At 33.2% G+C, this 57,671-nt stretch carries 51 protein-coding genes and 2 tRNA genes (2 of these 53 cut by a window edge); 24 read left to right on the top strand and 29 right to left on the bottom strand.

Going from position 1 to position 57,671, the window contains the following annotated elements; translation table 11 throughout:
- The 8 genes from NTX22_03985 to NTX22_03950 all read right to left on the bottom strand — a co-directional run.
- On the bottom strand, positions 1–322 hold the start of the coding sequence (locus NTX22_03985; protein MCX6149667.1) for a T9SS type A sorting domain-containing protein. It extends 1,664 nt beyond the left edge of the window; only the first 322 of its 1,986 coding nucleotides appear in the window; its start codon is at positions 320–322; its stop codon lies off the left edge, out of view.
- A 176-nt stretch (positions 323–498) separates the two neighbouring features.
- Positions 499–1,752: a T9SS type A sorting domain-containing protein gene (locus tag NTX22_03980; protein MCX6149666.1), complete on the bottom strand. Its 1,254-nt coding sequence runs from the start codon at positions 1,750–1,752 to the stop codon at positions 499–501.
- Positions 1,753–2,067: 315 nt separating this feature from the next.
- Positions 2,068–3,321, bottom strand: a complete 1,254-nt coding sequence (icd, locus tag NTX22_03975) for an isocitrate dehydrogenase (NADP(+)) (GenBank protein MCX6149665.1) — start codon at positions 3,319–3,321, stop codon at positions 2,068–2,070.
- A gap of 19 nt (positions 3,322–3,340) precedes the next feature.
- The gene (locus tag NTX22_03970; protein MCX6149664.1) at positions 3,341–4,300 is read right to left on the bottom strand and encodes a lysylphosphatidylglycerol synthase transmembrane domain-containing protein; all 960 of its coding nucleotides are present in this window, start codon (positions 4,298–4,300) and stop codon (positions 3,341–3,343) included.
- The gene (locus NTX22_03965) at positions 4,301–4,879 is read right to left on the bottom strand and encodes a Maf family protein (GenBank protein ID MCX6149663.1); all 579 of its coding nucleotides are present in this window, start codon (positions 4,877–4,879) and stop codon (positions 4,301–4,303) included.
- Entirely contained in the window at positions 4,872–6,191 is a 1,320-nt protein-coding gene (locus tag NTX22_03960; GenBank protein ID MCX6149662.1) for a SpoIID/LytB domain-containing protein, read from the bottom strand. Before NTX22_03960 ends, NTX22_03965 begins: the two co-directional genes overlap by 8 nt.
- A complete protein-coding gene (locus NTX22_03955) occupies positions 6,188–6,520 on the bottom strand; it encodes a hypothetical protein (protein MCX6149661.1) in 333 nt (110 codons plus the stop codon). Before NTX22_03955 ends, NTX22_03960 begins: the two co-directional genes overlap by 4 nt.
- A gap of 168 nt (positions 6,521–6,688) precedes the next feature.
- Positions 6,689–7,084, bottom strand: coding sequence for a hypothetical protein (locus NTX22_03950; protein MCX6149660.1), 396 nt, complete (start codon positions 7,082–7,084; stop codon positions 6,689–6,691).
- Between the two features lie 19 nt (positions 7,085–7,103).
- On the opposite strand from NTX22_03950, the gene NTX22_03945 reads away from it, so the two are divergent.
- The 3 genes from NTX22_03945 (at position 7,104) to NTX22_03935 (ending at position 10,180) form a co-directional block, all read left to right on the top strand.
- Positions 7,104–7,724, top strand: a complete 621-nt coding sequence (locus tag NTX22_03945; protein MCX6149659.1) for a hypothetical protein — start codon at positions 7,104–7,106, stop codon at positions 7,722–7,724.
- A 374-nt stretch (positions 7,725–8,098) separates the two neighbouring features.
- The gene (locus NTX22_03940) at positions 8,099–8,668 is read left to right on the top strand and encodes a sigma-70 family RNA polymerase sigma factor (protein ID MCX6149658.1); all 570 of its coding nucleotides are present in this window, start codon (positions 8,099–8,101) and stop codon (positions 8,666–8,668) included.
- 30 nt (positions 8,669–8,698) lie between these two features.
- On the top strand, positions 8,699–10,180 hold the full coding sequence (locus NTX22_03935) for a B12-binding domain-containing radical SAM protein (protein ID MCX6149657.1): 1,482 nt from the start codon (positions 8,699–8,701) through the stop codon (positions 10,178–10,180).
- Positions 10,181–10,575: 395 nt separating this feature from the next.
- Here NTX22_03935 and NTX22_03930 read toward each other — a convergent pair.
- Both NTX22_03930 and NTX22_03925 read right to left on the bottom strand, forming a co-directional pair.
- Positions 10,576–10,648: transfer RNA gene (locus NTX22_03930), tRNA-Ala, on the bottom strand.
- Between the two features lie 94 nt (positions 10,649–10,742).
- Positions 10,743–11,585 (bottom strand): TonB family protein, encoded by an 843-nt coding sequence (locus NTX22_03925; GenBank protein ID MCX6149656.1) that lies wholly within the window; start codon positions 11,583–11,585, stop codon positions 10,743–10,745.
- A 434-nt stretch (positions 11,586–12,019) separates the two neighbouring features.
- Here NTX22_03925 and NTX22_03920 point away from each other — a divergent pair, with 434 nt between their 5' ends.
- From NTX22_03920 to NTX22_03895, 6 genes are all read left to right on the top strand, one after another.
- Positions 12,020–13,375 (top strand): multiheme c-type cytochrome, encoded by a 1,356-nt coding sequence (locus tag NTX22_03920; protein ID MCX6149655.1) that lies wholly within the window; start codon positions 12,020–12,022, stop codon positions 13,373–13,375.
- Positions 13,376–13,386: 11 nt separating this feature from the next.
- Positions 13,387–14,553, top strand: a complete 1,167-nt coding sequence (locus NTX22_03915) for a hypothetical protein (protein ID MCX6149654.1) — start codon at positions 13,387–13,389, stop codon at positions 14,551–14,553.
- Between the two features lie 154 nt (positions 14,554–14,707).
- Positions 14,708–16,198 carry a HAMP domain-containing sensor histidine kinase gene (locus tag NTX22_03910; GenBank protein ID MCX6149653.1) on the top strand — a complete coding sequence of 497 codons (1,491 nt, stop codon included), beginning with the start codon at positions 14,708–14,710 and terminating at the stop codon, positions 16,196–16,198.
- A 245-nt stretch (positions 16,199–16,443) separates the two neighbouring features.
- Positions 16,444–17,817 carry an efflux RND transporter periplasmic adaptor subunit gene (locus NTX22_03905; GenBank protein ID MCX6149652.1) on the top strand — a complete coding sequence of 458 codons (1,374 nt, stop codon included), beginning with the start codon at positions 16,444–16,446 and terminating at the stop codon, positions 17,815–17,817.
- 1 nt (position 17,818) lies between these two features.
- The gene (locus NTX22_03900; GenBank protein ID MCX6149651.1) at positions 17,819–19,114 is read left to right on the top strand and encodes an ABC transporter permease; all 1,296 of its coding nucleotides are present in this window, start codon (positions 17,819–17,821) and stop codon (positions 19,112–19,114) included.
- 52 nt (positions 19,115–19,166) lie between these two features.
- Entirely contained in the window at positions 19,167–20,606 is a 1,440-nt protein-coding gene (locus NTX22_03895) for a TolC family protein (GenBank protein MCX6149650.1), read from the top strand.
- A 198-nt stretch (positions 20,607–20,804) separates the two neighbouring features.
- On the opposite strand, the gene NTX22_03890 is transcribed toward NTX22_03895, so the two are convergent.
- The 9 genes from NTX22_03890 to NTX22_03850 all read right to left on the bottom strand — a co-directional run bounded on the left by NTX22_03890 (position 20,805) and on the right by NTX22_03850 (position 32,272).
- On the bottom strand, positions 20,805–21,533 hold the full coding sequence (locus NTX22_03890; GenBank protein MCX6149649.1) for an SIMPL domain-containing protein: 729 nt from the start codon (positions 21,531–21,533) through the stop codon (positions 20,805–20,807).
- Between the two features lie 15 nt (positions 21,534–21,548).
- The gene (locus NTX22_03885; GenBank protein ID MCX6149648.1) at positions 21,549–22,838 is read right to left on the bottom strand and encodes a dihydroorotase; all 1,290 of its coding nucleotides are present in this window, start codon (positions 22,836–22,838) and stop codon (positions 21,549–21,551) included.
- A 59-nt stretch (positions 22,839–22,897) separates the two neighbouring features.
- Positions 22,898–23,818: an aspartate carbamoyltransferase catalytic subunit gene (locus NTX22_03880; protein MCX6149647.1), complete on the bottom strand. Its 921-nt coding sequence runs from the start codon at positions 23,816–23,818 to the stop codon at positions 22,898–22,900.
- Positions 23,819–24,018: 200 nt separating this feature from the next.
- Complete coding sequence (pyrR, locus tag NTX22_03875) at positions 24,019–24,576, bottom strand: bifunctional pyr operon transcriptional regulator/uracil phosphoribosyltransferase PyrR (protein MCX6149646.1); 558 nt, start codon at positions 24,574–24,576, stop codon at positions 24,019–24,021.
- Between the two features lie 166 nt (positions 24,577–24,742).
- Complete coding sequence (locus NTX22_03870) at positions 24,743–26,029, bottom strand: hypothetical protein (protein MCX6149645.1); 1,287 nt, start codon at positions 26,027–26,029, stop codon at positions 24,743–24,745.
- A 53-nt stretch (positions 26,030–26,082) separates the two neighbouring features.
- Entirely contained in the window at positions 26,083–28,074 is a 1,992-nt protein-coding gene (locus NTX22_03865) for an OmpA family protein (protein MCX6149644.1), read from the bottom strand.
- Positions 28,075–28,088: 14 nt separating this feature from the next.
- Positions 28,089–29,345 carry a choice-of-anchor H family protein gene (locus NTX22_03860; GenBank protein ID MCX6149643.1) on the bottom strand — a complete coding sequence of 419 codons (1,257 nt, stop codon included), beginning with the start codon at positions 29,343–29,345 and terminating at the stop codon, positions 28,089–28,091.
- A 110-nt stretch (positions 29,346–29,455) separates the two neighbouring features.
- Positions 29,456–31,153 (bottom strand): hypothetical protein, encoded by a 1,698-nt coding sequence (locus NTX22_03855; GenBank protein ID MCX6149642.1) that lies wholly within the window; start codon positions 31,151–31,153, stop codon positions 29,456–29,458.
- Between the two features lie 21 nt (positions 31,154–31,174).
- Positions 31,175–32,272 (bottom strand): hypothetical protein, encoded by a 1,098-nt coding sequence (locus NTX22_03850; protein MCX6149641.1) that lies wholly within the window; start codon positions 32,270–32,272, stop codon positions 31,175–31,177.
- A gap of 296 nt (positions 32,273–32,568) precedes the next feature.
- Here NTX22_03850 and NTX22_03845 point away from each other — a divergent pair.
- The 3 genes from NTX22_03845 to NTX22_03835 all read left to right on the top strand — a co-directional run bounded on the left by NTX22_03845 (position 32,569) and on the right by NTX22_03835 (position 33,568).
- Positions 32,569–32,643, top strand: a tRNA-Pro gene (locus NTX22_03845).
- A 2-nt stretch (positions 32,644–32,645) separates the two neighbouring features.
- Positions 32,646–32,894, top strand: coding sequence for a GIY-YIG nuclease family protein (locus NTX22_03840; protein MCX6149640.1), 249 nt, complete (start codon positions 32,646–32,648; stop codon positions 32,892–32,894).
- Between the two features lie 179 nt (positions 32,895–33,073).
- Complete coding sequence (locus NTX22_03835) at positions 33,074–33,568, top strand: YajQ family cyclic di-GMP-binding protein (GenBank protein ID MCX6149639.1); 495 nt, start codon at positions 33,074–33,076, stop codon at positions 33,566–33,568.
- 64 nt (positions 33,569–33,632) lie between these two features.
- Here the strand turns inward: NTX22_03835 and NTX22_03830 are convergent, their stop codons facing one another.
- From NTX22_03830 to NTX22_03805, 6 genes are all read right to left on the bottom strand, one after another.
- Positions 33,633–35,324, bottom strand: coding sequence for a hypothetical protein (locus NTX22_03830; protein MCX6149638.1), 1,692 nt, complete (start codon positions 35,322–35,324; stop codon positions 33,633–33,635).
- Positions 35,325–35,626: 302 nt separating this feature from the next.
- Positions 35,627–35,938: a nucleotidyltransferase domain-containing protein gene (locus tag NTX22_03825; GenBank protein MCX6149637.1), complete on the bottom strand. Its 312-nt coding sequence runs from the start codon at positions 35,936–35,938 to the stop codon at positions 35,627–35,629.
- Entirely contained in the window at positions 35,917–36,306 is a 390-nt protein-coding gene (locus NTX22_03820; protein ID MCX6149636.1) for a HEPN domain-containing protein, read from the bottom strand. Before NTX22_03820 ends, NTX22_03825 begins: the two co-directional genes overlap by 22 nt.
- A gap of 62 nt (positions 36,307–36,368) precedes the next feature.
- The gene (locus NTX22_03815) at positions 36,369–37,802 is read right to left on the bottom strand and encodes a transglutaminase domain-containing protein (protein ID MCX6149635.1); all 1,434 of its coding nucleotides are present in this window, start codon (positions 37,800–37,802) and stop codon (positions 36,369–36,371) included.
- Positions 37,803–37,816: 14 nt separating this feature from the next.
- A complete protein-coding gene (locus NTX22_03810; GenBank protein MCX6149634.1) occupies positions 37,817–38,323 on the bottom strand; it encodes an HAD hydrolase family protein in 507 nt (168 codons plus the stop codon).
- A gap of 240 nt (positions 38,324–38,563) precedes the next feature.
- The gene (locus NTX22_03805; GenBank protein MCX6149633.1) at positions 38,564–41,725 is read right to left on the bottom strand and encodes a carboxypeptidase regulatory-like domain-containing protein; all 3,162 of its coding nucleotides are present in this window, start codon (positions 41,723–41,725) and stop codon (positions 38,564–38,566) included.
- Between the two features lie 281 nt (positions 41,726–42,006).
- Here NTX22_03805 and NTX22_03800 point away from each other — a divergent pair, with 281 nt between their 5' ends.
- From NTX22_03800 to NTX22_03790, 3 genes are all read left to right on the top strand, one after another.
- Positions 42,007–43,242 carry an ectonucleotide pyrophosphatase/phosphodiesterase gene (locus NTX22_03800; GenBank protein MCX6149632.1) on the top strand — a complete coding sequence of 412 codons (1,236 nt, stop codon included), beginning with the start codon at positions 42,007–42,009 and terminating at the stop codon, positions 43,240–43,242.
- Between the two features lie 378 nt (positions 43,243–43,620).
- The gene (locus tag NTX22_03795; GenBank protein MCX6149631.1) at positions 43,621–44,907 is read left to right on the top strand and encodes a pitrilysin family protein; all 1,287 of its coding nucleotides are present in this window, start codon (positions 43,621–43,623) and stop codon (positions 44,905–44,907) included.
- Entirely contained in the window at positions 44,908–46,314 is a 1,407-nt protein-coding gene (locus NTX22_03790; GenBank protein MCX6149630.1) for a pitrilysin family protein, read from the top strand. It begins immediately after the preceding gene.
- Between the two features lie 162 nt (positions 46,315–46,476).
- On the opposite strand, the gene NTX22_03785 is transcribed toward NTX22_03790, so the two are convergent.
- On the bottom strand, positions 46,477–48,063 hold the full coding sequence (locus NTX22_03785; protein ID MCX6149629.1) for a DASS family sodium-coupled anion symporter: 1,587 nt from the start codon (positions 48,061–48,063) through the stop codon (positions 46,477–46,479).
- A 396-nt stretch (positions 48,064–48,459) separates the two neighbouring features.
- Between NTX22_03785 and NTX22_03780 the strand changes: the two genes are divergently transcribed.
- The 4 genes from NTX22_03780 to NTX22_03765 all read left to right on the top strand — a co-directional run bounded on the left by NTX22_03780 (position 48,460) and on the right by NTX22_03765 (position 52,357).
- Positions 48,460–49,338, top strand: a complete 879-nt coding sequence (locus NTX22_03780; GenBank protein MCX6149628.1) for a sulfide/dihydroorotate dehydrogenase-like FAD/NAD-binding protein — start codon at positions 48,460–48,462, stop codon at positions 49,336–49,338.
- A gap of 53 nt (positions 49,339–49,391) precedes the next feature.
- Positions 49,392–50,816 (top strand): NADPH-dependent glutamate synthase, encoded by a 1,425-nt coding sequence (gene gltA, locus NTX22_03775; protein MCX6149627.1) that lies wholly within the window; start codon positions 49,392–49,394, stop codon positions 50,814–50,816.
- Positions 50,817–51,034: 218 nt separating this feature from the next.
- Complete coding sequence (locus NTX22_03770; protein MCX6149626.1) at positions 51,035–51,481, top strand: YhcH/YjgK/YiaL family protein; 447 nt, start codon at positions 51,035–51,037, stop codon at positions 51,479–51,481.
- 195 nt (positions 51,482–51,676) lie between these two features.
- Complete coding sequence (locus tag NTX22_03765) at positions 51,677–52,357, top strand: SGNH/GDSL hydrolase family protein (protein ID MCX6149625.1); 681 nt, start codon at positions 51,677–51,679, stop codon at positions 52,355–52,357.
- Positions 52,358–52,509: 152 nt separating this feature from the next.
- On the opposite strand, the gene NTX22_03760 is transcribed toward NTX22_03765, so the two are convergent.
- A complete protein-coding gene (locus NTX22_03760) occupies positions 52,510–52,773 on the bottom strand; it encodes a helix-turn-helix domain-containing protein (GenBank protein ID MCX6149624.1) in 264 nt (87 codons plus the stop codon).
- Entirely contained in the window at positions 52,761–53,498 is a 738-nt protein-coding gene (locus tag NTX22_03755; protein ID MCX6149623.1) for a DJ-1/PfpI family protein, read from the bottom strand. Before NTX22_03755 ends, NTX22_03760 begins: the two co-directional genes overlap by 13 nt.
- Before the next feature lie 244 nt (positions 53,499–53,742).
- Here NTX22_03755 and NTX22_03750 point away from each other — a divergent pair, with 244 nt between their 5' ends.
- From NTX22_03750 to NTX22_03730, 5 genes are all read left to right on the top strand, one after another.
- Positions 53,743–54,174, top strand: a complete 432-nt coding sequence (locus tag NTX22_03750; GenBank protein ID MCX6149622.1) for an SRPBCC domain-containing protein — start codon at positions 53,743–53,745, stop codon at positions 54,172–54,174.
- Between the two features lie 86 nt (positions 54,175–54,260).
- Positions 54,261–54,815 (top strand): dihydrofolate reductase family protein, encoded by a 555-nt coding sequence (locus tag NTX22_03745; protein MCX6149621.1) that lies wholly within the window; start codon positions 54,261–54,263, stop codon positions 54,813–54,815.
- Positions 54,816–54,856: 41 nt separating this feature from the next.
- Positions 54,857–55,495, top strand: a complete 639-nt coding sequence (locus NTX22_03740; protein MCX6149620.1) for a dihydrofolate reductase family protein — start codon at positions 54,857–54,859, stop codon at positions 55,493–55,495.
- 103 nt (positions 55,496–55,598) lie between these two features.
- Entirely contained in the window at positions 55,599–56,111 is a 513-nt protein-coding gene (locus NTX22_03735) for a VOC family protein (protein ID MCX6149619.1), read from the top strand.
- Between the two features lie 205 nt (positions 56,112–56,316).
- Positions 56,317–56,748, top strand: coding sequence for a VOC family protein (locus NTX22_03730; protein MCX6149618.1), 432 nt, complete (start codon positions 56,317–56,319; stop codon positions 56,746–56,748).
- Between the two features lie 170 nt (positions 56,749–56,918).
- On the opposite strand, the gene NTX22_03725 is transcribed toward NTX22_03730, so the two are convergent.
- Positions 56,919–57,671: the 3' portion of a sigma-54 dependent transcriptional regulator gene (locus tag NTX22_03725; protein MCX6149617.1), read on the bottom strand. 615 nt of this gene lie beyond the right edge of the window; 753 of the gene's 1,368 nt are visible here — the last part of the coding sequence; its start codon lies beyond the right edge, outside the window; the stop codon is at positions 56,919–56,921.

The following is a 57,671-nucleotide window of genomic DNA, read 5'->3' as shown; positions in this document are numbered from 1 at the left end:
AGATGTTCAACTCAGGAATACGAAAATCAATTTGGATGCTGTATTCATTTACACGAACACCACCTCCATTAGGCTGAATACCATGATATAACTTATAGTAGCTTCCGGGTCCTATTTTTACCGCATTGTTTTGGGAATCTGGTCCAGCAATAGTTTGATGTGTTCCAACTAATTGCAAATCATTTCCAAAACCTATCTCAGCTTTAAGCGGATTAGTTTGATCGTCAAATTTCCACCAACCTTTTCGGGTGGATATTTGTGGATAGAAAAAAGAACTGGATGCTACAAAAAAAAGCAAATAAAAAAATGTAATGCGTTTCATTTTGCACCTTACTAAGATTAATTAATAATTCAGATTGACAAATTTAAGATGATTTTTCTTAGTGAGAAAAAACTGATGACTAATTACGTCAATCCCTTGCTTGAAGTACTTTGAAAATGATCAGCTGCATCAGGAGCATTTTTCAAATTGTTTGATGCAGCCGTATTCATAATTTATTACTTCAATAACATCATTTTAATTCTTTGAACTTTTTCATTTGCTCTGAGTTCAGCAAAGTAGATACCGCTTGACAATGATTTATATTGCGAAGAAGCATTAAAACTCTTTTTGTACTTTCCTGAAACTTGAAGTTCATTAACTAACTCAGCAACAAGTTCGCCAGTAGCATTATAAACTTTCAGTGTTACAAATGCATCTGTTGATAATTCATAAGCAATGAATGTAGCTGGGTTAAAAGGATTTGGATAATTATTAAGCAATTTAAACTCACTTGGAGTTGTTGTAACTTCAACTGTTTGTGAATATTTAAAACTGCCATCAAGATCAATTTGTTTTAACCGGTAAGAATATTTACCTGAACCATCAACCTGATCTGAAAAAGAATAACTGTGTTTTTCTGTGGATGTTCCAGCTCCGGTAACAAATCCTATTGATTGCCAATTGTCAGTTTGTCCTTTTCTTTCAACACTGAATCCACTATTATTTTTTTCAGAAATAGTAGACCAATTTAGAACTATACCTTCATTCGATTGTGCTGCATTAAAAGAAGCGAGTTCAACAGGAAGTGGTAATATTCCAACTCCTCCCATTGCTAAAACTTCAGATGCTGAAAGAGGAGAATCCCATATTGCAACTTCTGCAACATCAATATCTCCATCATCGCCATCATCATCAGCAAAAAGAAGTAAAGTAGGATTAAGGGCATAACGGGAATCGATCTCATATGCATTCCAGTCCTTAATTAACTGACCATCGATATATGATTTATTGGCAACTCCATTATTAACGGTAATTACCAATCTATACCAAGTATTTAATGCGGTTAAAAATGTAGAATAACCAGCTCCAGCAGTACCAATCTCACCAGTTGGTTTTATAAATAAATCACCATCACTTGTATTAGGCACTTCATCTACTTGAAAGAAATTATGCCATTCAGCTACTGGAATTCTAAAATCAATTAAAAGCGAATAACTGTTAACTTTAGTTCTACCTCCATTTGGTGCAATACCGTGAGTCATTTTTAAATAACTTCCTTTAGGAACAGTTACAGCGCCGTTTGAACCAGTTGGACCAGCTATAGCCGTAAGAGTTCCTGTAAGTTCCAAAGCACTTCCGTAACCGGGTACAGCAGCAGTCAAATTAGCAGCATCATCAAATTTCCACCAGCCTTTTTGTGAGTATGCTAATGACGAAGATAAAGTAATCAAAGCTATTAAAAGCACCAACATTTGTAAGAATTTTTTCATAATTGTACCTTTTCCCTATTTGTTAAATGATTTAATGTTTGTTAAGCGATAGTTATTGAATCTATTTTTTAAGTATTTATTTTATGATTTTTCTTTAAGATAAAGCAAAATTATGGTAGTAGTATAAATGGCGCAATCGCCTGATCGTGGTATTTTTTTGGTTTTAGATTAATAATAAAGTCTGGTCTAAAAAGGTCATTCGTATGAAAACCTGCTTGCAGCAGGCAAGCGGGAATTTATAGAACCTAGAATTTTGAATAGCTTCCCACTGTTGTGGAAATAACAATTTGAGTATTTGGGCTTTTTAGAGGGACCTCATTTCATATTCTTTACAATCTCAGCAGCAAACTCAGATGTTTTTACTTCTTTTGCACCTATCATAAGCCGGGCAAAATCGTAAGTAACAACTTTGGATTTGATTGTTTTTGTTATAGCTCTTTCAATCATCTTTGCTGCTTTCCCCCAGCCAATATATTGCAACATCATTACGCCGGAAAGTATTAATGAACCAGGATTTATTTTATCCAGTCCGGCATATTTTGGTGCTGTACCATGTGTTGCTTCAAACAGTCCAACGTGATAGCTTATATTAGCCCCTGGAGCTATTCCTAATCCTCCAACTTGTGCAGCAGCCGCATCAGAAAGGTAATCTCCGTTTAAGTTTGGTGTGGCTAAAACTTCATATTCACTTGGTCTTAAAAGAAGCTGCTGGAACATACTATCAGCAATTCTATCTTTAATAATAATTTTACCTTCTGGCAATTTGCCACCATAAAGGGAATTCAATTCTTCTTCTGTAATGCAGGTTTCCTGATATTCCTCTTTTGCTAACTGGTAACCCCATTCTTTAAAGGAACCTTCCGTGAACTTCATGATATTTCCTTTGTGAACGAGAGTAACACTTTTACATTTGTTAATAATTGCATAATCAATAGCTTTTTTTACTAAACGTTTGGAACCAAACTCACTCATTGGTTTAATACCAATTCCGGAATCCGGACGAATTCCTTTATTAAAACGATTGTTGATAAAAGAAATAAGTTCGGTTGCTTCATTTGAATTAGCCTTGAATTCAATTCCACCATAAACATCTTCTGTATTTTCACGGAAGATTATAATGTTTACATCTTTGGGTTTCTTCATCGGGCTTGGTGCTCCTGGATAATATTTTACAGGTCGAATGCAAGCAAATAAATCCAGTTTTTGTCTTAGTGCCACATTTAAACTTCTAATACCTCCTCCAACAGGAGTAGTAAGCGGACCTTTTATTGCAACAATAAATTCAGCAATTGCTTCCACAGTTTCTTCTGGAAGCCACTCGTTTTCTCCATATACTTTTGTTGCTTTCTCACCGGCATATATTTCCATCCAGGAAATTTTCTTTTTACCTTTATATGCTTTTTCAACGGCGCTATCAAAAACAGCTTTTGATGCTTTCCAAATATCTGGTCCAGTTCCATCTCCTTCAATAAAAGGTATGATGGGATTATTTGGAACACGAAGTTTTTCATTTTTTACTTTTATTTTTTCTCCATCTGAAGGCAGTTTGATGTGCTTATATTCAGTCATTTATTTAATTTCCTTATAATTAATTTCCATTTGATTCAAAAGCAATTTTACCAAATCTTTTTTGATAAAAAGCCACAGCAAAAATTCCGATTAAAACAGCAAACCATAAAGTAACAACCCGAATAATAAATGTTGAAGAAACAGCAACATTCATTGGAACTTTTGATCTGATCATTAAATAAGTTAAAGAACCTTCAGTTACACCTAATCCTCCGGGCATCATTGTAATAGCGCCTGCTATAATTGAAAAAGTATAAACAAAGGTTGCCCATAAAACTGAAATGTTTAGATTAAAATTAACAAGAATGAGATAATAAGCAAAACATTCAAAGAACCAGGAAAAAAGACTTATAATTATTGTGTAAAACAAAGGAAAGGGTTTTACCATTACAAATGAGCTTTCATAAGCTGTCATCATTTTATCGTGGTACTTAGATAGGAATTTTAGTTTACCCAGCCAGTCAATAATTTTTAATGAAGAGTTTCTATGACTGATAATAATGGTAAGTAAAATCCAGAAAATACCTGTTCCAATAATAACGAACGTTCCATAATTGAAAACATATGCGCCAATCATTGCCAGAAAGACCAGCGCAATAAAATCTGTTATCCTTTCCATCATTATAATGGGAGCTACTTTACTTACAGATTCGTGCGTTACCTGCTTCACCAGGTATGCTTTCATAAGTTCTCCCATTTTTCCCGGAGTAACGCTCATAATAAATCCAGACATAAAAATTGCAATCGAATCAACAAAACTTAATTGGATATTTAAAAGCCTTATATAATAATCCCACTTAAAAAATCTTGTAAGATAATTCATTAAGGATAAAAAAAGTAAAAAAGGAAATAGCAGCCAGTTAAATCTTTCAAAAGCAATAATAACTTGCTTGTAATCGGCGTAAATGGTAAATCCAAGATATAAAACAGCGGCAACAGCAAGCGAGGTGAAAATATTTCTTCTTATTTTTTCTATCACTCAAACAATCTCTTTTAATGTTTTGTACAGTTTTGTAAGCGGTAGCCCTACAACATTGTAATAACAACCTGTAATTTTTTCTACAAAGACAGCACCAAAATCATCCTGGATTCCATAAGCACCAGCTTTATCCATCGGACTGCCGGTATTTATATAATCAATAATTTCTTTCCTGCCCAACCGTCTAAATTTTACCAGGGTTTTTTCAAAATTAATTTTTGTCTTTTTGGAATGAGAATTATAAACAGCAAATCCAGTATAAACTATATGTGTTTTATTACTAAGTAAATTTAATATATGCATCGCATCTTTTTTATCCTTTGGTTTACCAAGGACATGGTGATTTAGAACCACAATCGTATCTGCAGTTATTATAATTCCTTTACTTATTTTAAGTTTTGCCAGGTTCAATTTTTCAAGTGCAAGTCTTTTAACTGTGCTTACAGGATGTTCCCCATCTAAAAATTCTTCCTTAAGCTCAACACTAAAGGATTTGAATTCAAGATTTAATTGTTTTAATAATTTTCTTCTACGTGGAGATTGCGAGGCAAGATATATTGGCAAGTCAGAATTAATCATTCAGTGTTTCTAACTTAGTACCCGGAAAATAAAATTGTAAAATCTCATCATACTTTTGCCCTTGTTGCGCTAATCCAATTGCACCCCATTGACATAAACCAACTCCATGCCCATTTCCTTTACCTACAAATTTAATCTGGTCAATATCATTATTTTTTTTTCTTTTTACTGCAACATCAAAGACTGTGCTTTTTAGAAGATTTTTACCTTGATTTGTTTTGATTACAGAACGTATTAAATTACCGCTCAAAACAATTCTCTTAGATTCATTTTGTTTATTTTCAGTACTAAAAATTAGTTCATTTACCCGGTCAGATTTAAACCTGCTTGCGATATAAATATCTTTTAGCACCCAATCCTTGCCAGTAAGGTAATTTGCTTGTACAAGCAGATTAATTAACTGTTTTTGAGAAAAAGATTCTTCCCAATTGAACGAAGGAGAGATTTTACAGTTTGGTCCCTCACCATCCTTTACTCCTGCTAAATATGGTGCAGTTGCTTTTGGAAAAACGTTTTCAGAGCTTTCAGTAAATCCCCCACAAGAAGAAAAATAAAAAACATTAGCCAATTGATTTTCAAATGTTAAAACCTGGTTTTTAGTTTTTATAATTGCACTATCAAGAACATTATCACTTTTAATAAATCCTTTGTACAATTGGTCTCTAGTATCATCATGAACATCAAATGCATCTTTATGTTCATTAATTTTTAGGTAGGAATAATTCCTAACACAAACCGCAAGAGCTTTGATGGATTCAAGGTTTTGAACTGTAAGAAGTTGTTTACCCGTTTCAGCAGCTACAACATTTTGTACATATTCTTCTTCTTCTAAAATATTTACTAACCAAAATTTCTCTGAATTATAAATTAACCGCAACTTACCAGGATATGATTGTTTATTATATTCCAGGTAACGACTGGGATTTTTAGATTCAAAATCGAATGATGGATTTTCATATTTTTTCTTACCAATTTTCAACTCAATATTGCCACCATTTATATCAAATTTAATTTTATCTTTAGAATCTGCACTTGCTATTAGAGAATCATTAAATTTAATAAGAACAGGAATTGAGAACTGAATTTCTTTTTTAGCAAAATCGTTTTCAATCAATACTCTAATTTGTGTTGGACGACTAATTTGGGGAACAGTTACTTCAACAGAATCCTTTTCTTCCTTAGTTTGAGTTTCACTTAGAGGAGCACAACTGTAGGTTAAAAAAATTAAATAAAAAATTATTGGAATGTAAATCAAGAGGAACTTTATTTTTGAAAATGCAAACATCTTAGATGTGCCAAATTTCAATATCATCTGAACATTGCTTTAATACTTCCCCACGTTCGTCTAACGTCGGAAGGATTATGAGTCACACTAATTTCACTTGAATGAGATGGAGTAGGATTATTTTTTTCGTATATCGCAAGGCGATAATAATAAATATCACTTGTTGCTTTATAAACATTCTCATCAGTGTAGGTATAAAGGGAGTTATTTCCTTTTGGAGATATGTAGGAAAGAGTTGTAAAATCATGGCTGTTAATTGCTTTTCTTTCAATAGCAAAATTCTGAACGCTCTCTTCGGTGGCTGTTTTCCATTCTAAAACAATATTGTCACCCTCACTCCTCCCTTGGAAAAACATGAGGTATGCACCAGCCAAAGTGGTACCAATAGTTATGAGAATTAGAAATATGCTTAATATTGTAATGTTTCTTTTCATTCCGTAGTAAATATAAATTAACCTGCAAATATTGTCAAGCGGTTTGGCAAAAATAAATAATTTAAATTCTTACCTCCAAATTCCAAGAAATCAAAAATTCCTCTCAGTTTGCCATTTCCCCCATCTGAATTTAACATAAATTGCAGTTGAATATGGAATGATATAAACTGGAAGTGCAATCCATGCACCGATAAGTCCATAACCTAAATGAACTCCAATAAAATAAGAAAAAGGAATAAATAATGCTGAAGTAACACCAATTAGTCTCACAATCAATCCAACTGAAAACGATAAAACTAAGGAAGTGTTCAAAACGTTTCCGCATCCATTAAAATCGTTAGCCACAAATTTCCGGGCAATTAGTACGTGTGTACAAGTTGCAAGACTAGAAAAGAAACTTATTAATTCGCAGAAAGAAATTTCTGCCAGACACTCATTAAGAATATTAATTTCTTGATAATTCTCAAGTTTTTGAATAGATTCCATCCAACAAATTGATATATCTATGAACTGGCAATCCTTCATTAAAAAACTTGAGAAAGATTTTAGGATAAGTGATAATGAACTTGAGCTTAAAACTTCCATCAGCTCTAAAGTTTTTTATAACTTAAAAAAAGGTGCTACAAAAAAACCTAACCAGGTTACTATTAAAAAACTTGAGGAAGGATTAAACATAAAGATAGATGACAGTGATACTAATAAAATTGCTTATTCTCAAAATTTATTTGATGAGAACATAGAACTTTTTAATGTTTCAGGAAATGAGTACCCTGTTGTATCTCAAATTCTTGGTGAAGATTTATTTTCCACTCATAATATTATCGGAACGATTGTACTACCATATTCTAAAAAAGAAAATTGCTTTGTGGTAATTTGTAATGAACAAAAAGCTTTTGGATTTTTACGGAAAGGAGATAAAGTGTTAATTGATATTGATTCTAAATTAACAAACGACTCTTTGGTAGCAGCGAGATTAAAATCCTCCAGGCAATTATTAAAGTATTATAGAGAATTACCAGAAAACTTTATCCAGTTTTATTCTGAAAATATTTCTGATTCTTTAATAGTTAAGAAAGATGAAATTGAAGTAATTTATTCCGGAGTGCTTTTAATCAGAAATGTATAATATTGTTTAAAATCTGTTCACAAAATTTTTATTCGGAATTCTCTCAAATTAACCTACCAGATTTATTTCCTTAGAAGCAATCAGAAGCTATTCCAATAAAATCCAGCTTTTCTGGAATTCGATATCATCCAAAGGATGTAGTTCCTTTTTCATCCTTATGAACTATTGCCTCGTTCTAATGGCGTTAATATCTTTTCAACTATTAAATCCTATTGAAACATAAAACTAAGTAATAAATTATTCTTACTTAAGAATTGTTTAGAAAAATATGGTTAGAGATATAGTAGTAAATCGAATACGTTTCAAAACAAAGTGCGTGTTAATAAATATTACCATAAAATCATACATAATACAGAAAGCAAATGGAGGTAATGATGAATGAACAACTTGAAACGAATTATCAATATTCAGATTTTTATTCTGAAGTAGTACCTCATTTAAATCCGCTTAAAAATTTTGCTTTGAAAATGACGCACGATAATGACGAATCTAATGATTTAGTGCAGTCTACATTATTAAAAGCATTTAGATTTTTTGATATGTATAAAAAAGGTACCAATACAAAGGCTTGGCTTTTCAAAATTATGAAAAACTCGTTCATAAATGATTACCGTAAAATGAAAAGAGAACCAGTGAAAGTTAATTATGAAGACATTGAAAATTTTTATGAAACAATTAAATCCGATGAAGTGAAATCCAGGCACTATAACAACGATGATTTTAATAATATTCTTGATGATGAAATTACTTACGCACTATCAGCATTGCCTGATGAATCCCGAACAATTGTTTTTCTGTGTGATATTGAGGGATACTCCTATGAAGAAATTGCTGATTTTATTGGTTGCCCGGTTGGCACCGTCCGTTCACGTTTACATCGTACAAGAAAAATTCTTTATGCCATGCTTTATCAATATGCCCAAAAGAATGGTTACGTAAAATAAAGAAATAACATTTTTAGGCGGAGAAAATAAATGAACATATTATTGGTTTATCCATTATATCCAAATACATTCTGGAGTTTTAAGCATGCTTTAAAATTTGTTTCAAGAAAAGCAAGTTTCCCACCCTTAGGATTATTAACTGTAGCTTCATTGCTTCCAAATGAATGGAACAAAAAATTAATAGATATGAATACCAGCGAGTTGGTTGATAAAGATATTCTTTGGGCTGACTTTGTATTTATAAGCGCGATGTCAATTCAAAGTGAATCTGCCAATGAAGTAATTGAACGATGTAGAAATCTAAAAACAAAAATTGTTGCCGGTGGTCCATTATTTACCAGCAGTTCAGAAAATTACGATAGCGTTGACCATCTTGTACTTAATGAAGCTGAGATTACACTCCCACAATTTTTAAGTGATTTGAATGATGGAAAGCCAAAACGATTATACACTTCAGAAGAATGGGCGGATATTTCAATAACACCTTTACCAATGTGGGAATTAGTTTCGCAAAAAAGTTATAGTTCAATGAATCTTCAATATTCTCGTGGTTGTCCATTCGATTGCGAATTTTGTGATATTACAGTTCTTTATGGAAGAAAACCGAGAACAAAAACAAAAGAACAAGTAATAGCCGAATTAGATGCATTATATTTTACAGGTTGGAAAGGACCGGTATTTTTTGTTGATGATAATTTCATTGGCAATAAAGTAAAACTTAAAAAAGAAATACTACCTGCAATTGCTGATTGGATGGAGAAAAGAAAAAGACCTTTCTACTTTAACACAGAGGCTTCTATCAATCTTGCAGATGATGACACCTTAATGCGACTTATGGTTAATTCGGGATTTGAAGCTGTATTTATCGGTATTGAATCACCCAACGAAGAAAGTTTGGTTGAATGTAATAAAAACCAAAACAGAAATCGCGATCTAATATCAAGTGTTCGGACTTTACATGAATACGGATTAGAAGTTCAGGGAGGATTTATTGTTGGATTTGATAATGATCCACCTTCAATTTTCGAAAAGTTGACAGATTTTATTCAAGAAAGTGGTATTGTTACAGCAATGGTGGGTTTACTAAATGCACCTAAAGGAACTAAACTTCAGAAAAGACTGGAGAATGAAGGAAGATTGTTAAACGATTTTACTGGTAACAATACAGACTTTTCTATTAACTTTATTCCTCATATGGATTCAAAAGTTCTCCTCGATGGATATAAAAAAATCCTCCGCACCATCTATTCACCTAAATACTATTATGAACGAGTTATTCACTTTCTAAAAGATTTTGAACCGAAATCAAAAAAAGTTTTTCATCTCAATCCAAATTATATAATGGCATTATTCAAATCGATAATAAAATTAGGAATTATTGGAGAGGAAAGAATTTACTATTGGAAGTTATTTTTCTGGTCGTTGTTCCGAAAACCTAAACTTTTCTCACTGGCAATTCTATTTACAATTTATGGATTCCATTTTAGGAAAATATCCAACGATTTTTGTTAAAAGTATTTTTATTTAAAAGTAAATAGAAAATTTTAGATTTTATGTCTGTTCGATTGGACCAACTTCTATTCTGGTTAATTACATTTACGAACCATACTTCCAATTTATTAACCATACTTCATAAAAATCCCCTATTCTAAATTGAATAATATTAATTTGAATGATTTCATTTTATGAAATCAAGCAAGCTTTTGAATATCTATTTAAAATTAAAAATGTGGCATTTAGATTAATTTGACTTGGGGAGTAACCAAATTATTTGGGAGGTCATAAATACCGCAATATTTATAAAATATTTTGTGGAGCTAAGGAGGATCGAACTCCTGACCTTCCCGATTGCTATCGGGACGCTTCTTCTTTGCTGAAAATAAAATTCTTTTTCTATTTTGATTTTGTGGAGCTAAGGAGGATCGAACTCCTGACCTCTTGAATGCCATTCAAGCGCTCTCCCAGCTGAGCTATAGCCCCAAAATCTTGTTTTAAAGTTAATGAAGATAAATTTATTTGTCAATTTAGAATCGACTTCTTTTGTCTTCAGTTTATTTTATGTCTCTACCGAACACTAATTGATTCTAAATTTTACCGGAATCAGCAATTGAAATTTTACTGGTTTCCCATTAATCTTTGGTGATGAAAACTTTGTTAACTTTATTGCATCCATAGCAGCTTCATCGCAACCATATCCAATACCTTTAACAACTTCAGTTTTTACAGGAGTACCATTTTCATCAATAAAAGTTCTAATAATAACTATACCCTCTATTTTATTTTCTTTTGCATATTCAGGGTAAACAGCTTTAGAAAAAATTTCGCTGGGTCCACCAGTTGGTTTAGGAAATTCATCGACTAATGTATAATATATTTCTTTAGTGGGTTCCTTATCAATTTCTTTTTTATTTCCAAAAACAATCGATTCAACTGGATCGGGGAGAATTTTCTTATCCTTCTCATTCAACTTCTTAATTTGTTCTTTTGTATTTGCAAGACTTCTAATCGATTCTCTATTTGGTGGAGCTAACGATGAATCATATTCCACAAATTGACTTCGCTTTAATCTACCTACATCATAAATCTTTAATAATTTTAGACCATCATTGATGTAAAACTCTTTTGAAATACCATCCTTCACCCCGTCTTTTACATAAAATTCTTCCTTTTGTGCTCCATTCTCCCAATAGGTTTTTATCCAGCCGTGAAGTTTTCCCATCGAATAAGTTTTTTCTTCCTTCAAAACTCCATCTTCATAAAAAAATCTTGAAGTTCCATCAAGTACATCATTTATATAATAGATCGCAGACTCAAGGTTGCCAGTAGAGTAATAACTTCTTACTAATCCATCCTGTGCTTTACTAATTGATAGGCACGTAAATAAAATTGTTAGTATTAAAATGAACTTTGAATACATTTTACTCTGATCTTTCCTAAAAAATATTTTGCTTAATCAAATATAATGATTTTGTTATAAAGCATTTAGGTAAAGAAATATTTCTGTTTTCATTTATTTCTTTTTATTATCTTCACAATTGTAATATAGGTTAGAAATAATTTTTTGTCTTGAATATTTAGTTAAAAATAAAATCTAATTCCGAAAAAGATACTATGAATTTTGCAGTTACAAAAATCCTTAGAATAAATTTTATATGCTTCTCACTAAAAGCTACTGACCATTTAGCAACAAAATATTTTCTACTGGTTATTCTGCATTTACCAGGCATTTTTATCAATGGATTTATTTTTCAAATCAAAAATATTTAAGTAAAACCAAATTATTATTTTATACTAAGTTTTTTAATTTTGTTACGATTCTAATTTCCATTTGATGTGAATGGTGGAGTTAATATGAATTTGCTGACCAGATTTTTAACAATGTTTTTGATCTATATAACGGTAAACCAATTATCAGCTCAACCAAAATCAGGTAGTCAGTTATTCGGTACAAAAAAATATAGCGATTTTGAAAAGCCTGAATATTGTGGTAGTGCATGTCATAGAGATTTTTATCAGCAATGGAAGCAATCTTTAATGTCGCAATCATATACTCACCAATGGAATGAAATTGAATATTTTAAGCTTGCTGTTCCACACGCAGAAAAAGATACCTTTTTTGCTAAAGAAAAAGCCAACTGCATAGGGTGTCATTCTCCAATGACTTTTATGGTTGGTGATATTCCACCGGCAAGACCAGAAAAAAATTCACGCGCAAATGAATCTGTTTCTTGTTCCGTTTGTCATTCAATAACTGGTTTTTCTGGTGATACTCCATTCAATTTTAATTACACTATTGAAACAGGAAGAACTAAGTTTGGCTCCCGAACAGGTTTAACTTCTCCAGCTCACGAATCAAAAAAACTTGAACTTTTTAATTCAGGAGATTTTTGTGGGATCTGTCATAATGAAAAAGATAGTTACGGTATTTGGGTAAAGTCAACTCATCTTGAATGGAAAGCAAGTCCGTATTTTAAGAATGGGGTTCAATGCCAAACTTGCCATATGCCCAAAGCTGAAAGTAAAACTGCGATGATGGGAAATATTTATAGCGATGCCAACCAGCATCTTTTCCATGGTGCTCACGATCCTGGAAAAATAAAAGGTACAATTGAATTACGAATTAATCCCGATATTAGAGTAGCTGAACCAGGTGAAGAGGTTAAGATTAGTATTTTATTGTTTAATCAAAAAGCCGGACATAAATTTCCAACAGGTTCAGTTGAAGACCGGATTGTATGGATGCACGTAGATGCTGTTGATTCGAAAGGAAAAGTTTTTCATTTACCAGTTGATAAAAAAGGTTTTGATGGCGAAGAATACACTATTGGTTCTGATGTATTAGCTTATCAGGATTTGGGAATTCCACTTAGCGAACCAAATTTTAAAGGAATTCAACGTGATGGTGTTCCAATTGGGGATCGGATTTTCAGAATGCCTTATTTTAATCCCCAGGGGGGAATGACCATAATGCAATGGAACACAAAATCTCTTGGAGTTGATTATCGTATTGGACCACAAGAGACAAAAATGGAAACTTGTACTTTTGATCTTCCGGATGATATTGCTTCTGGCAACGTAACAGTTACTGCAACACTTTATTACCAAAGATTGATTAAATCAGTAGCAGATTTTCTTGGTGTTTCTCCGGATGAATCAGAAATAATAAAAGTTAACGAGAGTTCAACAACATTTACTGTGTTAGAATGATGGAGTATCTGATGAAAAAAAATATTGCAATTCTACTTAATATAGTTTTACTTTTTGTACTCATGTCCAAAGATTCATTTTCAATTCCTGCTTTTGCAAGAAAGTATAATATGACATGTAAAAACTGCCATTCCCCTTTCCCAAAATTAAAACCATTTGGTGAAGAGTTTGAAAACAATGGATTCGTTATAAGCGATAATGATGCGCCAAGATATTTTACAAATACGGGCGATGATGAATTATCCCTTTTAAGAGATGTACCTTTAGCTATTAGGATTGATGGAATTGCTACTTATAATCAAAACAACTCTAATAAATTAGATTTCGGCGCTCCATCAATTATAAAATTTATATCCGGTGGGGCTTTGGCAAATAACCTTTCCTACTACTTTTATTTTATAATTGAAAATGGAGAAGTAATTGGCTTAGAAGATGCTTACCTAACTTTCAATAATGTATTTGGGTTACCACTGAATATATCCATAGGACAATTCCAGGTTTCTGATCCGTTATTTAAAAGGGAATTGCGCTTGACTTTGGAAGATTATGCCGTATATAAATTTAAGGTCGGGTTATCAAATGTTAACCTTACTTATGATAGAGGTATTTTTATGACTTATAATTTACCGTCCAAAACAACATTTGCGCTGGAAATCCTAAATGGAAATGGTATTGATAGAGCTGAAGACGATGTTTTTGATAAAGATAAATACAAGAATTTTTTTGGAAGAGTTTCGCAAGAGATTACACAAAATTTTCGTGTAGGTGGATTCGGATATTATGGTAACGAAGAACAGTTCAATAATGTTAATAAATTAGCAATAGGTGGGATAGATGCAACAGTTTCCTATAATCAGTTCGAATTTAATTTTCAGTATTTGGAAAGGAGAGATAAAAACCCACTCTTTCTAAAGACCAGCAATAAATTAATTGCAACTCGTGGAGTATTCGGAGAATTGATTTTCAAACCCGATGGTGATGATAGCAAATGGTACGCAGTTGGATTGGTAAATTGGTTAGATAAGGATGATAGCTCTGTGCCTGGAATAAATTTAAAATCCGCTGCATTTAGTCTTGGTTATATGTTGAAAAGAAATGTACGGTTAGTTGGAGAATTTAATTATAACTTATACGATGAATATGGGAAATTCGGAATTGGATTTGTAGCTTCATTTTGATGTTTCATTTACCAAATGAATATACAATTAAGATTATTCCTTAGAATTGATAGAAATTTCAAAAATAATTCCGATAATATAAATTGAAACCAGTAAATTTCTAACATAATTTTGAAGCATTTTAGACCTAAAAAACATTCTTAATGAGTAAAATATGAACCGGCTTTTATTCCTCTTTCTTTTTATTTATCTATCCTCCATTGGCATAATTTTTTCTCAGGAAAACCGGACAAAACTCACTTCAATTTCAATACAAAGCAAAGAAGTTTCTTTAGAAGAATGGAATAACCTAATAATTAAACAAAAAGAAATAATTACTTTTTATTTTACTGTTGCTCAAAATAAAATTGCTTCGGATGAAATTCTTTTTCGGATTTTCCTTAATGGTAAATTAGTTAATCTGGAAGACCCACACGGAAAATCAATTTCATTTTCCAATCTTGAGGAAGGAAATTATATTTTAAAGATACAGGGATATGCAGAAGATGGTTGGGAATCCATCCCGGTTGTAACCCAGTTTACTGTTAATAATTCCCAATCTACTGCAAGCCAATCTATTGTTGAAAAAAAACTGGATAGCTATAAACAGATTTTAACTTATGCAGTAATTATTTTTGCTACAATAATATTTTTCTCAACCGTAATTCTCTCAATAAAAAAAATCTCCAAACGTAAAAGAATGCCCTCAAAGAAAGATGACGAAAGTAAATTCGATTTTTCTGAAAGGCAAAATAATAATACTAACAGACAGGATAGCCACCTAATTGAAAAAGTAAGAAATCTTGTAGAAGCTAACACCAGGTTAAAAACAGAATTTAAAAAATTAGATGATCATAAAGATTTCTTAAAAGAACAGATAAAAGAGTTAAAATCTTATGTTATTAATCTGGAAAATTCAAATGCTCAACTAATAGATCAAAAAGATAAACTTACAGAAAGCAAACGCCGGCTGGAAGAACTTCAGGAACAAAAAGAAAAGTTGTTTGCAATCGCTGTACACGATATAAAAAATCCCGCCTCTGCAATAAAAGGTTATGTAGAGCTTTTGGAAGGATATGATTTGAATGCAGTTGAACAGCAGGAAATTATGCAATACCTTGCAAGCACTTCTGTCCGCATTGTTCAATTAGCACAGCAAATGTCTGTTGTTATAGGAAAAAAGGAACCGGAACCAGAATTGATTTTAGTTAAGTCTTCGATTAAAACCGTTATTGATAATGTGTGCAATCAAAATACAGCATATGCAAAAAGAAAGAATATAAAACTTGTTAATAATGCTTCGCAACACTGTCCGGAACTATCTTTTGATATTGAAAAAATTTATGAAGTAATTGATAATCTTGTAAACAATGCAATCAAGTTTTCTAAACCAAATGCGGTTGTACAAGTGCGTTCTTATTTTAACGATAAAAAAGTATTTGTTGAAGTTGTGGACAATGGCATTGGTTTACCAGAGGATGATATACCCAAACTTTTTACAAAAGGTGCTAAGCTAAGTGCAAAACCAACACACGGAGAGGAAAGTTCAGGATTAGGATTATGGATTGTAAAAAATATAATTGAAGATCATGGCGGAAGTGTTTGGGCTAAAAGTAAATTAGGTATCGGATCTTCCTTTACTTTTGAATTGCCAATAAAAAAATAATTGAGGTGTAGATTTTCAGAATCACAATTTCTTTGTTATAGTTAGCATACCACATAATCGTCTGATTACTTTCTTTAATACTTACTTATTATTTGGAAAATTTTAGTTAAAAAAATATTTTGTCTGAACCATTCCAATCCAACTTTTTCCTTTAAACATAAAATGCATTTTCAACAAAATAACATTTCAATTCCAAAAATAAATTAGTTAGTTTTACACAAAGTTTTACTTAAAATGGATGTATAATGGAAGAAAACGTTCTAAAGTCCACACTTAAAAGAAATTCAATTAAAGAGATTTTCAAATCCTCCACAGATAAATTGCAGACAAAACTGAAAATGTCAAAACTTCCACCATTTTTAAAAAGGAAAAGCACTTTAATTACAATTGCAGTTATTCTAATAGTATTTGTATATGGAATACTAAACGTCTTTCGATCTTCCATTCCTAATATTCCCGTTTATAAAGTTAAAAAAGGAAATTTTTTAGTTTCGATAACTGAAAGCGGTGAGCTCCGTGCAAAGAATTCAGTTGCCGTTGTTGCCCCAAGAATTAGAGGGAACTTAAAAATCGTCTATTTAATTCCTGAAGGTAATTATGTTAAAGGTGGCGATACAGTCCTTAAATTTGATCCAACCGAAGCTTTCAGCAATCTTAAAGATTCGGAAGCTAAACTTGAAATAGCAGTTTCTGAAAAAGAAAAACAAGCAGCAGGTCATCGCTCCCAGGAAGCACAGATGGAATCCGATCTTAAAAGTGCTGAGCTAACTTATGAATTATCCAAGCTTTCTCTTGAACAGATGAAGTTTGAAGCAGAAGCTAAACAACAGCAGGCAAAACTACAGCATCAGAAAGACCAGTTAAGCTATGATAGAACAAAGAAAGATATAGAATCTAAAAAGATAATTTTGCAATCCGAAAAGAATAGAACGGAAATAGAAATAAAACAAAGACAGGCTGACCTGGATAAAGCGAAAACTGATTTGGCAATGCTTACTCTTACTGCACCAAGAGAAGGATTAGTTGTTTACGAAACTAATTGGAGCAATAATGGTCGAAAGTTTTCAATCGGAGATAATACCTGGGGTGGAAGCACTGTAATTACACTGCCGGATCTTTCATCGATTGAAAGCTTAACAAGTGTAAATGAAGTTGATGTAAGCCGAATAAGCAAAGGACAAAAAGTAGAAGTGCGGTTAGATGCATTTCAGGATTCTGTATTTGAGGGTGAGATTTCCAGTGTTGCTTCTTTAGGTAAGACAAAAGGAAATTCCACAGTTAAGGTTTTTGAAATTACAGTAAGCATCAAAAGCAAATCTTCAATTCTTAAACCTGGAATGACTACCAGTAATAAATTTATTATTAATCAAATTCCAAATGTGCTTTTCATTCCACAGGAAGCAGTATTTGAGAAGCAGGGTAAAAAAATTATTTATGTTAAAAAAGGTTCCAGCTTTGATGAAACTGTTGTTGAGGTTGGAGAGAAAAGTGAAAACTCTATCATCATTAAAAAAGGAATTGAAAATGGTGATGTAGTTGCGCTCAGAGATCCAACAATAACACTCGAGGAAGAAAAGGAATCCGGTAAAACTGTAAGTATGCCAAATACAGGTAAATGAAATGAAAAGAATTGAAGTATTAAAAATTGGATTGAACGAACTTAAATCTAATAAAATGCGAACTTCTTTAACTATGCTTGGAATAGTGTTTGGCGTAGCCGCTGTAATTGCAATGCTTTCTATTGGCGAGGGTGCAAAGCAGGAAACCATCGAACAAATAGAACTGATGGGAACTAACAATATTATCATTAACAAAGTAATTATTAAAGAAAAAACCAAGGAGTCAAAAACATCTTTCTCTCCGGGTCTTTCCACTAAAGACGCTGATGCAATCATCCAGGTTAATCCTTATGTACAAGTTGTTGTACCTCAGCGCGAAATAAAAAATAATGTAACTTATAAATCCAATATAATTGAATGCAAAATAATCGGAACAACTCCGGATTTTTTTAGCATTTTAAATTCAAAAATGGATTACGGTACTTTCTTTAAAAAATATGATCTCGACGGTTATTCTAATGTTTGCGTTATTGGTTCCGGAGTAAAAGATAAATTTTTCAAATTTGAAGAACCGATACAAAAGAAAATTAAAATCGGAACACTCTGGTTTAATGTAATTGGTGTTGTAGCTTCTAAAAATACAGCAGGAACGGAAGGTTTAGGCATTCGTAATTTCAATGAAGATATTTATGTTCCCTTTTCCACTATGGCGTATAAAATGGAAAAGCTTGAAGAACAACCGGACTTTGGTGGAGGAGTCTTTTTCTTCTATTCCAATTCAGATCAAGCGTTAGCCGTTGTGGATAAAACTTCAGTTGATCAATTAGTTATAAAAATTGATAATTCTGATAATCTTAAAGAAGCCGCTCATCTTATAACTAAAACTCTTGAACGAAAACATTTTGGAGTTAAAGATTATGAGGTTATTCTACCGGAACAACTTCTTGAACAAAAACAAAAAACTCAAAAAATATTTAATATTGTTATGGGTGCAATTGCCGGGATTTCTCTTTTAGTTGGTGGAATTGGAATTATGAACATAATGCTTGCAAATATTCTTGAAAGAACACGAGAGATTGGAGTTAGAAGAGCAATTGGTGCAACTAAGCGCGATTTGATTGATCAATTTATTTTTGAAGCTTTAACAATAAGTATAACCGGCGGAATATTAGGAATTGTATTAGGGTTCATACTTACTTCCGCTATTACTTCTTATGCGGAATGGAGAACTATAATAACACCATTCTCTGTTATTCTTGCCTTCTTTGTTTCTGCTGCAGTTGGATTAGGATTTGGAATTTATCCGGCTAAGAAAGCAGCGGATAAAGATCCAATCGAAGCTCTTAGATATGAATAAATTGATGGTTGATTTTGAACTTCATTCCAAAGTTTAATAAAAGGATTTTTCGATGAAAATAATATTCAGTTCCATTTTTATATTTTTTATTTTCATTTCAAATATTTTTGCTCAAAGAATTCTAACCCTGGAAGATGCGCTTTCGATTGCATTAAAAGAAAGCTACTCAATCAAATCTGCCGATTTTAATTTGATCAGTTCAGAAAAAACATTAGAAGCGGTAAAACTTGGATTGATGACATCAATCGATATGGAAGTTGATGCACCAAGTTATTCCAGAAGTTTATCGAGCCAGTTTAATACAGTAACAGGTTTGCAGCAATATTACCAGATCAACAACACAACTTTCGAAAGCCGACTTTTTATTAATCAGCCAATAGTTTTTACTAACGGACAATTTTCCGTAATCGGTTCGCTAATGCGCAGAGATCAATCTTTTTCTTCACAAAGTAACAGAGATTATTTTTCGAACCTAAGTTTACGTTTAAGACAACCATTGTTCACGTTCAATACTCTTAGCGCAAACTTAGAAAGAGCTGAATTGAATTTACAAAAGACGAAAAAGAATTATACAAAATCGCAGGCAGATATTGTTTACAACGTAACTGCAGCTTTTTATGATTTATATCAGAAAAAGAAAAATCTGGAAATAACTCAGGAGAAAGTAAACCAAGTCCAGGTTTCTTTCGAAACATCTATGAACAAATTTAAAGCTGGTTTGATAGCTGAAGTTGAGGCTCTTCAGCTTGAAGTTGATCTTGCTTCCAGTAAAGATGATTTGCTAAGTTCGCAACGCCGTTTTGATGAAGCAAAAAATAATTTTAAACTTCTGATTGGTTTGAGCCTTGATGAAAATATTGATGTTGTTGCTTCAATTGAATTTAAGTTAGTGGATGTAGATGAAAATACTGCTATTCAAGCCGCGCTTAAAAATCGTCCGGAACTTTTCAATTCGGAGACTGATATAAAGCTGAATGAATTATCTGTTGATGAAGTTGATGCAAGAAAAAGAATAAAAGCTGAACTAAATTTGAATTATGGAATTAATAAAAACGCAGACGATTATAAAAATATTTTCAAAGATTTTTTAGATAACCGTAACGTTATTTTTACAGTTTCAGTTCCTGTTTGGGATTGGGGTAAAAACACCCGCGAAGTAGAATCCGCAGAAGCGAATTTGAAATTATCCCAGGTAAGTTATGAAAACCAAAAACAATCTATTGTAAATGAAATTCTACAGGCAGTTAACCGGGTTCAATCCGCAAAATCGCGTGTTGATGTTCTTAGTAAAACTGTTGAAGTGGCTGAAAAAAGTTACAATATAAGTGTGGAAAGGTTCAGAGCCGGCAACATAACAAGTTTCGATTTACAACAAACACAGCAGCGTTTAACGGATGCAAAAATAAGCAGCCTTGGGGCTCTAATTGATTATAACCTGGCTCTTGCAGATTTATCAAGAAAGACTCTTGTTGATTTCAGTAAGTCCAAATAATAATTCGTTTCAATTCCAACTTGACTTAAAGAAATAGCTTTTATATTTTACATCAAAAATCGAAGGTGGTTATGGAAATAATTGCTATTATCGGTTTTGTTGTACTCATATTTATAGTCATAGAATTATTACGACGTCAAAATACAAAGCATTAAATTCTATTGATTCTTTACTTGTAATTTTGAACCTCGAATCAAATTAATCAATCTCAAAAGATGCTGAAACCACAGCGGTTATTTCTTTTTCTATGGAACTCAGATCATTTACTCCATAGTCAGAAATTACATTGGAAAATTTTGGAGTAATTTGAAGCACTCCCATTCTAGCGTTACGCAATGGTCCTAAACTTCTATCAGTTGATGCTGCAATTCTTTCACCACGTTTCATAGCATCTTTAGCAGCTTCAGCCTGAACTTCAATTTTCAGGTCAGATAATTTCGTATAATAATATTCAGGCATTTCAACCATAAAACTAACACCTTTGTTGATGATTGAACTTACATCCAAAGAAATTTCTTTTATCTTTTGAACTTCGGTGGAACTGATTTCGATTCTCTGACTATAAACATAACCAAGAACATTTTGGGTTTGAATACCATTACTGGCAACTTCGTAGATAGGATAGTTTGTAATTGTGAAAAAATTAATTTTATCTTTAGGAAATCCTTTGCTTGCAAGATACTCCAGCAAAATTGGTTTTCTGGAATTCAGTTCCTGAAAAGCAGCACCAGCCGAACCAGCCTGTGCAGAAATTGTACCGCGCAAAAATCCAAGATCGGAAACAATATCTTTTTTTGCAGAACCGGTAACAGTTATGGTTTGATTTAATTTTGCGTTATACCGCCAGGTTGTTGATACAATTATTGAGCAGATAATTAATCCAAAAGCTAAAACTGAAAACGGAATTAAGTACTGGTTGTTTTTCATAAATCCCTCTATCATTTAAATTTTTAAAAATTTATTTTCAAAATAGAATTGTCCATTATTTATTACTGCAATAGATTTTCCTGTTAACAATCTTTTATCGAACGGAGAATTTTTTGATTTCGATTTAAATGAGCTTACATCAACCTGCCATACAACATCAAGATCCAGAATAGTCAGGTTTGCTTTTTCACCTTCGGCAATTTTTGGAATTGGCAAATTCAAAATTTTTCTTGGATTGATTGCCATCTTATCAATTAGTTGTTCTAATGTTAAAACTTTTTTATGCACTAATTCGCTTAAGGATAATCCCAAGGAAGTTTCAAGACCAATAATTCCATTAGGTGCATCTTGAAATTCCATTTCTTTTTCTTCAATTGAATGAGGTGCATGATCACTGGCAATACAATCTATAGTCCCATCTTTCAATCCTTCAAGAATTGCTTCAACATCTTCTTTGGTTCGCAGCGGCGGATTCATTTTCGTATTTGTATCAAATGTTTTAACTGCTTCCTCTGTTAAAGTAAAATGATGAGGGGTTACTTCACAAGAAACTTTAAGTCCCTTCTTCTTTGCCTGTCTTACAATTTCAATTGAGTTTTTTGTGCTGATATGCGCAATATGAATTTTTCCACCAGTGTATTCGGCAACCTGAATATCCCTAAGTACAATCAATTCTTCTGCTATGGAAGGAATTGCCGGTAATCCAAGAAATGTTGAAGTTATACCTTCATTCATCGCACCACCAGCAAGCGAAGGATCTTCGCAATGCTCAATTATTGGAAGGTTAAACATATTGGCATATTCAAAAGCATAGCGCAAAATTTTTGCATTTGAAATCGGAGCGCCATCATCAGAAAATGCTACAACTCCTGCCTCGTTAAGTTCTGCCATTGGGGAAAGAGCCTCTCCCCTTCTTCCAAGTGTTGCTGCGGCAACTGGAAAAACAGCAACCAAATGATTAGAAGATTTTTCTTTTATATATTTAACAACTTCGGCTGAATCAATTGCTGGGTTTGTATTTGGCATACATGCAATACCTGTAAATCCACCTGTTGCGGCGCCATTGCAACCTGTTTCAACAGTTTCTTCATCTTCTCTTCCAGGTTCGCGTAAGTGAACGTGCATATCAAATAAACCGGGCACACAATACTTATCGTTTAACTCATAAACTTTTGTACCTTTTAAATCTTCAGACTTCAGTTCACCAATCTTTTTTATTATTCCATCTTCAATTAGCAAGTCAGTTCTTTTATTTAAATTTTGATCGGGATTAAGAAGGTTAACATTCTTTAAAACAATTTTCATTTTGTTCCTCTTTTAATTTCAGTAATGCTTTTCAATCAAATCAAAAAAACTATTTTTCATCAGTTCATTGTTCCTAACAGATAAAGTACTGCCATCCTAATAGCAACTCCATTAGTAACTTGATTAAGAATTATCTGGTACGGACCATCAGCAACTTCTGAAGATAACTCAACTCCCCTGTTAATCGGTCCAGGATGAAGAATGATTATATCTTTATTATACTTATCGAGTTTTTCTTTTGTAATTCCAAAATAATTATGATACTCTCGCAAAGATGGAAAAGATGAGCCAGCTTGTCTTTCAAGTTGAATTCTTAGAACATTTAGAATATCATGCTGCTCAATAGCTTCTTCTATATTTTTTATTATTTTAACTCCAAGATTTTCAATATTTCTGGGAATCAAAGTAGCGGGACCGCATACAGAAACTTCAGCACCCATTGTTTTAAGTCCAAAAATATTTGAAAGAGCAACACGGCTGTGAGCAATATCTCCAACAATACAAACCTTAAGCCCCTCCAACCTACCAAGCTTTTCTCTGATGGAATACAAATCGAGTAAAGCCTGAGTTGGATGTTCGTGTGCTCCATCGCCAGCATTAATAATATTAGCTTTGGAAATACGCGTTAGGAATTGTGGAACACCAGCTGATGCATGACGCACGATTATCATATCAACTTTCATTGCTTCGATATTTCTAACAGTATCCTTAAATGTTTCACCTTTCTTTGTACTGCTGGAAGAAGTTGTAAAGTTGATAGTATCAGCCGATAATCTTTTTTGTGCAAGCTCAAATGATATTCTGGTTCTAGTTGAGTTTTCAAAAAATAAATTTACAATTGTTTTACCCTGTAAGGTGGGCACCTTCTTTATCGGTCTCTCTAAAACTTCACGAAACGTTACCGCAGTATCCAAGAAAAGTTGAATGTCTTCCTTAGGTACGCCTTGCAATCCTAATAAATGCTTACTTGATAATGGCATATTTTTAACTCTCTTAATTTTTTTATCAATACTTCAGTATTTAGATTTTATTAAATATTCCTTTTTGAAAATTCCAAAAATCAAATAATAAATCACAAAAAAATTTCAAATTGCATTTCCATACAATACTTTATTAAGATTCCGTTATGATGATTTGAAGTTATTTGTTTTTGGGTATTTATAATTTGGAATTTTGTACATCAGCTTTTCGCCTTATCATCAGAAATATCTACCAAATAAACCGCGTCTTCTCCATCAATTTCTTTCATCTTAACGCGAACCTCTTCGTTAATTGAAGTTGGAATATTCTTTCCGATGAAATCAGCTTTAATTGGCAGCTCCCGATGTCCTCTATCCACCAGCACACATAATTGAATTGTACTCGAACGACCAAGATCCATCAAAGCATCCAATGCTGCGCGGACAGTTCTTCCTGTATAAAGCACATCATCAATCAGAATTACATCTTTTTCATTAACATCGAAAGTAATGTTAGTAACTGAAACCTGTGGTTGCTTTAAGCGCATTCTAAAATCATCACGGTAAAGAGTAACATCCAAAACTCCATTTGCAGGAATGGAGTTATCGATTTCGGCAATCTTTGCCAAAATTCTTTTAGAAATAAATTCACCACGGGTTCGCATTCCAATTATCACAAGATTTTTCGATCCTTTATTCCGTTCAAGGATTTCGTGTGCCAAACGCGTAACTGTACGGTTCATCCCCTCTTCATCAATTATTGTTGCTTTTATGTTCATATACAAAAAATCCTCCTTGACTCAACGTCGTGGAGGCTCTCCTAATTTAATTATCGAATTTATTTTTTTCATCTTTCTTTATCTCTCTGGATAAAATTAAAAGAACTTTTTTTCTGCAATAAAGCTAATTGATTTCCATTTAAAAGTAAAGGCACATTATTGTTTTTCAATCATTTTTTTGAACGACTGCATTTTCTATCATTTGCTCCATCAGCAATTTGAATTTATTATTCTTTATTAATCCATAGTAATAATCATTTCCAATGAACTCCAATCTGGAATAAGAAGAAGGATCTGTTTCGCTACCATCAGAATTTTGTAAAAATAAATTGTTTCCATCTTTCAAAGCAAAATTCAACAAGATGAAATTGTTTAAATACTTCTCTCCTGCTGGCAGATTAAAAATGGCAATCGGAATGGATATTCTTGTGTGAAAACTGCTATCCAAATCTGAATCGAATTTAATTTTGTCTTTATAAGAAATATTGTAAGTCTTTCCAATATTTGATTCCAATCTAAATAAATTGGCTTGTTTTAAATTAAAAGTGAAGGTTAAATTAAAAATATTTTCATCTATTGTACTTCTGAATTTTGGAATTTTCTTTATTAAACCAGCAGAAACTTTTTCCAATATTTTTTCTTTGGACCGATCAAAATAAAATTCCACAAAATTATTTTTATTCGGGTCTAATTTTTCAAGTGTAGATTTGTAAAGACGAAAATCAAGAATCAATCTATCTTTATCTTTTGCAAAAAATACTTCACCATATTTATTACCATTCGAAGAATCTTTCCATTTCCACGAGTCATCAATAATTATTTTTCTTTTAAATCCTTTATAAATGTTTCTTTCCAAATCATAAACCGGCATTATGTAGAAACTTGTTTTTTTAAATTGTTCAATGGAGTTCAGATCAAAATAACCAACGAATGAATTAAGATTAGAGTAGTTTGAATAATTTTCTTCGCCAATCTGGAATTTTTTATTAAGCTTTTTTACTTCAGTAATATATTTATCAACTAAACTAAATTCATTTTTGTAAAAAGAATATCCTGTTATCTTCCAGCTTTTTTCTTCAAGTTTCTGCGTAACATAACAAATATTTTTAGCTATGCTAAAAGCAATTTCAATTGGAAGCTCAAAATATTCTAGCGCGTCAGAAAAAATTGGGATGTAGTGTGAAAGTGAATCGCAGTATAAACTGATATAAATTACTTTGTTTCTGCTGTTCTTTATTTTATATGCAAGTGCAAAGTCATTTTTGCCATCACCGGAAAAGTCGCCAATGTCTGCACCTGTTAATATAATATCGTCAGGCAGGTTATCTTTAACTTCAAGCAAAGGTTTTTTGTCAAGAACGGTTTTATTCGTTTCTACAAACTCATCAAATGAAATTGTTTGAGATAGACTAATACCAGATATAATAATCAGAATAAATAATAATTTTTTCATGATTCAAAAGGGGGGAAACTATTGATCACTTTAAAACTTTTACCCTCTTTTAATTAGTTCAGAATTTTGAACTCAATCCTTCTGTTCAAACTTCTACCATATTCTGTTTTGTTATCGGATACTGGTTTCTTGCTACCGAAACCAACAGTTGATAATCTGTTTGATTCAACTCCTTTGGATATAAGATATTCTTTTATTGTATCTGCTCTTGCAATCGAAAGATTTAGATTTTTTGAATCGGAACCAATATTATCTGTATGACCTTGAATCTCAACTTTTAATGCGGGATTTTGCATTAGTATTTGAACTGCATCGTTAAGCGTTGGATATGATTCTGGGTTTAATCTTGTACTATTAAACTCAAAATTAACACCAACTAAAATCAAATTTTCTCTTCCTGAGGCAACAATACTTCCTCGATACTTTTTAACAATCTCATCAATCTTAGCATAATCGACAGTATCACTCGGCTTTGATTGATATTTTTTAACAATGCCTTCAATTTTATCATAATTGATATTTGAGCCCTGCGTGGAAATACCGGTGTACAAATCGCACAATCTTGAACGCTCTCCTTTTGCAAAATAATAAACTAAACCAATATCAAAACTCATGTAAGTATCGCTTGAACCGCCTAAAATACCTGCACCAGGATTCGGACCTGCGATTCCATCTAAATTAGAATTTGTTGGTGTGTGGTAATCCAATTCACTTTTCAATTTCCAGTCTTTTCCAAGAGTCCATTCAACTCCAAATCCAAAGTTTAGTTGATATTCCAAAAAATATTTTTTATTACTTCCTTCCGGAAATTTTTGATTAAATGTATAGTAAATGCTGCCAACGCCAATAGAGATGAACGGCGAAACGGATTCGCAAGGAACGAAGTAATAAAGTAAATCGAGATTACCCGAAAGTAGATTAGTACCTTGTTTAAAACTTCCAATTTTCCCTTCCATATGAATATAGTTACCCAGTAATCTTAAGCCAACATGTTCAGTAAAATTTCTTTGTAAAGAAAGAAAACCACCATAACCACCTTCAGAAGGAGTTAGGTTTGAACTAATAAACCTCGGATAACTAAATCCAAAACCAAAAGACCAGCTATTACGCGAGAGAGAAAAATTTTCAGATTCAGAATTAGATTCCTTTCCTGAAGCAAGATTTTTAGCACTCAAATATTTTTCTTTTGCTTCAATAGCCTTTTCGCGCCCTTTTTCATATTCATTATTTTCGAATGCAAGTCCCGCATCTGCAAGAGTTTCTTCAGCTTCAGTCCACAAACTTGCAGCATAAGTTTCAGCACCTTCAGTTTGGGCTTCCTTTCTTATCTGAATTACATCCGGATATTTCGAAGTAAATGTTTTAGAGTTTGAAGTGGCATTATTAAAAAGGACACCTGCATTGATAATAAAGCCATCAGTAATGTTCTTTTCATCTCCTTCAGCAAGGTTTTCAACTGCATTGTTAAATTTTAAAAGACCTTCAGTATATTCAGTGGGTGATAATAAATTAGCAAGTGAACTAACAGCATCCTGAAAAGGCTGCCATCTATAAATAAGACTATCAGCGTAATTAGAATAGTTTTTTACTTTGTCATATGATAAAACAATTTTTTGAATTGAAGAAGTTATATTCTCAACATCTCCATCAGAATAATCTGAAACCACATTTTTAAACTCATTTTCGGCAATAGAAAATAAAACGGGAGTGTATTTTTCGCCTCGTGCAGAAATAGCATCTTTTCGGGCATTAACAATAAGATTGAAAACTTTCACTCTATCGACAAGACTTGTATTAATAACGGTTATAATTTGAGAGGTTTCATTCAATTCGTTTTGAACTTCTTCAATAGCGTTTCCATCTTTGAAGTATGTCTTAGCTTTGGTATAATGTTCAAGCGCATCTTCATAATCTTTTGCACAAAGAATATTTGCACTTTGATTTTCGGCTTCCTTTATTGAAGATTCCACTCCATCAAAAAGTTTTTCTTGCGCTTCACTTACAACAAAACCAAATGCGACAAATAAAACTAATAAGATCTTCATATTGCTCCCAAATTTTATTTCTGCCCTTTTATATCTTGTTCAGTTTTTTCGAATTTCTGAATAGCCAATGTACTATCAGAATACGCACTGATAGAAGTTTCAACAATTTTTAAACTATCTGGGCGAGGTTCATAAATCGAAATCAGAAAATCATATTTGGCACTGTCTAGCTGGGTTTTTAATCCACCTATTTCCACCATATAATTATTACTACCGCTACTGCCAAAAATATTAAAATTAGAAGTAGAATCATAGCGGGTATAATCCGTAGAATCGGGATGCCGGTAATATATCATAGCATAAATTGTTCGCTGTTCATCCTTATCAACATCAACCTTAAAATTCAATTTCCTATTCTGAGTAAACCCATCATTGTCCAAATCAAGCAAGTCAGTCCACCAAACATTAGAAATAATATATAAGTAGGAATCAAGATCACTTTGTTCAAATTTAACATTGTTAAGTTCAGGCATAGCTTCATCTGCATAGGCAACAAGAATGTTACTACCAGACTCAAAAAGCTCGATTCTAAAATCATACTCTCCAAATTTCAATTCCTTATTTGCAGACCCAATTAAACATGAAACTGTATCTTTAATATCCTGCCCAAATATTGTAAAATCGTTAAATTCATTGTAAAGTTGATAGACAGTATCAGAAGCTAACTTATAATATAATTTAGCAAATACACTTTTTTGCAATTCGGCATCAAGATCAACATTAATATTAAGCTGTGCATTTTGCCAGTAACTGTTTCCATTCCTGTCATATTCGTTAGACCACCAAGTATGAATAGAGTAGTTTTTATCATTGGCTGATTCTTCAAATGGTTGATTTGTTAAAATAGTGCTATCACTAGATCCGGATCCTGTTTCTAAACGGGTACCGCTCGTTTCGTAAACTTCAATTTTAAAGTCATAAATTCCTCTTGGTAATTCTTTATTGGTATTTCCAATTGGCACAAATAATATATTATCTACATCACTCCCCTTAATACTTTGTTCACCTGAAAATGCATAGAATGTAAAACTGGAAGCTTCGCGCGGTTTGTAATAAATCCGAGCATTTACAGTTCGCACAACACCTTCCTTAAGGTGTAAATTAAAATTCAATCGCTTTGATTGAACGTATCTATCAAGATTTGTATCAATAGAATCGGACCACCAAACTCTTGTGATTGAATAAGTATAATTTATCTCTTCAACAGTATTACAAGCAAAGGAAATAGCAATCAAAAATGCTGGTAGTAAGAAAATTAATTTTTTATACAAAACTGTCACTCCATTTTTAATTTCATCATCATTTGCGTCGCGATCATTTTTAGATAATGGAAGTTCATTTTTAACTTCGTTACATCGAAATGATCATCTAATAACTTATTTTACTCCTGTTCATATGCAGGAAATCTATTTTCAACAGGAACTTGTTCCAGAGGAATTTCTGTTGCTTTCATTGTTTGAATGAAATTTTCATTACCTGTATTTTCTTTTGTAAAATCTATACAAACATCAAAACCTAATTTTCCTATTCCAATTGAGAAGCAAACTGTAAATGTTCCATCAGTAGCAATTACTACGCTTCCTTTTACAGAAATTGAAGCACAAAGTTTTCCCAAACAGGCTTCACCCCTAAAGTGAAATTCCCCGGTAAATGAAAATACTTTATCAACAAGTGCAAGTGAAACTGACATTCCAAGATCATATCCAATAGATAGCTTACCGGCTTTTGCATGGAAACTATTTTTTGCATAACCCATAAGTTTAAAACTACCGGTTCTATCTGCATAGCCTTCAACACCAATATTAGTAAACCCGCAAACAACTGCTTGCCCTAAAAAATACATGTGAGAAGTTGTTAATTCTAACTGGGTTTTACCCATTTCTAAATGAATATCTCCGGGAAGATTTAAACTTGATTCCATCTTAAATCCTAATTCCCATTCAGATAATTTATTGCCAATAGTTCCATAAAATGTTTCTTTCTGTTCATAAGGTAAAATGTAATCAAGAAAATCCCAATCCTGACCGATGATTTCATATAAAAAATCACTTACTTTTGAAGGAGGTGTTTCCCGTATTCCAGCAAACTTAAGTTGTGTATCACCGGATTCTTTAACACTAAGAGTTAATGTAGCTTGACCAAGAACTACTTCAACATTAAGGAAATCGAGAATCTCATTGTCTAAAGTACATTTACCATTCATACCAAGGTTAAAATTATTTTCTTTACCCTGGAAAAATTTTCGTATTCCTTGCGGATCTCCGGAATTAAATCCTACGCATGCTTCTCCAGTAAATGCAACCTGGTATTTTTTTATTGGAATTGTTCCGGTAAGGAACAGGTTGCCATTAAAACCTGTAATACCGCCGATAGTAACTGCCGGAACAAAAGGAAGGTATCCCTGAACCGATACACCAAATCCAATATCTTTAAGTTCGCCTAATTTTGTTCCGCTAAAATCGCATGTAAAAAAAACAAATGGATCAGTAGGATCAATTGCAATCTTTTTTAAATTAAAAAAAGATGATGATTCAAGTTCTGCCTGCAATGGGTTGTTTGCATCCTCATAATAGAAATAGTATCGGTCTTCATTTACAGGCCACTGGAAAGCTCCTGTTTCAAACTCACTCCCTTTTTTAAATCCGAAGTCTGCGGCTGACATTCCAAGCATTTTGAAATCTTTTAATAGTCCTTCATGCGGAATATCAGTTAATGCAAATCCATTAAGACCTGAAAAAAAATCGTCAGAAGTTCCTTTTGCTAATCTTGTAGTGTCTTTAAATAGAGAAAAATCACCCGTAGATAGAGGCATATCACCATATTTGGTATTGGCAATAAACAAACTTCCTTTTATTCTTATCCCATTTTCTGTTTCAATAATATTTTCAGGATTGGTCTTTAAGGTTAAGGCACTTTTTCCACTACCTAAAGTTATTACACGTGCATCAGGATTTAATTGTTGTTGTTCAAAAGGATCCTTTGGTTCAACAAAATTTTCCTTTACACATCCTCCCCATAAAGATATGAGGATAATAAAAGCAACCTCACTCGCTTTTTTTAAACGAGGTGATATTTTCATTTCGGAGCTCTTTTTATTTTATTAAAAAACAAATCTATATCCCAGCGTTAAGTTCACCTGATTAGAACCGGGGTATAATTTATATTGATTTGTGAATTCACCTGGTAAAGGTTCTTTCCCAAATACTGCCATTTTTGAACCAAGAAAAATATACTGACCATCAATAAAGAAACCGAAGATGTTAATAATTAAACCGCCTCCAACCAAATAACCTATACCTTTGTCTTTATCAAGTGGAAAATAGGGAAATGATGTGCCGTATTTTTTGTTTTGAAAACTTGCCAACCAGTAACCTCCCCCGGCAAGTATATATAAATTCAGATGATCTTTAATGGTGCGAAGGAAAGTGTAAGTGATATGCGAATATATAAGTTGCGTTTTTAAAATATATTTAGAAATATTGGATTCAGCATAGTTATATCCGAATCTAAGACTAAAATTTCCATTGGTTTGGGAAAAATCTATAAAACCTCCTAATGGATCTTTCATATTACTAAAGTTTTTTTCATAAGGAACATTTCCTATTCCATATGAAGCTCCAACTCCAACAGTAAAGCTTCCTAAATCAGAAGTAATGTCTTCCGATAAAACATAACCGGTAACTGGAAAAATAATTTTTGACCAAACCTGATTATTAAAATTGCTTTCTTCAACAATTACCAATTTTTCTCGTTTCTCAATAATTCCAATATTTGTAGATTGAAAATCCGGTTTTTCTTTTATATAACAATAATTTCGTCGGCAGAATTTTATAAGTATATGCCACTGAGATTTTTCATTTTCATAATCTTCATATCCGAGGTGATTTAAATAGGCGGTTTTTTCTTTTGGAGTAAACAGAAATTTTTCTTGAATAAAACCACTAATAGGATAAACAACTTGCCGCCATCCAAAGAGATTTGAATTATCTTCGTTAATTATTATTATACACTTGTCCAGATATTTTAATTTTCCAACAACGGTAGAATCCAGAAACGGTGCAATATAAATGTTTGCTGTTGAATCAGAGACGTAATATACTTCCGCCGTCCATTTTGGAGATGAGAGGCAAAATGAATTGTTAGTAATGCAGAATAATAAAACAATAATGATTATAAATAGTAAATTATCTCGTTTCATCAAAACCCTAGTTCGATTAACAAATAATTAACTGAGAAAAACTTTACGCAAGATATAAATTTAGACTTAAATATCCAAGATTAAATTCTAGAAATATCCGCGTTAAGATTTCTCATTGATAAATAAACTTAATATATTTCGATCAGTTTTTATTTTTCTTAAACAATTTTTTAAGAATATGTTCTTTATTTTCGGGGCGTGGCTCAGTCCGGTTAGAGCGTCCCGATCAGAAATCAGGAAAGTCGGTGGTTCGATAGTTTTTAACTTTTATCGATTGAAAATATATTCTTTATTTTCGGGGCGTGGCTCAGTCCGGTTAGAGCGCCTGGTTCGGGACCAGGAGGTCGGTGGTTCGAATCCACTCGCCCCGACAATGAGTTTTACGGTTTACATACTTCACAGCTCATCAGTTGATAAATATTATATTGGACAAACAAATAACCTGGAGAGAAGAATCAATGATCATAATTCAGGTTATTCCAATTTCACTAAAACTGGAAAACCCTGGACAGTAGTTTATTCTAAAGAATTCACCACAAGGTCAGAAGCTATGAAGTTTGAAAGGAAACTTAAGAGTTCAAAAAGTAAATTGTTCATTGAAAAAATAATTAAATCCGGTTAGAGCATCCCGATCAGAAATCGGGAAAGTCGGTGGTTCTCCCGACTAAGTCGGGACACTCGCCCCGACAATGAGTTTTACAGTTTATATACTGTAAAGAAGTATAATGATTAATTTTTAGTTTAGTTAAATTACTTCAACCAGACTTTATAATTTAGAAATTTAAATTAGGATAAAAAGCTATGGCACAAAGTTCATTCGACATTGTTTCTGAAATTGACTTTCAAGAAGTTGATAATGCGCTTAACCAGGCAATCAAAGAAATCCATCAGCGTTACGACTTGAAAGATTCCAATACTACTCTCGAGTTAAACAAAAAGGACAAGCTAATTAACATCAATACAAAGGATGATTATTCCCGAAAAGCTTCAATTGATATTCTTCAAACAAAATTTATTAAACGCGGACTCTCTTTAAAGTCTATGAAATTCAGTGAACCCGAACCAGCAGCAAACGGCCGACTGAAACAAAAAATAGATCTTCAAAGTGGAATTTCTAAAGACAATGCTAAAATAATAGTAAAGATGATTAAAGATGCTAAACTAAAAGTTAATTCCCAGATAATGGATGAAATTATTCGTGTTACCGGCGCTAAAAAAGACGATCTGCAAGAAGTTATAAAAATGGTTAAAGAGGCTGACTTAACTTTTCCAACTCAATTTACAAACTACAAATGATTTCAGAATTCTGATTTCGGAGTACAGGTTTTTCATTCCACAATCAGCAATCTCAAATCAGCAATTAAAGATATGCTTTCTTAAGTTGTTCCTGATCTAACGAACTCACCACGTAAAATTCATCTTCGTGAATCTTCTCAACATCACCATAGTATTTATTTTCCGAGCTGTCTTTTTGAGTTATCGACTTCACACCTATTGATGAAAGAACTTCAAGCTTCTCGACAATAAGATTGTGTCCATTCTCGGCATCAACTTTTCCTTCAACCAAATATGGTCCCATCGAAAGAGTTGCTTCGGCATATCGGAAATATGTTTTCGGAAAGATCACTGCTTCAAACGTTCCGGTCAAATCTTCAAGCGAAAGGAATTTCATTATTTCGCCGTTCTTCGTTTTGATGCGCTTCGAAGTCATATACCAGCCAATCATTTTAATTTTTCTGCCATTGTACTTCATCATATCCGCCGCTTTAATAATGGCGGGCTGTTCTATCCACTCACTAAAAAATTCCAGCGGATGTTTGCTTATCATATAATCAAATGTTTCATATTCAATTGCGCAGATTTCTTCGATGCTGTAATTAATATCGGTTACCACTTCCTCCTCCAACTTGAAAGTTTCCTTCAGGAATAAATCATTGTAACCATCATTAAGAATTTTTCTGTGGTGAAGATAAACATCCAGCAGGCGCATAAGTGTGGGGCGTGTAAGTTTAAAACAATCCATTGCACCACAGCGGATAAGAAGCGCTGTTTCTTCATAAGCTATTCTTGCTCTAACCAGGAAATCCGCCAACGAAACATACCTGCCGTTCTCTTCCCTTTCAACAATAATTTTCTCGCCGGAAGTGCGGGAAAAATTTTTAATCGCCATTAAACCGATGCGGACAGTTTTTCCTTCGCCGGTGTACTCATAATTGCTGTGGTTTACACAAGGCAGTTTTACTTCAAGTCCAAGCCGTTTGCACTCCTGAATGTAAACTGCAGGCGAATAAAATCCACCCTGGTTGCTTAGAACGCACGACATAAACTCGGCGGGATAATGCACCTTAAGAAACGCAACCTGATAAGACAGCAATGCAAACGATGCGCTGTGCGCCTTACAGAACGAATATCCTGCAAACGATTCTATCTGCCGCCAGAGCTCTTTTGCCACTTCATCTTTAAGTCCTTTCTGTTTACTGCAAAAGAAAAATCTATCGGTTAATCTTTTCATAGCTTCGTGCGAGCGCATCTTGCCGCTCATCGCACGGCGGAGCAGATCAGCTTCTTCCAACGTAAGCCCTGCAATATGATGAGCAACTTTGATTACATCTTCCTGATAGATCATCACGCCGTAAGTTTCGCCAAGATATAGTTCCATCTCCGGCACCAAATATTTTCTGCGTTTGGGATCTTTGTGGCGGGCAATAAACTCCTGCATCATTCCACTTTCTGCAACTCCCGGACGAATGACCGAACTTGCGGCAGTAAGCATTTCAAAATTACTGACCTCAAGGCGTTTAAGAAGCGAGCGCATTCCGGGCGATTCAATATAAAAACATCCGATCGTGTTCCCTTCGCGAATAAGCTTGGCGGTATCTTCATCGTTGAAGAGCATTTCGTAATCATAAATATCAAACTTAACCTTATCCGTCCTGCGGGGCAGAGGTGGATGAAAGCTGGAGATGTTCTTTACCTTCTGTCTATCCTGCGGTAAATGGTATTTTTCCATCTCAATCAGAGCGGGATCGGTATTTAGTTTGATTATTTTCATTTTGAATATTAGTGAACATTTGCCCACTAATATTATAATTTTAGGAGATGAAAGTCAAGGGAAGTTTATGGTAGCATTGTCAAATAATTGTGTGAATCGGAGAGCGGGAGAATCGGTGATGGGGAGATTGGGAAACTCTAGGACAAATGAAATTTCATGGATCTCCAAGTTACCGCTTCTCCGTTTCGTCCATTCCCCGATTCAGAGAATTACTTTTTGTCGTCAGTTAAATACTCCACTTCCATATGATAATCCCATTTATCAAAGTAAAGATTGCCACCACGCCACTCAACTTAATGAGTTTAAACAATTTTCTTCCCTGTTCTAATGATTTCCGTAACAAAAGGATTATCAGTTGAAAAGTCTTTGGTCTTGAATGGATGTATTTCAATATCGAGAGATGTTTTAATAATGAACTTGTTAAGTCTTTTTCTATCAGAAAAACGATCGCCATCAAAATCATCAGATATAATTGCTAAATCAATATCGCTATAATCTTCAGGATTCCCGTTGGCATATGAACCAAAGAGGTAAACACCTTTGATTTCCAATTCTTCAGAAATGAATTCTATCAACTTTTTTATTATCTGATTTATATTTTCTTGCGAATACATTTGTAAAACTCTTTAATTTTTTGCAAATAGTTCTCCGTAAATTCTCTCGTGCATTTTTTATAAAATTCAAACTTATAATCGGGATAACGAGTTTCAATATTAAATTCGTTAACTTCCAGTAAAAAGATTTTCTCCTCGTCTGTTAAATTGAGCTTAGCATCAACTGCAATTTTTGCCAGATTATGTGTTTTGGGTGGAATTAGTGTATTGTTATTTTTTACCCAGTAAGCTTTCAATAATTTTTCTAATGCAAGATGAGCAATAAATAGAGTCCAGTCATATTTACCAGATTCAAAAATAGTGGATGAAGATTTTAAATCGTTCTCAGAGGTTTCTATCCAATATTTAATGATTTCCTGCTTTTCCATTTAAGCTTATTTTTTATTGGTAATATAACTATTTCTTAATAAAGAACTGGTCCGGATTATTTTTACAAATTTTCTAAATACTCCACTTCCATATGATAATCCCATTTATCAAAGTAAAGATTGCCACCACGCCATTCAACTTCTCCGCGCTGGAAATCTACAGTTTCGCTGCGAGGATAAATTTTAGCCGGGAATAATGGTTGAGAATATTCATCATTAACAATTAAGCGATACGAATCCATTCCACCCAAATAAAAATATTTTACTTTTGGATCATCAGAATTCTGCAATCCAAAAGATTGATCAACTGGAATCCAACCATAACCTTCAAAGTAAGCTTCGCACCAATCGTGCAGGTTTACTTCTGGTGGATGCATCATCCAACCGCTCTGCCAATGTGTTGGAATTCCATTGTAACGAGCTAACGTCATGAATAACAAAGTTTTAATTCCGCAATCGCCATGACAATTTGCTAAACAATAATCAGAAATGTTCTCGATAGTAGAATATTCTCTTGCACTTGCCCATGGTTTGGTGTCGTTAATCCATTCGAAAATTTTTCTTGCTTTAAGAAATGGATTAGATTCGTCTCCAACTATTTTTTTTGATAGGTTCTTTATTTCATCTGTAAAAACAATATGTGGTGGACGTTCTTCTGTAAAATTATTATAGAGTTCAGAATTGATATCGTAAGATTTTAATTTTAGAGGATCAATATTTAACCATTCAGAGGAGCAGGTATATTCCAATTCCATTAGAAAAGTTGTTGGTTGATCTTTTTCTACTTTCTTCTCTAAATAAACAGTTCTTTGAAGATTTTTATTATCGGCAACTATATAATTATCTTCATTAATGGAAATCAATTTTATTTCTGTTTGTCTTTTACTCCCTTCACGCGGAAAAGGTAACCAACATCTGATAATTTCACCATCGGGAACAGTGTTTGGAAGAACGGTAAGAGAATATTTGATTCGCATTTTAATAGGTACAACAATTTGTTTATTAAGTTTGGTTGACTGATCAATAATTTCCGGAATATGTTTTAGTAAAAATTCATCCAATTTGTCAACCGTTTTACCATTTACTTTTTCTTTCTGCAGCTTAGCTTCCTTATTGATTAAAAAAAGATTTGAAGCCGCCCGAGCAAAATATTTTTTCTGTCCATCAATTATTTTGCATTCAAGTGATTTATCTTTTTCCCATTTCTCCAGCATAGTTTCATTTACTTCTGGATAGTATTTTTTAATGTATGGAATAACATCATCTTTAGTTTTATTAAAATCCAAACGGACTCTGTTCATCTTATCCTTCTCAAATTCTAAATCATACTTTTCAAGGGAATTAAGCGAAGCAGTGTTTGCAATAACTGAATCAATCATTTTAGTTGCGTTTGTAAAATTGCCCGCAAATATTTCTTTATTAATACTTTCAAATTTGGTTTGAGCTGACAAACATCCTGACAATAAATAAACAATGATTAACAGATATTTTTTCATTTTATTCCTCAATATTATTTATCAAGATTGGAGATAATTAAATCAGCAAAGTCCCTAAATGCGCCTTCACCACCTTTCCTGGAAGAAACATAATCAACTTCTGACAGCACTTCTTTAACTGCATCAGAAGGTGCCGCTGATATTGAAACAACTTTTAGCGCCTCCAGATCATTTACATCATCACCGATATATGCAATATTCTCGTATTTCAAATTTCTTAATTGACAAATTTCGTCTAAAACCTTTTTCTTATCCAATACATTTTTATAAAGCAGATCTATCTTTAATTTTTGTCCTCTCACTATACCAATCTCAGAAGCATCTCCACTTACAATAGCAATTTCAATTCCTTTTTCTTTAAGAAGGTTTACTGCCATTCCATCTTTCACCTGGAATCTTTTCATTACTAAGCCGTCTGTTGTGTAGTATAAACCGCCATCGGTCCACACGCCGTCTATATCTGTAATTATCAGTTTTATCTTTTTAATTTTTTCTTTTAAGGATATGATATTATCGATCAATGAAAATTCTCCAAATGTTGTTGCTAAACTACAAAAAGAAATAGTAAATGAAAAATGCGTTGATGGGTGATGGGTGATGGGTGATGGATGATGGATGATGGATGATGGATGATGGATGATGGATGATGGAAAATAATTGTTTGATTTATTAATTCAATATGTTTTTTGAGAATTTAATTTTTATAATTAAAAAGCCCCGGGATTATTCCAGGGGCTTTAGAATTGAGAAAAGAATAAAGTTTAGAAAGAATATCGGATACCCAACTGCATTTGCCAGCGGGAAAGAATATTGTCTTTCTGATATGGATTTGGTTTATCTTTAAAACTAAATACTTGAACAGTTTTTTCTTGTGGAGTTCCAGCATTTACCTTTCCATCACCGACATAAGTTATAAGATTATCAGTATAATTAACTGTTTTTACCCATCCCCATTGATCCGGATTTAGCAAGTTAAGAACATTTAATAAATCAAGAGTCAATTCAAAACTATGACTTGCAAATATTGGAATATTCTGAGCGATTCTTAAATCTACTTCGGTAAACCAAGGTTCAACATTACTATTGCGCTCAGCAATTTCCCCACGGTGATCTTTCAAATAATCATCTCTTCCAATGTATCTGTCCAAAGCATCATAATTAGAAGCGCTTGCAGATACAAAAGCCTTAGTGGTTTTATCAATAGAACCTAAGTATATATCATTTTTGTCTTTTGGAATATAGATAAGATCATTTCCATCATGTCCGTCTTTATTAATATCACCTGAATAAGTATAAGCAAATGGACGTCCCGATTGACCATTAATGAATAAAGAGAATGTTGTATTCCAATTCTCTGCAAACTGTGCTATGTATGAAAGAGCAACAAAAAGACGATGTCTAACTTCAAAATTAGATCTGGTTAATTTAGGGTCATTAGGGTCGCCATCAATTGGATTGAATCTGTATTGTGAACGAGCCTGACTGGATACAACACTATTCTGATCGAAAGCTCTTCCATATGTATAGCCTACGTTAGCATATACTCCATCCTTAAATCCTTGTCTCTGTAATTGTACAGATAAGCTATATTGGTAACCTTTGCTTGTATTCTTAATTACCATAACTCTAGTAAAGTTTGCTGAACTAACTGGTTTTGTATATATCGGTCTTCCATCGTATAAATTACCAGTTGCCTTTCCAATATTAGCATCCTGATAAATCATATCATTAATTGATTTGGAATATAATAACTCCACAGTTCCAACAAAATCAAACGGAAGCTGTTTATCAAATCCTAAGTTAAATCTTAGCAATTGAGGCATTTTCAAATCTGGATCTGACAAATTGATTTCCGCTCTTTTGCTTGCACTAACACCCTTCGAACCAGCCACGGGTATCTTAGTTACATCGGTTATAAACGGAGTAGTTTTATCGCCAGTAGTTTCATTTAACAGAATACCTGTGTTACCATATTGGTTTGAAATCCAAACGTAAGGAATTCGTCCAGTAAATATTCCAACGCCACCACGTAATAATGTTGAGCGGTCTCCCATAACATCGTAATTAAATCCGACGCGTGGCGAGAACAATAATTTTGATTTAGGAACAATGTCCGTTCCATATCCCAGAGAACCAAAATATTTTGCAACAGAATCATTTGTTGCTGGTTTATCCGGGAAGGAAGGAACATCTACCCTAACACCAAGTGTTAATTTTAAATTAGGTGAAACTCTCCATTCATCCTGAATATAACCGCCTAATTGTACTGCATTAAATTTTGCAGCCGGTTCAGGATCACCCGTAGGTGAATATGAATGTTCATAACTTGTTGGATGTCCATTTCTCAAGCTATCCAGGTTGTCAAAAACATAGTAGCCATAGTAATTACGAACAAATAAGTTAAAGAATTTGAAAAATTCATTGTGAGTACCAATTGTAAAAACATGGTTGCCCCACAGATAGGAAAAGTTATCTGTAATTTCAATAATATCCTGATTTAATTTATTTGCGCCCGAAAATTGTTCAGTACCGGCAGATAAGGTAAGATTGGAAAACTGTCTTACATCTATTTGAGGAAATGGGCTGCCAGGTATTTCACGTTTATCGCGGATTGTAGTATACCCAACAATAAACTCATTAGACATGTTGTTACCGAAAGTGCTCATCAACTGTGCAGCAGCAGAATTGGTTGTACTTTTAAATTTATAGTTTCTGCTGGAGAATATAAGATTAGTAATGCTTAAACCAGTAATATCATCCGAAGCATTAACATAATTATCGCGCAAAGTTAATTTATGATTATCAGAAATATTAAAATCTAACCGTGCGAATAATTTACCAGATGGTCTTTCCAAAGTCATATCGCTGTAACTTCCAGGATTATATCCATATTGATTCTTTAGAATATTTGCAAAATCAATTGCTAATGTTTCAGCATTTTTTACAGAACTTTGTGTTAATGATATTTGTGAAGTAGGTGAGTTGCGTTTAGTTAATTCACCATTTAAAAAGAAAAACATTTTGTCTTTTAATATAGGTCCACCAATTCTAAAACCAGTTTGATATTCTGTGAACTTGCTTAATTTTGCGCGTAAAGCATCGGGACTAATACCAACAAAGTTCTGATTTCTTCCAAAATAATATGCGGAACCACTAAAATTGTTAGTGCCAGCTCGCGTGATTGCGTTTACACCTCCACCAGTAAAACCTCCGTACCTAACATCGTAAGGAGCAATAACAACCTGAAATTCCTGGATTGCATCCAAACTAATTGGGTTAGTAAAAGCCTGTCCTCCAGGTGCACCAGTGGTTCCTAATCCAAATAAATCATTGTATTGTGTACCATCAATCTGAATATTATTATAACGGTTATTTCTTCCTGCAGCATATCCTCCTCTTTCTGAATTACCACTTCCAGAAACTTGTGGTGTGAACTTAGCATAATCTGAGAAACTTCTTGAAATAGTTGGGAATGCTTTGATCTGACCTAAATCAATGTTAGTAGATGCACCAGTTCGTGATGTACTAAGAATTGCGTTCCTTTCTGCTGTAACACTTACACCACTAAGTTGAACCGCTTCTTCTGCAAGCGTAAAATCGACTCTAAGATTTTGTCCAAGTTTAAGATCAATGTTTTCAATAGTCTGAGTTTTATAACCGACAAAAGAAACCTTAAGTGCATAAGGACCACCAACACGAAGGTTTAGTAAATTCCATGAACCATTTAATCGAGTTGTGGTTCCGAATTGTGTACCAGAAGGAACATGCTGTGCCACAACTGTTGCCCCAGCTAAAGAATTACCATCCTTATCAGCAATAACGCCATTCATAGCGGCAGTTGTTAATCCCTGCCCATATGCAATGCAACTAATTAAAAACAACAGGAATATAACTAATGAAATCTTTCTTGTAACCATACTCATATACCTCTCCTTATTTAGTTAATGATATAAGTTTTGTGAAAAATGATTTTTCCAAATTATTAAAACTGATAGAAATATCCCGAGATATGAATAGTCTTTTCTCGTTAGATGAACTGAAAATAAAATAACTTTTAGCCAAAATATATTTCTCAAGTCCATTAATTGTTTAGAATTGCTTGGGTAAATTAGAGGCAAAAATTATAAAAGTAAAGTTAAATTTTTGTTATTTTTCATTCGCCAATATCCTTTTAAAAAAAAGAATTAAAATTTGAGTGATAATTATGAATATTAGAAAATTTGATAGAACTATTTTTCTGCTTTGGATTGTATTATTTGTATTTGTTTGTAATGATTTATCTTCTGCCAAAAGTAAACCTTATTTAATTTTAGTCTCATTTGATGGATTTCGGTGGGATTATACAAACAGAAATCTGACTCCGAATTTAGATTTTATAAAAAAGAATGGCGTTTCTGCATTATCTCTTCGTCCTTCGTTCCCCTCAAAAACTTTTCCAAATCATCTTTCAATAATTACAGGTATGTATCCTCAAAATCATGGAATAATTCAAAATGAATTTGAAGATCCATTCAGAAATGAAGAGTATTCAATTGGCGATACAAGCGCAGTTACTAATGCAAGATGGTACTTGGGTGAACCTTTTTGGGAAACTGCAGAAAGACAAGGAATAAAAACAGCCAGCTACTTTTGGCCCGGTTCAGAAATGAAATTGTCTTACCGGCACCCTACTTACTTTGAAACCTATGAACATAAAAGAAATTACAATAAAAGAGTTGATGGAGTTATAAATTGGCTTAAACTTCCTTATAATGAACGTCCTCATTTTATAACTTTGTACTTTGATGAAACAGATTCGAAAGGACATAAATTTGGGACAACATCTACCCAGGTTAATATTGCTATTCAGCACCTTGATAGCATTGTGGGATTTCTTTTTACACAACTAAAAAAAATAAATATGCTTGATAGTACGGATGTAATAATACTTTCAGATCATGGAATGACTGATATAAGCAATTCCAGGGTTGTTAATATAGAAAACATTATCGGACAAGGAAATAAAATCCAGGGAGATGGTCCGGTAATGATGATTGAACCATCCAAAGAAAACTTAGAAGTAACGTATAGAAATCTGAAAGAAAAGGAAGATCATTATAAAGTTTATAAAAAGGAAGAGATGCCGGAATATTATCATTTTTCTTCCCATCCTTTTATTTCTTCCATCATTGTTATTGCCGATATTGGTTGGTCTCTGGTTGATAATAAATCCGCATCCTGGATGGAAAAAAAATCTGTTGGTGGAAACCATGGTTACGATAATAACAACACAGATATGCATGGTATTTTCTATGCAATTGGTCCAGATTTTAAATCGGGTTACCAAACCGGCACAATCTGGAATATAGATATCTATCCTTTGCTTTGTAAAATTTTCGATGTATATCCAAGACAAAATATTGATGGTAAGTTAGAAAGGATTGAATTTTTGTTGAAGTAAAAAGTATTAATTTATTCCTTTAGATTTTTACAAAAAAAGGTGAAATTTCTGATTTCGTATCAACAAAATTTTCTTTTCGATTAGCTCAACTGGAATTATTTCAGTCATGATTGCTCCTAATACAGAACTATTCAAAACCCGATCTAAAAAATAATTAGCTAATTCATGAATTATTACACACTGTCGAATTGCTAAAGCCAAAGATAAATTGTTGCAAACAGTTATGCAATTTAGCAATTGAACAATTTTTATCACATAACATTTAATTTAATCACTAACCAAATAAAGTTGAAATTAAGATTAAACTTCTTGCTTAAAATAACTGTTATCAGGTATATTGAACTCCATATTTTTATTTAATAATCTAACGAAAGCAAAATGAAGGACATTCTTAAAATCGAGTACGAAAAATATAAACTGGCAAATGGATTGGAAGTAATTCTTTTTCAGGATAAAAATCTTCCGCTTATAGCTGTTAATCTCTGGTATCATGTCGGTTCGGCAAATGAACCAAATGGAAAAACCGGATTTGCTCATTTATTTGAGCATATGATGTTTCAAGGATCGCAGAATATTCCAAAACAAATGCACTTCCAATACATTCAGGAAGCCGGCGGAAACTTGAATGGTTCAACAAGCCTGGATAGAACAAACTATTATGAAACAGTTCCCTCAAATTTTTTAGAGCTTGCCTTATGGCTTGAATCCGACAGAATGGGATTTCTATTGCCTTCATTGGATCAGGAAAAATTAACAAACCAGATTGATGTTGTTAAAAATGAAAGACTTCAGCGTTACGATAATGCGCCTTATGGTTTAGCATGGGAAATTTTGTTTTCCAACCTTTATCCTAACGATCATCCCTACCACGCGCCAACAATAGGATGGATGAAAGATATTTTAAGTATGAAATTGGTAGATGTTGAAAACTTTTTCCGGAACTATTATTCACCAAATAATTCCACACTGGTTGTTGGTGGTGAGTTTGACATTGATGAAGCAAAAAGATTAATCGAGCTTTACTTTGGTTCAATTCCTAAAGGGAATGAATTACCGGATATCAAAATGCCAATCGCTAACCTTGGAAAAAACATTTCAATCATGCACGAAGATAATGTTCAACTTCCACGCTTATATTTAGCATGGCATTCGGCAATCGCCTTCTCAAAAGATGATACGGGATTAGAAATTCTTGCTGATGTTCTCGGCGGTTCTAAGAATGCACGAATTCACAAGAGTCTTGTCTTTGAAAAAGAAATTGCACAGCAAATTTCAGTTTATCAATACTCAGCAAAGTTAAGCGGCAGCTTTATAATTGTTGCCACTGCCAAACCGGGAATTTCGCTTGATAAACTTAAAGAAGAAATTTTTATTGAAATAAACAAACTAATTGCTGAAGGAATTACTGATTCAGAATTGACAAGATCAAAAAATGGGATTAAATCTTCATTCATCTATTCAATGCAAAATCTGGAAAACCTTGTTGATAGAATAAACGAATACAATTTCTTTTTGAACGAACCAGATTCCTTCCGGCAGGATTTGGACAGATACAACCAGGTTACCCGTGAGGAAATAAAAAATGTTGCAAAAGAATATTTACTTAAACCTTATGTTGAGTTAAAAGTAGTACCGAAAATTTCATCTGAATCTGAAGGAATTTAAATGAACCAATTTAGAACAATAAAACCATCACCTGTAAAAGAGATTACTTTCCATCTACCAGAGATAGAAAAATTTGAACTTGAAAACGGATTAAAGATTTTATTTGTTAGAAAAGAAACTCTTCCAATAATACAAATGAACCTTGTTGTTGAAGCTGGAAGCAAATATGATCCAGCAGATAAAAAGGGATTGTCTAACTTGCTTGCAGCAATGCTTGATGAAGGTGCCGGAGAATACGACTCTCTTCAATTAAATAATGAAATTGAATTGCTCGGCTCTGTTCTACAGGTTTTTTCGGACCAGGATTCCATTTACGTTTCGCTGTTAACTCTTACAGAAAATTTACCACGTTCGATGAAACTGTTTGCAGATGTAATCATAAATCCGCGTTTAGATGAAAATGATTTCCAACGTGAGAAAAGAAAAACGATTGTAAGAATACTTCAATCAAAAGATGAACCTTCCTATGTTGCTTCTACAGTTTTTGAAAAAATGTTATATGGTGAAGAAAATCCATATTCTTTTCCTGAAAGTGGTTTTAATGATACTGTGGAGAAAATTGAAAATGATGATTTAAAAAAATTCTATCAAGCATTCATTATTCCCAATAATTCTACTTTGGTTGTTGTTGGAAATATTGAAAAATTTGAACTTCAAAAAGAACTTCATGAATATTTAAACGGTTGGAGAACTTCTCCCCTCACTTCATTTAAAATTATTCCTTCTGTAAAGACAGCAACAAAAATATATTTTGTTCATAAAGATGCAGCAGCACAAAGCGAAATTAGAATTGGACAAATCTCTTCTCCTAGAAAAAGCGAAGATTATTTTTCAAAGCAAATTATGAATATGATTCTCGGTGGTCAATTTACAAGCAGGATTAACATTAACCTGCGGGAAAAGAAAGGTTACACTTACGGTGCTCATTCATCTTTTAATTACAACAAGGATGCTGCTCATTTTTCTGTAAGCACTTCTGTAAATAACCAAAACACTTCAGACGCAGTAAAGGAAATTCTTAAAGAATTGAAAGGAATAAAAGAACAAATAAGTTTAGTTGAACTGGAACTTGCCAAAGCTTCTATCATCCGGAAATATCCATCGCTGTTTGAAACATACGGACATGTTGCAAGAAACTTAACCAACAAAGTAATCCATTCTCTGCCCGATGATTACTTCAATACATATATTGAAAACATTACTAAAGTTTCTTTGGAAGAAGCAATTCTTTCTGCCAATGAAAACATTTTTGAAAATGAATTGGTGATAGTTATTGTCGGTGATAAAAATATTTTGCAAAATCAACTTAAGGATTTGAATTTGGGTGAAATAATTGAAGTTGACGCAGACGGTAACAGGATTGATGATGATGGGAAACAGCGAACGAAATTTCTAATTGAGACTTAAATTTTAGGAATTAGCTAATCCAACGAGGTTCTTATTAAAAGATTCTTGATCCTGCTCTTACTCCTACTCTTCTTTTAAATTTTAAAGTATATTAAGATGAAGAGTAAGAGCAAGATTAAGACTGAACTTTAACTTTTATGTAAGATAAGAATTCAGCATCTCTCAGAAAGATACTATTCCAAATATCTTATACGCGAAAACATAAATTACAAAAATTACAATCAGCCAACCGGAAATATCCAATAGAAAACCACCTTTAACCATATCCTTAATTTTAATATAACCTGTTCCATAAACTAAAGCATTTGGAGGTGTAGCAACCGGCAGCATAAATCCAAGCGATCCGGCTAAAGCGGTACCGATAGAAAGAGTAATCGGATCTGCACCAATCCCTTTGGCAATTGAGATCATTATCGGAATCATCATTGTAACAACAGCAGTGTTAGAAGTTACTTCTGAAAGAAGATCGATCATCAGTACAATTAAAAATAAAAGTATTACAGGCGAAGGAGTTCCGATGAAATCAACAAAAGAGGTAGCAATCCAACTTGCCAAACCGGTTTTAAACATTGCATCAGAAAGTGCAATACCACCACCGAATAAAAGTAGAGTTCCCCAATCAACAAATTTTGCATCTGACCAGGTAAGAACAAATTTCTGTTTCTTCAGATCAACTGGAATAACAAACAAAAGAATTGCAGCAAACAACGCAACAACAAATTCATCAAAAGTACTTAGCTTTTGTACGATTGAAACTGGTAATATAAAATCCCAGAATGGATTTGATATCCAGAGAAACACAGCTATAGCAAAAACAATTATAGTTAATTTTTCTTCTTTGCTTAACTTCCCAAGTTTTTTTCTTTCTTCAACTAACATTTCTCTTCCACCAAGAATTGCTTTAATTTCCGGTGGAAAAAGTTTTGTTAAAATGAACCATGCAACCGGTACAAAAATAAAAACATATGGAATGCCGAATTTCATCCAATCTATAAAGTTTATTTTAGCTAATCCAGTGCTGCTTAAAATAGAAACACAAATTCCATTTGGTGGTGTTCCGATGATTGTTCCAACTCCACCAATCGATGCTCCCCAAGCAATTCCCAGCATTAAAGATTTTCCAAAATTAGAATCAGATCCCTTAATTCCAACTTGCGATAAAATACCAAGTCCAAGTGGAAGTAGCATTGCTGCTGTTGCAGTATTCGAAACCCACATTGAAATAAAAGCAGTAATAGAAATAAATGCCAGTACGATCAATTTTGTATTGTTAGCCAGCTTTCCCCTGGTTAAAATGTACAAAACAAATCTTCTATCTAAACCAACTTTTTGCATTGCGGCGGCAAGAAGAAAACCCCCAAGAAAAAGAAAGATAACTGGATTGGCATAATTCATAAAAATATTTTTAGAATCGAAAATAAACGCTTTACCACCAACTAATCCAGTAACATGAAAAATTGGAAGTATAATTCCTGGTAATAATGAAGTAACAGGAATTGGGATTGTTTCAGTAATCCACCAAACAATCATAAGAAGTAGCAATGCAAGCACTACTTTGGATGAGTAAGCAACATTTAAAACTTCTGCAGTTGCTTCAGTAACATTCAACGCTTTCTTGGCAATTGCAATAAAACTTTCTGGTGTTGGGATTAGAATAATAAAAAGAAAAAGAGCTGGACCTAAAAAGAATCCAACTATCTGCCTGTAATTTTCAAATGGACTTCCTGAATCTGAATGTTTGAACTTCATTGGTCATCAATTTTTATAAAGTTGTTTGCTAAATAATTATTTAACCTGACAAAATCAACTTGAATGAATCGATTTAATCACTAAAACATTTAATCATACCTGAAATAAATTAGTTTTAGATTCTTTTAGGTGATTTATATTTAATAGAGATGTTGGGTATAGAAGTTATAAAGGTATAGAGGTATAAAACGTGAATAATGCCTATATACCCCTATTCCCTTATACCTCTATTCCTATATATCCATTTTACTAAAACCACTTTCTTTTTAGTATAAATAATTTTTTACAGAGTGGAACTGAAGACTATTAAGCTAAAATCAATAATATTTACACTATTGATTTTTATTTTTAATAATTATATTAGCACCACGTTTTTATAATATCCATAAGTAAACTATGTATAAAATATTATCTGCCGAGTTCCTTTCACCTGACATTAAAAAATTTGTTATCGAAGCGCCAAAGATTGCAGCAAAACGAAAAGCAGGTCAATTCGTAATAATCCGCATAAAAGAAGGCGGGGAAAGAATTCCACTAACAATTGCAGATTCAAATAATTCAAATGGTACAATTACAATTATAGTTCAGGGGATTGGAAAAACTACCAAAGAACTTAATAGATTGGAAAGCAATGAATTTATAATGGATGTAGTTGGTCCGCTCGGTAAACCTTCCCACATAGAAAAATTTGGAACAGCAGTCAGCATCGGTGGGGGTGTAGGAACTGCAATTGCTTTTCCAACTGCTGTAGCATTAAAACAGGCGGGCAACTACACTATCGGAATTATTGGGGGAAGAACTAAAGAGCTGGTAATGCTTGAAGATGAAATGAAAATGATTTGCGATGAAGTATATCCAACTACAGATGATGGCAGTTATGGCTTTCATGGATTTGTAACTCAAAAACTTAAAGCGTTAATTGATGAAGGAAGGAAAATTGATTTTGTGCTTGCCATTGGTCCCATTCCAATGATGAAAGCTATAGCGGAAGTTACACGACCTTTTGGAATTAAAACAGTTGTAAGCTTAAATCCAATTATGGTTGATGGAACAGGAATGTGCGGTGGTTGCCGTGCTACAGTTGATAATAAAACAGTTTTTGTTTGTGTTGATGGTCCAGAGTTCGATGCACATAAAGTTGATTTTGATTTATTAATCCAAAGAAATAAATCATATCTTGGATTTGAAAAGATTGCAAGTGAAAAACATCAATGTAAATTAGAAAGCCTATCCCCATCTCGCTCAGCGGGACCTTTACCAGTGAATGAGAAATAAAATTGTGTTAAGAAAAATTATATATATAATGTATTATTTATAAAGAATCGCATATGGAAGAAATTTCGAAAAAAGATAGAATGAAAATTCCCAGGCAAAAAATGCCTGAACAAAATGCTGAACAAAGAAGCCATAACTTTAAAGAAGTTAATTTGGGTTATACAGAAGAATTGGCAAAGCTTGAGGCAATGCGATGTATTCAATGCCCAAAACCATCATGTATTAGTGGATGTCCCGTTGGCGTAAAAATCCGGGATTTCATTCAGCTTGTTGAAGATGGAAATTATCTTGGCGCTGCGGCAAAAATTAAAGAAGATAATGCTCTTCCAGCAGTTTGCGGTAGAGTTTGTCCACAGGAAGAACAATGTGAAGCCGTTTGCGTTGTAGGCAAAAAAGGAGAATCCGTTGCAATTGGAAGATTAGAAAGATTTGTTGCTGATTACGAAAGAGAGCAAGTAGGAATAAGAGCACCTCAGCTTAAGCCAAGGACAGGTAATAAAGTCGCTATCGTTGGCAGTGGTCCATCAGGATTAAGCTGTGCTGGTGATTTAATCCAGATGGGTCATGATGTTACAGTCTTTGAAGCATTGCATGAACTTGGTGGTGTACTGGTTTACGGCATTCCGGAATTCCGTTTACCAAAAGAAATTGTTAAGGCAGAAGTTGAATCACTCCGAAAACTTGGAGTTGATTTCCAGACTAATGCAGTAATTGGATTTACAGATACAGTGGATGAACTTCTTGCGAATGGATACGATGCAGTTTTCATAGCTGTTGGTGCCGGGCTCCCCTACTTTATGAATATACCGGGAGAGAATTTGAACGGTGTTTATTCATCAAACGAATTTCTTACGAGAGTTAATTTGATGAAGGCTTACAAGTTCCCTGATTTCGATACTCCCATTTTCGATTGCAAAGATAAAAACATTGCAGTCTTTGGCGGCGGCAATACTGCCATGGATGCGGTCAGAACATCAAAGCGGCTTGGAGCTGCAAACGCTTACATAATTTACCGCCGTTCAAAAGCAGAATTACCTGCACGCCAGGAAGAAATCCATCATGCTGAAGATGAAGGGATTGAATTTTTATTTCTTGAAAATCCAATTGAGTTTGTTGGCGAAAATGGATGGCTTAAAAAGGTTAAGCTACAAAAAATGGAATTGGGTGAACCTGATGCTTCCGGAAGAAGAAGACCAATTCCAATCAAAGGTTCAGAACATTTTATTGATATTGAAATGGCTATTGTAGCCATTGGTAATGGCTCTAATCCTATAATTCAGAAAACAACACCTGACCTTGAATTTAATAAATGGGGAAACATTCTTGTTAGTGAAGACTCAATGCGGACATCTAAAAAAGGAGTATTTGCAGGTGGTGATATTGTAACCGGCGGAGCAACTGTTATTCTTGCAATGGGAGCTGGAAGAAAAGCTGCTGCATCTATAAACAACTACTTATTAAATTCAATTCAATGGTGATTGTATTTTGGGAATTGTGATTTCTAATTCCTGATTACTCATTTCTAATTTCTGATTGAAGTTTAAAATCAATAGGAAATTTTTAAGATATGATAACATAAAAATTCATTTGTCTTATTCTCAGCAAATGAATTTACTCTGGACTTGATTTCTATCAATTGAATTTTAGAATTACCATGTTATTATAAATACAGTACAAACAAATCATTGGAGGGATTATGATAATTGATAAAATTAAAAATGCTTATAAGTATTACCGATTGCATCCGGGTTTTGCAACTGCATTCGAATATGTAGTTAATAATGAACTGATAGAAATGGAAGCAGGTTCCTACGAAGTCGATAAGAAAAATGTTTATTGTATGGTTTCTAATAAAAAAGGTAGAAAGAAAGAAGAATCTAAATTGGAATTTCATCGGAATTACGTTGATATTCAAATTGTTCTGAACGGAACAGAAACTATTGGATGGAAATCGGTTTTAGACTGCCATCAACTTGAAAGAAGTTATGATGAAACAAGCGACATGGGTTTATATTCTGACACGCCGGTAAACTGGTTAACTCTTAAACCAGGCACATTTGCAATATTTTTTCCCGAAGATGCACATTCTCCAATGGTTGCAGATGACTTTGTTCATAAAGCTGTTCTTAAGGTTGCGCTTTAATCGTTTACTTTTTTCCTAGGAGTTATCAAATGTGAAATGTCAGACGTCAAACGGAAACGGGATAATAAAATTCCATAATCCCTGTCCCATATTGCATCTCTCGTTTGACGTCTTTCATATGACATCAAATTAGTGATTTATAAAAATTACTTTTATTTTTCGATCAACAATTTTTCAAAACAATTTTTTACTGAAATGAAATTAAAAAAACTCATCTTATCAATCATCATTTTACTTTTTACAATGGCTGCATTTTCAATTTCACTTAAAAAAAATGATAGAATAATTTTCTTTGGCGATTCGATTACTCAGCTTGGTGTCAATCCCGGAGGTTACATTACCATCATTCGCGATTCAATTGCTTTTAAATACAAGGAATTAGGAATTGAGATTATAGGCGCCGGTATTAGCGGAAATAAGGTAACAGATTTAATTGCACGATTAGGTAAAGATGTTCTTTCTAAGAAACCAACAATTGTTTTTATTTATATCGGTATAAATGATGTTTGGCATTTCGATCTGGGGATTGGCGGAACAACAAAAGATAAATATGAAGAAGGATTGAAATTTTTAATTAGCAAAATAATCGAGAATGGTGCAAGAGTTATTTTATGCACTCCAAGTGTTGTTGGAGAAAGATCGGACAGCTTAAATAAGCTGGATAAAATGCTAAATGAATATTCTGACATTAGCAGAAAAGTAGCTAAAGAAACCAACACAACTTTATGCGATCTTAGAGAAGAATTTATTCAATACGAAGTAATTCACAATCCAAAGCAGCTTCATGAAGGAATACTTACTTACGATGGTGTACATTTAAGCGCAGATGGAAATAAATTTGTTGCCTTAGAAATGATGAAGGTATTGGTGAAATAAATAAGAAGATAGAATTCAGAAAACAGAAGTCAGAATTTAGAAATTTGTTGAACTGAAGAATGTAAATACTTTTTGTAGTAGATTTTCGCACAATAAGTTTTTAATAAATTTCCATTTCATCTAAATATATTCCTCAATTACATTCCTAAATATTATTCACTTGTGTATAAAGCTTCGTGGTTATATTTTTTACGGTATTGAACCGGTGATAATCCAGTAATTTTTTTAAATGTGGTCCGGAATGCTTTTGTGTCTGAATAACCTACTTTATACATCACTTCATTCACATTTTCACGCGATGATTCCAGGCTGTACTTTGCAGCTTCTATTTTTACACGTTGCAAGTATTCAATCAGAGTATTTGAGGTCGCTTTCTTAAACCTGCGCTCAAGATTTCTCCTGCTCAAAGCAAGCATTGATGCAGCTGATCAACAGTAATTTTATTTTGGAAATTGCTTTCAATAAATTCTTGTGCTTTTTTTACCAGCTCATCTTCATGATCTTTCTGTCCTGCGAAAATAATAAAAGGTGATTGGCTTTTCCTATCAATATCTATCATAAAAGCTTTTGAAATTAAAATTGCTATATCCCTGCCGGCATGTTTTTCTATCAGGTACAATAGCAGGTTCAAATAAGAATATGCACCGCCGCTAGTATAAATTCCATTCTCTTCAGTCATTATTTTATCATCTAGCAGATTAACATCAGGAAACATATTCCTGAATTCATTTGTAAATCTCCAATGTGTTGTACATTGCTTACCTTTTAACAAACCAGTAGCCGCGAGGAAAAAAGAACCAATACAAAAACTTGCAACCTCAGTACCACTTTTATAATGATTTATTATCCAGGGAATAAATTTTTTGTTTAGCTCAAGTGCTTTTTGTCTATCACCATGTATCGCAGGAATAATTATCAAGTCAGTCTTGGTTACATCTTCGATTAATGCATCAGGATTTACAGTAAATAATCCGTTTGTTTGTGTGGTTTCTTTTGTTAGTCCTACCAACTGCACAGTAAACAGTGGAGGTTTTCCCATTTGTGTAAACAACCCGTTTACTTCTGAAAGTATCTGGTGGGTTCCTTCAATATTTACTAAGCTTGTATGTCCAATGGGAATTAGAATTGAAACATGTTTCATATATACCTTCAATTATTGTTAACGTGTTGTTTATATAATTGTAAATAAAATTGTTGTCGCAGTCAACCCCTTATATTGCCGTAATTACACCCTTGACTTTTAATTTATCGACAATATATTTATAATAAAACAAAGCTCAATACTTCTTAGATTTTGTTGAAGGTTAAACAAACATTGTCGTTATGGTAAAGAAAAGATTTGTAGGATACTTGAAGTATAATTCAAAAACAAAAGGAAATATATAATGATAAATAATAATCCAATTATTGTAGAACAAGTTTATAATGCTCCTATTATAGAAGTTTGGAATGCACTTACAAACCATAACCAAATGAAACAATGGTACTTCGATACTATTGAATCATTTAAAGCTGAAGTAGGGTTTGAAACTAAATTTAATGTTCGGAATGGCAATATTTATTATTGGCACTTATGGAAAGTAACTGAAGTTGAGCCCGAGAAAAGAATAACATATAACTGGAAGTACCAAGACTACCCCGGCGATTCATTTGTATCCTTTGAGTTATATCCAATTAGTAAACAGACTAAATTGAAACTAACACACAATGGAATAGAAAGTTTTCCACAGGATAACCCGGACTTTACCAGGGAAAGCTGCATGAACGGCTGGAGTTTTTTAATTGGAAACAGATTAAAAGAATTTTTAGAAAAATAGATTTATCACTGAAACACTTTCCCAATGCTATATTAAATAATAGGTACTTGATTTATTTAAAGTCGAATATGTGAACGGAAGATAAAATGAGAAAATTAATTTTTTCTATAAATGTAACTATCGATGGTTTTGCAGATCATACAGCCGTGATAGCTGATTATGAATTGCATGATTTTTACTCTAATCTATTTGATGAAGTGGACACTGTTTTGTTGGGACGTAAAACTTATCAACTACTACAAAGCTTCTGGCCCAATGCTCCGGAAGATCCTATAAGTACAAAGAGCATGATTAAGTTTGCTGACGGAATTAATAGTATATCCAAGATTGTTTTTTCCAAAACTCTCGAAAAGGTTGATTGGAGTAATACAAGATTAGTCAAGAAAGATATGATAGAAGAAGTCTTAAGAATGAAGCAGCAACCTGGTAAAAGTCTTTCAGTAGGAGGTCTCAGCATCGCATCAACTTTTATGCAACTGGGAATGATTGATGAATATTGGTTTGTGGTTCAGCCGATTGTATTGGGAACAGGAACGCCATTATTTAAAGATATAAAGAGTAGGATGAATCTGAAACTGTTGGAGACCAGGACATTTGGTTCGGGTGTAGTTGTTCTACATTACCAGAATGAATTGAGATAGAAAGAACTAATAATTCTTAAATCAGTTTATAGGAAATATATATGACAATTTTTTTAGCAGGCGCTACCGGCATCATGGCAACAGTATTATCCATAGAAAATGGTTCTAAAGGAATTTACAATATTGTTGATGATGAACCCGCACCTGCATCAACCTGGCTTCCAGTGCTTGCATCAATAATTAATTCTAAACCACCATTACGCGTTTCACTTGATGGTTATATTCGGGCTGCAGACGGCGATCTTAGCTGGATCTTTCATACTTATGATGATGAGTTGAAATCGTGGGAAGTCGATCTATTGTGGCAGGCAGGAACACATATTATGGGTTGCAATTTGTACGATGAGATGGCTGCATATTGGCCCGCTTCAAACGAAGCGTTTGCACCACCGATGAATGAGATTCCGAAAGTCGTTTATTCTAAATCCATGAAGCAAGCGGATTGGAAAGATACACAAGTTTACAATGGCGATTTAGTAAAAGGAATTGCGCAGCTTAAGCAAGAGCCTGGCAAAGAAATACTGGTGCATGGTGGTGCATCATTTATCCATTCACTTTCTAAGTACGGACTAATAGATGAGTTTAAATTGATTCTACATCCCCTGTTTCTAACCGGCGGATTACCTTTGTTCAAAGAAACAACCAGCCTGAAACTGTTGCAAACAAGTACCTTTCCGTAGAGAGTTGTTGTTTTAACTTTTGGACCTGGTTAATTCTAGTAGCAATGTAGAATGATATTAATGTAATAATAAATCTTAATAATAATTGAAAGGACTAAAAACTATGCAAAAGATAACCCCATTTCTGTGGTTTGATAATAATGCTGAAGAAGCAATTAATTATTATACTACCATTTTCAAAAACTCAAAAATCGGAAGTGTTTCCCGGTATGATGAAGCTGGAGCAGCAGCATCAGGAAGACCGAAAGGATCGGTAATGGCAGCAACATTCCAACTTGAAGGACAAGAATTTATAGCTCTAAATGGCGGTCCTCACTTCAAATTTACAGAAGCTATTTCTTTCGTTGTGAATTGCGAAACGCAGGAAGAAGTTGATTATTATTGGGCAAAACTTTCTAAAGGCGGAGATGAAAAAGCTCAACAATGCGGATGGCTTAAAGACAAATTTGGTTTGTCATGGCAGATCGTTCCTTCCATTCTGGGTAAATTATTAAGCGATAAAGATGCTGGAAAATCTAAACGAGTTATGGAGGCAATGCTTCAAATGAAAAAAATTGATATCAAATCCTTGAAGCAGGCATATGAACAAAAAGAACCTGTAGAAGAAATTAAATAGGCATATGCTTCTTTTAATTGTGGTCATCAATTGGAAAAGGTCCAAGCATCTTTACCAATTTAAACAATAATCAAAAACTGAAACTTTCAAAATCTGTTTCGTTCATTTGTTATTTACCAAACATAAACTGATATACGTTTTAATAAATTTTGTAAATATTAATTTAATAAACATAAACAAATCAATAATCTAAGGAGAAATAATAATGCCGAATATTAATCCATATTTAAACTTCGGTGGTAACACAGAAGAAGCATTTAATTTTTATAAATCAGTATTTGGTGGAGAATTTAAAACTCTGCAACGCTTCAAAGATACACCGGAAGCGGGAAGGGTTCCGGTGAATGAACTAGACAAAATCATGCACGTAGCTTTACCGATAGGAAAAGGAAACACTCTTATGGCAACTGATGCTCTGGAATCTATGGGACATAAGTTGTCTGTTGGGAATAATTTCTCTCTTTCAGTTGAAACTGAAAGCGAAGCTGAAGTAGATAATATATTTAACAAACTTTCGAAAGGTGGGAAAGTACTAATGCATTTAGAAAAAGTTTTTTGGGGTTCCTACTTTGGAATGCTCAATGATAAGTTTGGTATTCAGTGGATGGTTAGTCACGACAATAATCAACAAAAATAAATGAGTTTCCTTAAGAAAGCCGCAATACTCAAATTGTCATTCCCACGTACCTGCCAGCAGTAGGTGTGATTCTAATGCATTTATAAAGGTTGTTGGATTCCCGCTTGCCTGCTGCAAGCGGGTTTTCACGGGAATGAACTTTTTAGAGTGGACTCAAGAATAAAATCAATTTATTCCAGTTGATATTTTTTAATTTTAGCTATAAGGTTTACTCTCGAGATACCTAAAATTTCAGCAGCTTTTGTCTTATTGTTATTAGTAAATTCCATCACTTTATAAATATGTTTTTTTTCAATTTCTTCTAAGGTAATAGGAATAATCCCATCATCAAAATCTCCATATGAACCGTTGTTTTCTAAAAAATAATTGGGCAGTGATTTTTTTCGCAGCTCAGCTGTTGGTTCAACAATTATTGCGCTATTAATTATATTCATCAATTCCCGAACGTTACCTGGAAAGGGATAACTTTTCAAGCAATTAATCACTGGGTCGGATATTCTTAATACATTCTTGTTGTACTTTTTGTTAAACTTTAACAGAAAATAATTCGCTAATATCTCAATATCAACTTTTCTTTCCCGCAACGGAGGAAGATTTATTGAGTTAATATTTAATCGGAAGAATAAGTCTTTTCTGAAATTCCCTTTTTTTATTTCTTCAAAAAGATTTTTATTAGTTGCTGCAATTATTCTAACATCAACTTTAATATTTTTTGTTGAGCCTAATCTGTAAAATTCTTCTTCCTGCAAAACGCGCAGTAATTTAACCTGGATTGGTAATGATAATTCTCCAATTTCATCAAGGAATAACGTCCCTCCATTTGCATCTTCAAGAAAGCCTACTTTATCTTTTGAGGCACCTGTAAACGCGCCTTTCTCATACCCAAAGAATTCACTTGAAAATAATTCCTGCGCAAATGTTCC

It is taken from the genome of Ignavibacteriales bacterium (genome assembly GCA_026390815.1).
GTDB lineage: Bacteria > Bacteroidota > Ignavibacteria > Ignavibacteriales > SURF-24 > JAPLFH01.
Note: the sequence above shows the minus strand (reverse complement) of the source record. Positions and strands in the feature narration are given on the sequence as shown.

Excerpts from the sequence above, each read along its gene's own strand:
- NTX22_03980 (MCX6149666.1), bottom strand. The coding sequence starts at position 1,752 with ATGAAAAAATTCTTACAAATGTTGGTGCTTTTAATAGCTTTGATTACT.
- icd (MCX6149665.1), bottom strand. The coding sequence starts at position 3,321 with ATGACTGAATATAAGCACATCAAACTGCCTTCAGATGGAGAAAAAATA.
- NTX22_03965 (MCX6149663.1), bottom strand. The coding sequence starts at position 4,879 with ATGATTAATTCTGACTTGCCAATATATCTTGCCTCGCAATCTCCACGT.
- NTX22_03960 (MCX6149662.1), bottom strand. The coding sequence starts at position 6,191 with ATGATATTGAAATTTGGCACATCTAAGATGTTTGCATTTTCAAAAATA.
- NTX22_03955 (MCX6149661.1), bottom strand. The coding sequence starts at position 6,520 with ATGTTTTTCCAAGGGAGGAGTGAGGGTGACAATATTGTTTTAGAATGG.
- NTX22_03950 (MCX6149660.1), bottom strand. The coding sequence starts at position 7,084 with ATGGAATCTATTCAAAAACTTGAGAATTATCAAGAAATTAATATTCTT.
- NTX22_03945 (MCX6149659.1), top strand. The coding sequence starts at position 7,104 with ATGAACTGGCAATCCTTCATTAAAAAACTTGAGAAAGATTTTAGGATA.
- NTX22_03940 (MCX6149658.1), top strand. The coding sequence starts at position 8,099 with ATGAATGAACAACTTGAAACGAATTATCAATATTCAGATTTTTATTCT.
- NTX22_03935 (MCX6149657.1), top strand. The coding sequence starts at position 8,699 with ATGAACATATTATTGGTTTATCCATTATATCCAAATACATTCTGGAGT.
- NTX22_03925 (MCX6149656.1), bottom strand. The coding sequence starts at position 11,585 with ATGTATTCAAAGTTCATTTTAATACTAACAATTTTATTTACGTGCCTA.
- NTX22_03920 (MCX6149655.1), top strand. The coding sequence starts at position 12,020 with ATGAATTTGCTGACCAGATTTTTAACAATGTTTTTGATCTATATAACG.
- NTX22_03915 (MCX6149654.1), top strand. The coding sequence starts at position 13,387 with ATGAAAAAAAATATTGCAATTCTACTTAATATAGTTTTACTTTTTGTA.
- NTX22_03910 (MCX6149653.1), top strand. The coding sequence starts at position 14,708 with ATGAACCGGCTTTTATTCCTCTTTCTTTTTATTTATCTATCCTCCATT.
- NTX22_03905 (MCX6149652.1), top strand. The coding sequence starts at position 16,444 with ATGGAAGAAAACGTTCTAAAGTCCACACTTAAAAGAAATTCAATTAAA.
- NTX22_03900 (MCX6149651.1), top strand. The coding sequence starts at position 17,819 with ATGAAAAGAATTGAAGTATTAAAAATTGGATTGAACGAACTTAAATCT.
- NTX22_03895 (MCX6149650.1), top strand. The coding sequence starts at position 19,167 with ATGAAAATAATATTCAGTTCCATTTTTATATTTTTTATTTTCATTTCA.
- NTX22_03890 (MCX6149649.1), bottom strand. The coding sequence starts at position 21,533 with ATGAAAAACAACCAGTACTTAATTCCGTTTTCAGTTTTAGCTTTTGGA.
- NTX22_03885 (MCX6149648.1), bottom strand. The coding sequence starts at position 22,838 with ATGAAAATTGTTTTAAAGAATGTTAACCTTCTTAATCCCGATCAAAAT.
- NTX22_03880 (MCX6149647.1), bottom strand. The coding sequence starts at position 23,818 with ATGCCATTATCAAGTAAGCATTTATTAGGATTGCAAGGCGTACCTAAG.
- pyrR (MCX6149646.1), bottom strand. The coding sequence starts at position 24,576 with ATGAACATAAAAGCAACAATAATTGATGAAGAGGGGATGAACCGTACA.
- NTX22_03870 (MCX6149645.1), bottom strand. The coding sequence starts at position 26,029 with ATGAAAAAATTATTATTTATTCTGATTATTATATCTGGTATTAGTCTA.
- NTX22_03865 (MCX6149644.1), bottom strand. The coding sequence starts at position 28,074 with ATGAAGATCTTATTAGTTTTATTTGTCGCATTTGGTTTTGTTGTAAGT.
- NTX22_03855 (MCX6149642.1), bottom strand. The coding sequence starts at position 31,153 with ATGAAAATATCACCTCGTTTAAAAAAAGCGAGTGAGGTTGCTTTTATT.
- NTX22_03850 (MCX6149641.1), bottom strand. The coding sequence starts at position 32,272 with ATGAAACGAGATAATTTACTATTTATAATCATTATTGTTTTATTATTC.
- NTX22_03840 (MCX6149640.1), top strand. The coding sequence starts at position 32,646 with ATGAGTTTTACGGTTTACATACTTCACAGCTCATCAGTTGATAAATAT.
- NTX22_03835 (MCX6149639.1), top strand. The coding sequence starts at position 33,074 with ATGGCACAAAGTTCATTCGACATTGTTTCTGAAATTGACTTTCAAGAA.
- NTX22_03830 (MCX6149638.1), bottom strand. The coding sequence starts at position 35,324 with ATGAAAATAATCAAACTAAATACCGATCCCGCTCTGATTGAGATGGAA.
- NTX22_03825 (MCX6149637.1), bottom strand. The coding sequence starts at position 35,938 with ATGTATTCGCAAGAAAATATAAATCAGATAATAAAAAAGTTGATAGAA.
- NTX22_03820 (MCX6149636.1), bottom strand. The coding sequence starts at position 36,306 with ATGGAAAAGCAGGAAATCATTAAATATTGGATAGAAACCTCTGAGAAC.
- NTX22_03815 (MCX6149635.1), bottom strand. The coding sequence starts at position 37,802 with ATGAAAAAATATCTGTTAATCATTGTTTATTTATTGTCAGGATGTTTG.
- NTX22_03805 (MCX6149633.1), bottom strand. The coding sequence starts at position 41,725 with ATGAGTATGGTTACAAGAAAGATTTCATTAGTTATATTCCTGTTGTTT.
- NTX22_03800 (MCX6149632.1), top strand. The coding sequence starts at position 42,007 with ATGAATATTAGAAAATTTGATAGAACTATTTTTCTGCTTTGGATTGTA.
- NTX22_03795 (MCX6149631.1), top strand. The coding sequence starts at position 43,621 with ATGAAGGACATTCTTAAAATCGAGTACGAAAAATATAAACTGGCAAAT.
- NTX22_03790 (MCX6149630.1), top strand. The coding sequence starts at position 44,908 with ATGAACCAATTTAGAACAATAAAACCATCACCTGTAAAAGAGATTACT.
- NTX22_03785 (MCX6149629.1), bottom strand. The coding sequence starts at position 48,063 with ATGAAGTTCAAACATTCAGATTCAGGAAGTCCATTTGAAAATTACAGG.
- NTX22_03780 (MCX6149628.1), top strand. The coding sequence starts at position 48,460 with ATGTATAAAATATTATCTGCCGAGTTCCTTTCACCTGACATTAAAAAA.
- gltA (MCX6149627.1), top strand. The coding sequence starts at position 49,392 with ATGGAAGAAATTTCGAAAAAAGATAGAATGAAAATTCCCAGGCAAAAA.
- NTX22_03770 (MCX6149626.1), top strand. The coding sequence starts at position 51,035 with ATGATAATTGATAAAATTAAAAATGCTTATAAGTATTACCGATTGCAT.
- NTX22_03765 (MCX6149625.1), top strand. The coding sequence starts at position 51,677 with ATGAAATTAAAAAAACTCATCTTATCAATCATCATTTTACTTTTTACA.
- NTX22_03760 (MCX6149624.1), bottom strand. The coding sequence starts at position 52,773 with ATGCTTGCTTTGAGCAGGAGAAATCTTGAGCGCAGGTTTAAGAAAGCG.
- NTX22_03755 (MCX6149623.1), bottom strand. The coding sequence starts at position 53,498 with ATGAAACATGTTTCAATTCTAATTCCCATTGGACATACAAGCTTAGTA.
- NTX22_03750 (MCX6149622.1), top strand. The coding sequence starts at position 53,743 with ATGATAAATAATAATCCAATTATTGTAGAACAAGTTTATAATGCTCCT.
- NTX22_03745 (MCX6149621.1), top strand. The coding sequence starts at position 54,261 with ATGAGAAAATTAATTTTTTCTATAAATGTAACTATCGATGGTTTTGCA.
- NTX22_03740 (MCX6149620.1), top strand. The coding sequence starts at position 54,857 with ATGACAATTTTTTTAGCAGGCGCTACCGGCATCATGGCAACAGTATTA.
- NTX22_03735 (MCX6149619.1), top strand. The coding sequence starts at position 55,599 with ATGCAAAAGATAACCCCATTTCTGTGGTTTGATAATAATGCTGAAGAA.
- NTX22_03730 (MCX6149618.1), top strand. The coding sequence starts at position 56,317 with ATGCCGAATATTAATCCATATTTAAACTTCGGTGGTAACACAGAAGAA.